40 protein-coding genes, 1 tRNA gene and 1 pseudogene are annotated in these 48,073 nt (G+C 60.8%); 36 read left to right on the top strand and 6 right to left on the bottom strand.

All coding sequences use genetic code 11. The features are described from left to right. The first annotated feature begins 73 nt into the window (after positions 1-73). Genes WCY17_RS11790 through WCY17_RS11780 form a run of 3 tightly spaced genes read left to right on the top strand, consistent with a single transcriptional unit; the run spans position 74 to position 3,686 of the window. Entirely contained in the window at positions 74-1,561 is a 1,488-nt protein-coding gene (locus WCY17_RS11790) for an NADH-quinone oxidoreductase subunit M (protein ID WP_372702383.1), read from the top strand. A 12-nt stretch (positions 1,562-1,573) separates the two neighbouring features. After that, positions 1,574-3,058: an NADH-quinone oxidoreductase subunit NuoN gene (nuoN, locus tag WCY17_RS11785; protein WP_372702382.1), complete on the top strand. Its 1,485-nt coding sequence runs from the start codon at positions 1,574-1,576 to the stop codon at positions 3,056-3,058. Positions 3,059-3,074: 16 nt separating this feature from the next. Beyond that, on the top strand, positions 3,075-3,686 hold the full coding sequence (locus tag WCY17_RS11780; protein ID WP_372702381.1) for a DUF2818 family protein: 612 nt from the start codon (positions 3,075-3,077) through the stop codon (positions 3,684-3,686). A gap of 31 nt (positions 3,687-3,717) precedes the next feature. On the opposite strand, the gene WCY17_RS11775 is transcribed toward WCY17_RS11780, so the two are convergent. Next, entirely contained in the window at positions 3,718-4,839 is a 1,122-nt protein-coding gene (locus tag WCY17_RS11775; protein WP_372702380.1) for an alpha-hydroxy-acid oxidizing protein, read from the bottom strand. 53 nt (positions 4,840-4,892) lie between these two features. Between WCY17_RS11775 and serB the strand changes: the two genes are divergently transcribed. Beyond that, positions 4,893-5,747, top strand: a complete 855-nt coding sequence (serB, locus tag WCY17_RS11770) for a phosphoserine phosphatase SerB (protein ID WP_372702379.1) — start codon at positions 4,893-4,895, stop codon at positions 5,745-5,747. Here serB and WCY17_RS11765 read toward each other — a convergent pair. From WCY17_RS11765 to WCY17_RS11755, 3 genes are read right to left on the bottom strand one after another with little or no spacing between them, the layout of a single operon-like run. Further along, a complete protein-coding gene (locus tag WCY17_RS11765; protein WP_372702378.1) occupies positions 5,744-6,424 on the bottom strand; it encodes a Fe2+-dependent dioxygenase in 681 nt (226 codons plus the stop codon). The two genes, serB and WCY17_RS11765, sit on opposite strands and share 4 nt — an antisense overlap. Further along, complete coding sequence (locus WCY17_RS11760) at positions 6,418-7,269, bottom strand: tetratricopeptide repeat protein (protein WP_372702377.1); 852 nt, start codon at positions 7,267-7,269, stop codon at positions 6,418-6,420. Before WCY17_RS11760 ends, WCY17_RS11765 begins: the two co-directional genes overlap by 7 nt. Further along, the gene (locus tag WCY17_RS11755; protein WP_372702376.1) at positions 7,269-9,509 is read right to left on the bottom strand and encodes a TonB-dependent receptor; all 2,241 of its coding nucleotides are present in this window, start codon (positions 9,507-9,509) and stop codon (positions 7,269-7,271) included. The genes WCY17_RS11760 and WCY17_RS11755 overlap by 1 nt, the downstream gene beginning before the upstream one ends. A 224-nt stretch (positions 9,510-9,733) precedes the next feature. Here WCY17_RS11755 and WCY17_RS11750 point away from each other — a divergent pair, with 224 nt between their 5' ends. Both WCY17_RS11750 and WCY17_RS11745 read left to right on the top strand, forming a co-directional pair. Next, positions 9,734-10,732: a 2-hydroxyacid dehydrogenase gene (locus tag WCY17_RS11750; protein WP_372702375.1), complete on the top strand. Its 999-nt coding sequence runs from the start codon at positions 9,734-9,736 to the stop codon at positions 10,730-10,732. A gap of 151 nt (positions 10,733-10,883) precedes the next feature. Continuing rightward, positions 10,884-12,299 carry an amidase gene (locus WCY17_RS11745; RefSeq protein WP_372702374.1) on the top strand — a complete coding sequence of 472 codons (1,416 nt, stop codon included), beginning with the start codon at positions 10,884-10,886 and terminating at the stop codon, positions 12,297-12,299. 174 nt (positions 12,300-12,473) lie between these two features. Here the strand turns inward: WCY17_RS11745 and WCY17_RS11740 are convergent, their stop codons facing one another. After that, entirely contained in the window at positions 12,474-13,310 is an 837-nt protein-coding gene (locus WCY17_RS11740) for a universal stress protein (protein WP_372702373.1), read from the bottom strand. A gap of 261 nt (positions 13,311-13,571) precedes the next feature. Between WCY17_RS11740 and WCY17_RS11735 the strand changes: the two genes are divergently transcribed. The 9 genes and pseudogenes from WCY17_RS11735 (at position 13,572) to WCY17_RS11695 (ending at position 22,558) form a co-directional block, all read left to right on the top strand. Further along, a complete protein-coding gene (locus WCY17_RS11735) occupies positions 13,572-14,303 on the top strand; it encodes a TerC family protein (RefSeq protein WP_372702372.1) in 732 nt (243 codons plus the stop codon). A 41-nt stretch (positions 14,304-14,344) separates the two neighbouring features. Then, positions 14,345-15,118 carry a peroxide stress protein YaaA gene (gene yaaA / locus WCY17_RS11730; RefSeq protein ID WP_372702371.1) on the top strand — a complete coding sequence of 258 codons (774 nt, stop codon included), beginning with the start codon at positions 14,345-14,347 and terminating at the stop codon, positions 15,116-15,118. A 1-nt stretch (position 15,119) separates the two neighbouring features. Beyond that, complete coding sequence (locus WCY17_RS11725; RefSeq protein WP_372702370.1) at positions 15,120-16,658, top strand: malonyl-CoA synthase; 1,539 nt, start codon at positions 15,120-15,122, stop codon at positions 16,656-16,658. 423 nt (positions 16,659-17,081) lie between these two features. Then, positions 17,082-18,848, top strand: a complete 1,767-nt coding sequence (locus WCY17_RS11720; RefSeq protein ID WP_372702369.1) for an acetolactate synthase 3 catalytic subunit — start codon at positions 17,082-17,084, stop codon at positions 18,846-18,848. 11 nt (positions 18,849-18,859) lie between these two features. Further along, complete coding sequence (gene ilvN, locus WCY17_RS11715) at positions 18,860-19,351, top strand: acetolactate synthase small subunit (RefSeq protein WP_372702368.1); 492 nt, start codon at positions 18,860-18,862, stop codon at positions 19,349-19,351. Positions 19,352-19,382: 31 nt separating this feature from the next. Then, a complete protein-coding gene (ilvC, locus tag WCY17_RS11710; protein WP_372702367.1) occupies positions 19,383-20,399 on the top strand; it encodes a ketol-acid reductoisomerase in 1,017 nt (338 codons plus the stop codon). 119 nt (positions 20,400-20,518) lie between these two features. Further along, a pseudogene (locus tag WCY17_RS11705) lies at positions 20,519-21,163 on the top strand (phosphatidylserine decarboxylase); the annotation flags it as partial. A 139-nt stretch (positions 21,164-21,302) separates the two neighbouring features. Next, positions 21,303-22,103 (top strand): CDP-diacylglycerol--serine O-phosphatidyltransferase, encoded by an 801-nt coding sequence (gene pssA, locus WCY17_RS11700; protein WP_372702366.1) that lies wholly within the window; start codon positions 21,303-21,305, stop codon positions 22,101-22,103. Further along, on the top strand, positions 22,100-22,558 hold the full coding sequence (locus tag WCY17_RS11695; protein ID WP_372702365.1) for an acyl-CoA thioesterase: 459 nt from the start codon (positions 22,100-22,102) through the stop codon (positions 22,556-22,558). Before pssA ends, WCY17_RS11695 begins: the two co-directional genes overlap by 4 nt. On the opposite strand, the gene WCY17_RS11690 is transcribed toward WCY17_RS11695, so the two are convergent. Next, positions 22,550-23,479 carry a LysR substrate-binding domain-containing protein gene (locus tag WCY17_RS11690; protein WP_372702364.1) on the bottom strand — a complete coding sequence of 310 codons (930 nt, stop codon included), beginning with the start codon at positions 23,477-23,479 and terminating at the stop codon, positions 22,550-22,552. The genes WCY17_RS11695 and WCY17_RS11690 overlap by 9 nt on opposite strands. Before the next feature lie 105 nt (positions 23,480-23,584). Between WCY17_RS11690 and WCY17_RS11685 the strand changes: the two genes are divergently transcribed. The 21 genes from WCY17_RS11685 to WCY17_RS11585 all read left to right on the top strand — a co-directional run. Then, positions 23,585-24,823 (top strand): CaiB/BaiF CoA transferase family protein, encoded by a 1,239-nt coding sequence (locus WCY17_RS11685; protein WP_372702363.1) that lies wholly within the window; start codon positions 23,585-23,587, stop codon positions 24,821-24,823. Further along, positions 24,823-25,611, top strand: coding sequence for an enoyl-CoA hydratase/isomerase family protein (locus WCY17_RS11680; protein WP_372702362.1), 789 nt, complete (start codon positions 24,823-24,825; stop codon positions 25,609-25,611). The genes WCY17_RS11685 and WCY17_RS11680 overlap by 1 nt, the downstream gene beginning before the upstream one ends. A gap of 20 nt (positions 25,612-25,631) precedes the next feature. Further along, positions 25,632-27,128, top strand: coding sequence for an aldehyde dehydrogenase family protein (locus WCY17_RS11675; protein WP_372702361.1), 1,497 nt, complete (start codon positions 25,632-25,634; stop codon positions 27,126-27,128). A gap of 286 nt (positions 27,129-27,414) precedes the next feature. Further along, positions 27,415-28,431 (top strand): TRAP transporter substrate-binding protein DctP, encoded by a 1,017-nt coding sequence (gene dctP / locus WCY17_RS11670; RefSeq protein ID WP_372702360.1) that lies wholly within the window; start codon positions 27,415-27,417, stop codon positions 28,429-28,431. Positions 28,432-28,485: 54 nt separating this feature from the next. Further along, positions 28,486-28,944, top strand: coding sequence for a TRAP transporter small permease (locus WCY17_RS11665; protein ID WP_372702359.1), 459 nt, complete (start codon positions 28,486-28,488; stop codon positions 28,942-28,944). A 30-nt stretch (positions 28,945-28,974) separates the two neighbouring features. Further along, positions 28,975-30,258: a TRAP transporter large permease gene (locus WCY17_RS11660; protein WP_372702358.1), complete on the top strand. Its 1,284-nt coding sequence runs from the start codon at positions 28,975-28,977 to the stop codon at positions 30,256-30,258. A gap of 84 nt (positions 30,259-30,342) precedes the next feature. Continuing rightward, on the top strand, positions 30,343-31,695 hold the full coding sequence (locus tag WCY17_RS11655; protein WP_372702357.1) for an aspartate aminotransferase family protein: 1,353 nt from the start codon (positions 30,343-30,345) through the stop codon (positions 31,693-31,695). Positions 31,696-31,983: 288 nt separating this feature from the next. Further along, positions 31,984-32,877 (top strand): aminotransferase class IV, encoded by an 894-nt coding sequence (locus WCY17_RS11650; RefSeq protein WP_372702356.1) that lies wholly within the window; start codon positions 31,984-31,986, stop codon positions 32,875-32,877. A 131-nt stretch (positions 32,878-33,008) separates the two neighbouring features. Then, positions 33,009-33,311, top strand: coding sequence for a DUF1330 domain-containing protein (locus WCY17_RS11645; protein WP_372702355.1), 303 nt, complete (start codon positions 33,009-33,011; stop codon positions 33,309-33,311). A gap of 438 nt (positions 33,312-33,749) precedes the next feature. Next, the gene (gene rpsO / locus WCY17_RS11640; RefSeq protein WP_372702354.1) at positions 33,750-34,019 is read left to right on the top strand and encodes a 30S ribosomal protein S15; all 270 of its coding nucleotides are present in this window, start codon (positions 33,750-33,752) and stop codon (positions 34,017-34,019) included. A gap of 132 nt (positions 34,020-34,151) precedes the next feature. Continuing rightward, entirely contained in the window at positions 34,152-36,311 is a 2,160-nt protein-coding gene (gene pnp, locus WCY17_RS11635) for a polyribonucleotide nucleotidyltransferase (RefSeq protein ID WP_372702353.1), read from the top strand. 238 nt (positions 36,312-36,549) lie between these two features. Beyond that, positions 36,550-37,716: an ABC transporter substrate-binding protein gene (locus tag WCY17_RS11630; RefSeq protein ID WP_372702386.1), complete on the top strand. Its 1,167-nt coding sequence runs from the start codon at positions 36,550-36,552 to the stop codon at positions 37,714-37,716. A 143-nt stretch (positions 37,717-37,859) separates the two neighbouring features. After that, entirely contained in the window at positions 37,860-39,677 is a 1,818-nt protein-coding gene (locus tag WCY17_RS11625) for an ABC transporter permease (protein WP_372702385.1), read from the top strand. An 18-nt stretch (positions 39,678-39,695) separates the two neighbouring features. Beyond that, complete coding sequence (locus WCY17_RS11620; protein WP_372702352.1) at positions 39,696-40,466, top strand: ABC transporter ATP-binding protein; 771 nt, start codon at positions 39,696-39,698, stop codon at positions 40,464-40,466. Positions 40,467-40,476: 10 nt separating this feature from the next. After that, positions 40,477-41,208 carry an ABC transporter ATP-binding protein gene (locus WCY17_RS11615; RefSeq protein ID WP_372702351.1) on the top strand — a complete coding sequence of 244 codons (732 nt, stop codon included), beginning with the start codon at positions 40,477-40,479 and terminating at the stop codon, positions 41,206-41,208. Between the two features lie 68 nt (positions 41,209-41,276). Then, positions 41,277-41,366 (top strand) — tRNA-Ser (locus WCY17_RS11610). Between the two features lie 168 nt (positions 41,367-41,534). Then, the gene (locus WCY17_RS11605; RefSeq protein WP_372702384.1) at positions 41,535-41,723 is read left to right on the top strand and encodes a hypothetical protein; all 189 of its coding nucleotides are present in this window, start codon (positions 41,535-41,537) and stop codon (positions 41,721-41,723) included. Then, positions 41,710-43,998: a type I secretion system permease/ATPase gene (locus tag WCY17_RS11600; RefSeq protein ID WP_372702350.1), complete on the top strand. Its 2,289-nt coding sequence runs from the start codon at positions 41,710-41,712 to the stop codon at positions 43,996-43,998. The genes WCY17_RS11605 and WCY17_RS11600 overlap by 14 nt, the downstream gene beginning before the upstream one ends. Next, complete coding sequence (locus WCY17_RS11595) at positions 43,995-45,413, top strand: HlyD family type I secretion periplasmic adaptor subunit (protein WP_372702349.1); 1,419 nt, start codon at positions 43,995-43,997, stop codon at positions 45,411-45,413. Before WCY17_RS11600 ends, WCY17_RS11595 begins: the two co-directional genes overlap by 4 nt. A gap of 108 nt (positions 45,414-45,521) precedes the next feature. After that, complete coding sequence (locus WCY17_RS11590) at positions 45,522-46,160, top strand: LuxR C-terminal-related transcriptional regulator (protein WP_372702348.1); 639 nt, start codon at positions 45,522-45,524, stop codon at positions 46,158-46,160. 143 nt (positions 46,161-46,303) lie between these two features. Beyond that, positions 46,304-48,073 (top strand): retention module-containing protein (locus WCY17_RS11585; RefSeq protein WP_372702347.1); only part of this gene is annotated, 1,770 nt, incomplete at its 3' end.

The raw sequence follows: 48,073 nt of genomic DNA, 5'->3' as shown, positions 1-48,073 counted from the left end.
CCTTCGCCATGATCCTGGGCATCATGGTGTTTCTCACATTCTTCGTCTTGATGGTTCACTGATGGCTAGCGAAATGGCGTCTTCAACACTCCCCTGGCTGACCCTGTCGATCTTCGTGCCGATCTTCTTCGGCCTGCTGGTGCTGCTCATCGGGCGCGACGACAACCCCGGGCCGGCGCGTGTGCTGTCGCTGGTGGGCGCCATCGTGGCCTTTCTGGTCACCCTGCCGCTGTACACCGGTTTCGATCCCACGACGGCCGACATGCAGTTTGTCGAATTCGCCCCCTGGATCGAGACCTTCCACCTGAACTACCATCTGGGCATCGATGGCATTTCCGTATGGTTCATCCTGCTCACGGCCTTCATCACCATCATCGTGATTCTGGCCGGCTGGGAAGTCATACGCTCGCGCGTGGCGCAGTACATGGCCGCCTTCCTGATCCTTTCGGGGTTGATGATCGGCGTCTTCAGTGCGCTCGATGGCATGCTGTTCTATGTGTTCTTCGAAGCCACCCTGATCCCCATGTACATCATCATCGGGGCCTGGGGTGGGCCAAACCGGGTGTATGCAGCGTTCAAGTTCTTCCTCTACACCCTGATGGGGTCACTGCTCACCCTGATTGCCTTCATCTACCTGTGGCATGTCGCGGGGGGTTCGTTCGATGTCCTCACCTGGCAGAACATGCCGCTGGGTTACACCGAGCAGATCCTGATCTTCATTGCCCTGTTTGCGGCCTTTGCCGTCAAGGTGCCGATGTGGCCCATCCACACCTGGCTGCCTGACGCGCACGTCGAGGCCCCTACCGGGGGCTCCATCGTGCTGGCGGCCATCATGCTCAAGCTGGGCGCCTATGCCTTCCTGCGCTTTTCGCTGCCCATCACGCCCGATGCGGCCCACAGCCTGGCGGGCATCATGATCGCCCTGTCGCTGGTGGCGGTGATCTACATCGGCCTGGTGGCGATCGTGCAGGACGACATGAAGAAGCTGGTGGCGTATTCCTCGGTGGCCCACATGGGCTTCGTGACGCTGGGCTTTTTCCTCTTCAACATCACCGGCCTGGAAGGCGCCATCATCCAGATGATTTCGCACGGCTTCGTGTCGGGCGCCATGTTCATGTGCATCGGGGTCATGTACGACCGGCTGCACACACGGCGCATCGATGCGTATGGCGGGCTGATCAACCGCATGCCGCGCTTTGCCACATACTTTCTGCTGTTTTCCATGGCCAATGCCGGCCTGCCGGGCACCAGCGGCTTCATTGGCGAATTCACGGTCATTCTGGGCGCGGTGCAGTACAACTTCTGGATCGGCTTGCTGGCGGCGACGGCACTCATCTGGGGGGCGGGCTATTCGCTCTGGATGTTCAAGCGGGTTGCACTGGGGCCGGTGGCCAACGAGCAGGTCGACGGCATGCGCGATCTATGCAGCCGTGAGTTCCTGATCCTGGGGTTGCTGGCTTTCTTCGTCCTGTTCCTGGGGATCTACCCGCGGTTCTTCACCGAGCTCATGCACCCGTCGGTGCAAGCCCTGCTCGATCACGTGTCCATCTCGAAACTGTAGGCCTGATACACCATGCATAATCTGTTCGACTTCGCCCTGGCCACGCCCGAGATCGTACTGCTGGTGCTCACCGGCGCCGTGCTGCTCATCGATGCGTTCGGCAATGAGCCCACCCGCCGCATGACGTTCATGCTGACCATGGGCACCATCCTGATCGTCATCTTCGTATCCTGGGGGCAATGGGGCGAGGACACGCAGGGGCGCACGTTCAGTTCGCTGTACGTCACCGATTCGCTGGCCCATTTCATGAAAATCCTGTCCGCGATCGCGGTGGGTGTGACGCTCATCTACGGGCGTGCCTATGCCGAGCACCGCGACATGGTGGCGCGTGGCGGTGAAATGTATTCGCTGGCCCTGCTCACCCTTCTGGGCGAGTTCATCATGATTTCCGCGGGCAACATGCTCACGGTGTATCTGGGGGTCGAACTCATGTCGTTCGCCCTGTACGCCCTGATTGCCGTACGCCGCGATCATCTGGTGGCCACCGAAGCCGCCATGAAATACTACGTGCTGGGCTGCCTGGCCTCGGGCATTCTGCTCTACGGCATGTCCATGATCTACGGCGCCACGGGTGAACTCGGCCTGGCCGAGATTGCCGCGGTCATCCGCCAGGGCGAGGCCCAGAGCCTGCCGCTGGCTTTCGGGGTGGTGTTCATCGTCTCCGGCCTGGCGTTCAAGCTCACGGCAGCGCCCTTTCACATGTGGACGCCCGACGTCTATCAGGGTGCGCCAACCACCGTCACCCTGCTGGTCGCCGCAGCGCCCAAGTTTGCCGCCTTCGTGATCACCCTGCGCCTGCTCATCGAGGCGCTGCATGGCATTGCCTTCGACTGGCAGCCCATGCTGCTCATCATGGCGGTGCTGTCGCTGGCCGTTGGCAACATCGTGGCCATTGCCCAGACCAATTTCAAGCGCATGCTGGCCTATTCGACCATTGGTCAGATGGGCTTCGTGTTCCTCGGGCTGCTCTCCGGGGTCTATGAAGGCCAGTCGGGTGCGGCTGTGGCCGCCTATGGTTCGGCCCTGTTCTATGTGGTCATTTACGTACTGACCACCCTGTCGACCTTCGGCATGATCCTGATCCTGTCGCGGCAGGGCTTCGAGGCCGAGGAAATCTCCGACCTCAAAGGGCTGAACCGGCGCAACCCGTTGCTGGCGGGGGTGCTGTTGCTGTCCATGTTCTCGCTGGCCGGGATTCCGCCGCTGTCCGGCTTTTATGCCAAGCTGGTGGTGCTGCAGGCCCTGATCGGCGCAGGCCATGTGGCTGTGGCCGTGTTTGCCGTGCTGTGCTCGCTGATTGGTTGCTTCTACTATCTGCGCGTCGTGAAAATGGCCTATTTCGATGAGCCCGAGGATCACATCACGGTGGGTTCGGGCACGCCGGTCACGCGCAGCGTGATGTCGGTCAATGGCTTGCTGGTGGTCGGCCTGGGGATTCTGCCGGGCGGCCTGATGGCACTGTGCGTGCATGTGATCCAGAATTCGCTCAGCTTCTGAGGCAGGTCGAGCATTCATGTCCCTGACGGGCGCATCCTGGGTTGTCATCGTCTGTGCACTGGTGATGGCAAATCTGCCTTTCATCTGCAATCGGCCGCTCGCACCCTGGCCATGGCGCGCCTCTGCGCGCAATGTGCAGGTCAACAGCGGGCTGGCCTGGCTGCTGTGCCTGGCCTTTCTGCTGCTGCTGGCGTTGTGGGTCTGGGCAACGCTGTGGCTGGTGGGTGGGGCATTCGCGGGCGGTGGGGGTCTGGCCGTCCTGTTCCTGATCAAGTTGCTGGTCAGCGTCGCGGCCGCTGGCGTCCTGCTGTGGCTGCCCGGGCTGTCGTTGGGTAGGAGGTCGCGTGCGGATGAAGAACGGCCCGCCGAACCAGTGGCTTCGCGCATCGCCCGGCGGCCTGATCCGGCTGCAGGCAAACCTTTCGTGGACCGTTTTCTCGAGGTGCTGGTCGGTTACATACTGGTGGGCACGCTGGGCTTTTCCTTTGAATTGAATCTGGGCAATGCGTTCCCGCAGGGCTGGGAATTCTATGCCGTGACGCTGGCCTTGTTCCTGGTGCTCGGCTATCCCGGTTTCGTATGGCGGTACATGCTGAAGCGCCGCCATCATCCCGGCCGCGGAGCCTGATGAGGGCCGGCAGGCAAGGCCTGTCCGGCAGCTATCCGTACAGCACGCCGGCATCCACGTCGGCCAGGGTGCGGCAGCCGGTCAGGGCCATGGCCACTTCCAGTTCGCCGCGCAGAATCTGGATCAGATGCGCCACGGCCGGCGCGCCGCCTGCCGCCAGGGCATGCAGGATGGGGCGGCCAACCAGCACGGCCTGTGCGCCGGCGGCCAGCGCTTTCAGGATATCCGTACCGCGCCGTATCCCGCCGTCCAGCATCAGGGGCGCCCGTCCCGCCACGGCTCGCGTCACTGCCGGCAGCGCGTCCAGGGTGGCGGGCAGGGTGTCCAGACAGCGTCCGCCGTGGTTGGATATGATCAGGCCATCCACGCCGCAGTCGAGCGCCAGCAAGGCATCGCCCGGGTGCAGGATGCCCTTGAGCCATAGTGGCGCTTCCGGCAGGGCGGCACGCAGCCAGGCCAGGTCCTCCCAGGTGGGGGCGCCATCCAGCAGGCCGCTATCGAACAAGGGGCTGCCGCTGCCCGCAACCGGGCGCGCTACAGGGGGCGACAGCCCTTCCAGATGGACACTGCGTATGCTGCGTGGCCGACGAAAGCCGCCGTGCTGCTCGACATTGCGCACGCCGTTCACGGGCGCGTCCACCGTCAGCACCAGGGCGCGCGCACCGGAATCCAATGCGCGCCGCGCCAGGGCCAGGGTGTGTGCCCGTTCGCGCTGGGCATACAGCTGGAACCACAGGTGCGCAGGCCGCGGCAGGGCCGCCAGCGTTTCGATGGCGGTGCCCGATTGGCAGCTGAGCACCAGCGGTGTTCCGGTGGCTGCCGCCGCCCGGGCCGTAGCGACTTCGGCCTCGGGGTGTACCAGCCCGTGCCAGGCCATGGGGGCAATCAGGACTGGATGCGCCAGGGGCAGGCCGGCCAGAGTCAGACCGGTATGAGCGCCTTGCAGGGGGCGCAGCACGCGGCCCGACAGGCGTTGCGCATCAAAGGCGCGGCGGTTGGCCTGCAGCGTCAACCCGTCGGCGCCGCCCGAGTCGAGCCAGGTCAGCACGGCCGGGTCCAGGCGGGCACGGGCCAGGGCGGCATAGTCGCTGGCGTTCAGGGGCGGGCGGTCTGCACCGGCGGCAGACGATGCGGGTGTGCAGGGTGGGGTCATGCGGGGAACTCTGGGATAATGGCGCTTTCGACAACAATGGATGGGTGCGATTCATGGCGCACGTGATCTTGCAGGCACCGCGCATCCTGCATGCCGATGTAGAGCGCCTGGCCGCCGTGGCCAGTGCGGGCGGGGTACAAGAGCTCGGTCCTACGGTGGTGCGTTTGCTGAATGTGGACGATGCCTGCCGCGCAGAGTTGCTGGCGCTGGCCCGGGCGGCCCGCCTGGATGCCGCATGGCTGGATACGGTGGATTTGCTGAGCAGTTGCAGGCTGCTCGCGATGGATATGGATTCGACTCTCATCAATATCGAGTGTGTGGACGAATTGGCCGATGTTGCGGGCTGCAAGGACCAGGTGGCGGCCATCACCGAAGCGGCGATGCGCGGCGAGGTCGCCGATTATGCCGACAGCCTGCGTCGGCGCGTGGCCTTGTTGCGTGGCCTGCCGGAAACCGCACTCGATGAGGTCTTCACCCGACGCCTGAGGCTCAATCCCGGGGCCGAGCGTCTCATCGAGGTGGCCCGAGCGCACGGCCTGAAGGTCTTGCTGGTGTCCGGAGGGTTCACGTTCTTTACCGAACGCCTGCGCCGTGGCCTCGCGCTGGATGCGGCGCATGCCAACACCCTCGAGGTGGTGGACGGTGTTCTCACCGGCCGCGTGCTGGGCGATATCGTCGACGGGGCGGCCAAGGCCCGCCATGTGCGCGAACTGGCCGCCCGGCTCCAGGCGGCACCCGAGCAGATCATCGTACTGGGTGATGGTTCCAATGACCTGCCCATGATGCAGGAGGCCTATTATTCGGTCGCCTACCGGGCCAAGCCCGTGGTGCGTGCGCAGGCCCGCTTCGCTCTGGACTACAGCCCGCTGGACGGCGTGCTGTCGTGGTTCAGGTTGCGTCATGGCTAGATCTCCGACCACAGGCGCAGCAGGTTGTGGTACACGCCGGTCAGTGCGTCGATGGCAGCCTGGTCACCCTGGCTCTGGATGAGGCGCTGGATTGCCACGTCCTGCTGCAGCAGCAGGTTGCGACGGCTGTCGTCACGCACCAGGCTTTGCGTCCAGAAGAATGAACCGTAGCGTACGCCGCGGGTGACCGGTGTGACTCGATGCAGGCTGGTGCCAGGGTAGACCACCGCATGACCGGCAGGCAGCTTGATGCGCTGGTCGCCATAGGTGTCCTGCACGATCAGTTCACCGCCCTCGTATTCTTCGGGATCGCTGAAAAACACGGTGGTGGATACGTCGCAGCGGATCAGGCCCGGGTCGTCGGGCAGGCGGAAGATGGCGTTGTCGATGTGCAATCCGTAGTGCTCGCCGCCCGCGTAGCGATTGAAGCGCGGTGGCAGGATGCGTACCGGCAGTACGGCTGACTGGAACACGGGATGTGCGCTCAGGGCCTGCCTGATGCGTGTGCCGATCTGCAGGGCCACGGGATCGTCCGTGGCCAGTTGGTGGTTGGCCTTGACGCGGGCGGCCACGTGGCCTGCCGTACGCCGGCCATCCGTCCAGCTGGCTGACTCGAGCGCCTGACGGCAGGCACGGACCTGTTCATGGTCCAGCAGGTCGGGCAGGGTGATCAACATGATGGATTGCGGACCCGGTCCGCGCCCTGATCGGCTCGGGCGGCCGCCTGCACGAAAAATCGGCCCGCCAGGTCGGTACAACCGGGCTGGGCCTGCAGCCAGGTTGCCGCCTGGCGCAGGAAGGCCGGGGTGGCCGTCTCGGGTACCCGTTCCAGCCAGGCCCGGGCCTCCTGAAGCTGACCCTGGCGCAACAGCAGGCGCGCAGCATTGAATTGCCCGCGAAAGTCGCCACCCTGTGCCGCACGCTCGTAGTGATGCAGTGCCACGTTCAGATCCCGGGGGACGACCCAGCCGTCTTCATGGAAGCTGCCGATCATGTTCATGGATTTGGCATGCCCCAGTGCGACTGCCGCCCTGAACCAGCCCAGCGCAGCCCGCCGATCGCGTGTCACCCCCTGGCCCAGGGCCAGGGCAGTGGCATAGTTGTACATGCCCCAGTCCAGCCCGCCCTGTGCGGCCAGGCGGTACCAGTACGCTGCCATGAGCGGGTTGGGCGCGACCCCCCAGCCGTGTGCATGGCACTGGCCCAGCATATTCAGTGCCATCGGGTTACCGTGGCGTGCGGCATGGGTGAACCACTGCACGGCGGCTTCGGGGTTGCGGGTGACGCCGTGGCCATCGAGCAGCCATTGGCCGTAGATCAGCTGGGCCTGGATGACGCCGCCTTCGGCCGCTGCCTTGACGGCGGCGGCCGCCTGTCCGGGAGGGCCGGACAGCAAGCGGGTGTAGTCCCTGGCCAGCGTGCCCGGATCTGCCTGGTTGATGGCCCGGGTATCGAATCGGCTCGAGCGGCCTGAAGCGGCGGCCTGGGCGTACAGGGGGCGGCAAAAGCGCAGGATCAGCATCAGAAGTGCAGGTTGACGGTGCCGATCACCGAACGCCCCGCTGCGACCGTCGCATAATGCGACGCATAGGCCTTGTCATAGTAGGTCTTGTTGAACAGGTTGTTCACGTTCAGCTGGATATCGATCATCTTGTTCACCTGATAGCTGGCCATGGCGTCGAAGCGCCAGTAGGCAGGGATGCTGGTGGTATTGGCCGTATTGCCGTACTGCCTGTCGACGTAATAGGCGCCCAGCCCCGCGGTAAACGTGGGCGTGAACGCGTACGTGTTCCACAGGCTGAAGCTGCTGCGCGGGGTATTCGGGAAGTCATTGCCCTCATCGGAGGCCGCGCCGCTGGCGCCGTCGTCGTCGATACGGCTGCGCAGGTAGGTGTAGCCGCCGTAGGCCTGCCATTGGGGGGTGATGCTGCCCGAGAAACCCAGTTCGAAACCATCCACATGCTTTTTACCGGCCATCGCGTAGTCGCCGCTGGGCAGTGTCACGCGGGCATTGGTGGTTTCGATGCGAAACAGGGCGGCTGTCAGGCCCAGGCGCCGGTCGAGGAAATCCCATTTCGTGCCCAATTCATAGATCCGGTTTTTCTCCGGAGCCATGTCGGCGGCATTTGCACCCCTACAGGTGCCTCCGCGGCAGTTGGGCGTCAGCCCCTGGGTCTCGCTGCCTTCGCCCAGTGTGGCCCCGGCCGGTGTGGAAGACGTACCGAACGTGGCATAGATGCTGCCGTTGTCGGCTGGCTTGTAGACCAGGCCCAGCTGGTAGTTGAACAAGGTATCGTGGCGGTCTACGCCGTGCTGGCCGTAGGGCGTCAGACGCGTGCGGTAGTCGTCCAGCCGCAGGCCCACCGAGGCCAGCCACCGTTCGCTCAGCGCCAGCGTGTCGAAGGCATAGATGGAGCGCGTCAACGTGCGGGTCGTGCTGTTTTCACCCCTGGGATCTCCTGTGCCGATGTCGCGCCAGGGATCGGAAGGGTCGGGATTCCACAGGCTGGTGCAGTTGTAGCCGGACGCCGCTCCTGCGCTGCCGGGCGGGCAGTCGCCCGTGCCGCGGTTCACGTCCAGGCTGTCTTTGCGACCTTTTTCTTCCGACAGTTCGATGCCCAGCAAAAAGCGATGCTGTATGCTGCCCGTGGCCAATGAGCCTTGCAACTCGGTCTGGTTGGCCCAGGTGGCGACCCGGCTGTCGCGCGTGTTGGCCCGACGCCAGACCAGGCCATGGTTGACGTTGCCCTTGCTGTCGTCAGGCTGGGTGACGACATACTTCTGTGTGCTGTGGGTGTAGCGCGCCTGGTTGATCAGCGTGAGACGGTCGCTGAAGTCATGTTCCACGCGCAGCGTGGCCATGTCGTTTCGACCCTTGCGGTAGTCGCTGTCCAGACCGTAGAAATTGTGGCGATCGACATCGAAGGGACGCCGCATGGCATCTGGGTCGGCTGGCCTGGTGTAAGGAATGCCGCTGTCGGGCGTATCGTCATATTGCATGTGGTAGTACGACAATGAGACCCGGGTCGGCGTGCCCAGGCCGAAGCTGATGGCAGGGGCCACGCCCCAGCGCTTGTAGTCCACTGAATCGCGGCCATCCACATTCTGCCTGTGGCCCATCAGGTTGAGTCGCAAGGCCGAGTGCTCGCCCAGCATCCAGTTGCTGTCCACGGTGGCTCGACGGTAGCGGGATGTACCCAGGCCCAGCGATACATCGGTGAAATCGCGCAGCCTGGCGGTCTTGCTGACCAGGTCGATGCTGCCGCCCGCACCGCCGCGGCCCGCATAGACGCTGTCGGGGCCCTTGATGATTTCGACTTGCTCGGTATTGAAGATGTCGCGTGATGTGGCGCCTATGTCGCGCATGCCGTCGATGTAGGTGCTGGACTGTGCGTCGTAGCCGCGGATGAAGGGACGGTCGCCCAGGGGGTTGCCCCCTTCGCCCGCACCGAATGTGATGCCGGGTGAATTGCGCAGTACGTCAGTCAGGGTGCTGGCAGCCTGACTCTGTATGACCTCCATGGGGATGATTTCCACGGAGCGGGCCGTATCCAGCAGGCGCTCGGAAAATTTGCTGGAGGCGGATTCGTCCACGCGGAATGGAGCCGGCTTTTCGCCCTGTACACGGATGGGCGACAATTCAGCGGGCTCCATGCTCTGGGCCTGACCGGTCTGGGGCAGGAGAAGCAGGGCCGGCGTGGCCAGTGCGGTGGCCAGGCTGCCGCCCAGCCTGGCCGATGAGGGTTCGGGTATGTTGTTCAAGGACGTCTCCGAAGATGACAAAGATCAATTTGGAATTCAATCCGAAATAAATTCTAAACGAGAAGCGTTCTCAATACAATTCATATTTACATGGTGCGGGTCCATTCTGTTCGAGCGCCAGCCGATTCTCCCTGCTGGATGAGCCGTCGGTGCCGGTTTTCCTGCAAAACGCGCAACAGGCTGATATGCTTGAAACATTGTGCATCGCCATCAGGAACCACGATATGACGCAACGTTCATCCGCACGCCCGGCCGTACTGGTCTGCCGGGCTGTCTTCCCTGCCGCACTCGAGCGCCTGGAAGAACATTTCGATGTCACGGCCAACCAGGGCGACGAGCTCTGGTCCCAGGAAGAACTGATCGAGCGCCTGCAGGGCAAGCAGGGGGCCTTCACGACGGGGGGCGAGCGCATCGATGCCGCGTTGCTGGCGCGCTGCCCCGATCTGAAAATCTGCGCCAACATGTCGGTGGGTTACGACAATTTCGATGTCCCCGCCATGACGGCGGCCGGGGTGCTGGCCACCAATGCGCCAGGCGTATTGACCGAAACCACGGCCGATCTGGGTTTCGTGCTGCTCATGGCGGCTGCACGGCGGATCACCGAGTCCGAGCATTATTTGCGCGCCGGGCGTTGGGATCGCTGGTCCTGGGACATGCTCACGGGGCAGGACATTCATGGCAGTACGCTGGGTATCGTGGGCATGGGGCGGATCGGCCAGGCCATTGCCCGCCGGGGGGCGCGGGGCTTTGACATGCAAGTCGTCTACCACAACCGCACGCGCCTGCCCGAAAGCACCGAGCAGGCGCTGGGGGCGCGTTATCTCGGGCTGGACGATCTGTTGCGCAGCGCGGATCACGTCGTGCTGGTGGTGCCCTACGCTGCAGAATCCCGCCATCTGATCGGCGCCGACCAGCTGGCGCTCATGAAGCCCACGGCCACACTGGTGAATATCGGGCGCGGCGGCGTGGTCGATGACGCGGCGCTGGCGCGCGCCCTGCAGGAAGGCAGGCTGGCTGCAGCCGGGCTCGATGTATTCGAGGGCGAACCGCGTGTGCATCCTGATCTGCTCGCCTGCACCAACGTGGTGCTGACCCCGCATATCGGCAGTGCCTCGGTGCCTACCCGCAAGGCCATGATCAATCTGGCCTGTGACAACCTGATCGGCTGGCTGACCGAAGGCAAGGTGCATACACCGATCAATCCCGAGGTGGCCCGGCCGTGATTCAAAGCGCCATGCCGTGGCGCATCGCTGATCAGCCGCAGGGCAGATACATTCAATCACGATTGACGCTCGACGACGAACTGCAGCCACCTATGCGGGCGGGTATCGGCGAGTGGGCAGTACTTGAAACCCAAGACGAAATGGAGACACCATGGGTACATCCACCGACCTGACAAGCTGGTCGATCACTCGGCAATCCGAGGCCCTTTCCGCCCGGCAGATTTCTGCCGTTGAACTGGTCGAGGCCTATCTTGACCGTATTGCGGCATTCGATGGCAGGCTGCACGCGTATTCCGAAGTCTATGCCGATGACGCCCGGCTGGCGGCCCAGGCGGCCGATCTGGCCTTGCGCGCGGGGCACGCTCTTGGCCCCTTGCATGGCATTCCGGTGGCCATCAAGGATCTGGTCGAGATCGATGGCCGTATCACCACGGCCGGCTGCGCGGCGTGGGGGCAGCGGCATTCATCCATCACGGCCACGCTCGTCCAGCGCCTGCTGGGGCAGGGCATGATCATTCTCGGCAAGACGCACATGGTCGAATTCGCCTACGGCGGCTGGGGCACCAATCCTGGCATGGGCGCCCCATGGAACCCATGGGATCTGTCGCGAGCGCGCATCCCCGGGGGATCCAGCAGTGGTTCCGGTGTAGCCGTGGCCGCTGGCCTGGCACCCTGGGCCGTTGGTACCGACACAGGGGGCTCGGTGCGCTTGCCGGCGTCCTGGTGCGGCATCAGCAGTTTGAAGACATCGGCTGGGCGCATCAGCAATTACGGCGTTCTGAATCTGAGTCCGACGCTGGACACTCCGGGTCCGATGACGGCCACAGCGCAGGATGCGGCATTGCTGTATCAGATCATGCAGGGCCCGGATCCACTGGACTCTCGTACACTGGGCCTGCCCTCCGAGCCAGGTCGGGCCGGGCCTGGCCGGGGTGTGGCCGGCCTGCGGTTCGCACGCATGCCCGACAGCGAACGCGTCGGCGTTACGCAGCCCGTGCTCGATGCCTATGACCGAACCCTGGATGAATTCGCGCGCATGGGGGCGGAGATCGTCACACTGACCCTGCCCGTCAATTTTGCCGAGGTGGCCACCCTCAATGGCCTTGTCATGTCAGCCGAAAGCTATGCCTTGTTGCACGATATGGTCGATGATGCGCGCCAGCCGCTTGATGAAGCCGTGCGGGCCCGGGTGCTTGCCGGGCGTGAGATCACGGCCAGTGGCTATCTGCAGGCGCTGGCACAGCGCAAGGCATCGATCGAGGCCTTCGACCGGATCTTCGATTCAGTGGATGCCCTGCTGACGCCGACTACGGCCAGCACCGCCATCCCGCTCGATGAGGTCGACGAGAACAGCAGCCCGTCGCGCTTTACCCGTTTTGGCAATTTCCTCAACCTCTGCGGCATGGCGCTGCCCAATGGGCATGATGCACTGGGCCTGCCCACTTCGGTTCAGGTTCTGTGCCGCCAGTATGACGAGGCCATGGCCCTGCGCATCGGTTGTGCCTACCAGAAGGAAACCCGCTGGCACGAACGGCGCCCCGATCTGGGTGCGCTGGCCGGCGCCTGAGCCGCAGGCCGACGCGCAGTCTGGCTGGTGTGCACCGGCAGGCGGGCGCCCATTCTGGTTGGTGTGCAGCGGCAGGCCGGCGCGCAATATTGGCGCCGGCCTGCGCCTGTGGCGGTGCTGGCCTGCAGCCCGTGTGTTGCCACGGGCCCGCGGCGCTGTCAGCTGGCCGACAAGTCAGTTGGCCAGCAATACGGGCACGGTCATGCTGGACAGCAGGGTGCTGGTGGCCCCGCCCATGATCCATTGCCGCATGCGGCTATGGCCATAGGCCCCCATGACGATCAGATCGCGGTCGGTGTCGGCGGCCGTGTTCAGGATGACGTTGCCCACGCCGTAGCCCGTGCTTTCCTTGAGCATGTGCCTGGGTTCCGGGTAGCCGAGGCTGCGGCAGTAATGGGCGAAGTCGTCATCGCGCAGGTCGCGTTCGGTGGCCAGTTTTTCGTTGCGGTCGATTTCGAGCACGACCAGTGACTTGCATTCGCGCAGCAAGGGTGCGGCGTCGGTGAAGGCGCGGGCGGATTCGCGGCGCTGATCCCAGCAATAGAGGATACGCTGGCCTATGGTTTCGAAATGGCCATGGTTGGGCACCATGAGAACCGGCCGGCCAGCGGCCATGACGACGGCTTCGGGCAGGTTCGGGCGCAGCGATGAAAAACTGTCGGCCGGGTCGACCTTGCTCATGACCAGCAGGTCGCAATAGCGTGCGTGCAGTGCCAGGGCGTCGTCTACATCGCCCCCTGGCGTGCGCCATTGGCAGGCCACGCCAGCAGCCTGGGCCTTTTCGAGAAAGCGCGCGCGGGTGGCCTCGCGGTGCTCGTCCTGGCGGCTGCGCAGGGCCGAGCGCACTTCCTGTGGCAGGATGTTGTCGTCCTGCTGCAGCCCCGCGACGCCCGATGCCGGGTAGATGCCCACCACTTCGGCGCCATGGGCCGCCGCCAGCCGCAAGCCGATGTCGATGCGCCTTTCGCAGGTGTGATCCTGATTCAGATGAATACCGATACGCCCCAGCATGTGTATACCCCCGTGAGATTCAGTCTTGCAATTCGTTTTGCAGATGCCATCATGCCATCGGCCTTCGGATTCGTCTATAATTTTCCTCAACAAGGGGAGTCGCCCTCCCGCCGTTGTGTCGTCAATACGTTGCTCCATCGCGGGCTTCCGGTGCACGGGCAGTCTGTTTCAGGCTGCGGGCAAGACCTTGCCGTTCAGGGGCAAGGTGCAACTTCTGGAAACGCCGGCCACTGAAGTGTCCGGCTTTTTTCTGGAGTCCTCGTGCACCATCTCATTGCCTCTTTATCTGATTTCTTCCTGACCCTGCACTGGCCGGCGGTCTTCCAGATCATCCTCATCGACATCCTGCTGGGGGGCGACAACGCAGTGGTCATTGCGCTGGCCTGTCGTCGGCTGCCGCAGCGCCAGCGCGTATTGGGCATCCTCTGGGGCACGGGCGGGGCGATCGTTTTGCGCATCATCCTGATCAGCTTTGCCATGACCCTGCTCGAGTTCCCCGGCCTGAAGGTTGCAGGCGCACTGCTGCTGTTCTGGATCGGTGTGAAGCTGCTCCTGCCGGAAGCCCACCCCCATGGCGAGATCCAGGCGGGTCCGTCGCTGCTGTCGGCCATACGTACCATTGTGCTTGCCGACGTGGTCATGAGCCTGGATAACGTGATCGCCATTGCGGGCGCGGCACAGGCGGCCGCCGAAGGGCATCAGCTTGGCCTGGTGATCTTTGGCCTGCTGTTCAGCGTGCCGGTGATCATCTGGGGCAGCACGCTGGTGCTCAAGTGCATCGACCGCTTCCCTGTCATTGTCACCCTGGGGGCAGGGCTGCTGGGCTGGATTGCGGGCGGCATGCTGGTGGGTGATGCCGCAGTGGAGCGCTGGTATGGCCCCCTGCCCACATGGGGGGTATGGGGCGCAGAAGCCCTGGGGGCGATTCTGGTGATGGCTGCAGGCCGGCTGGTGGCAAGGCGGCGCCATGCCCGTAACCGTCGTCTGGCCTGAGGCGGCGCGGTACACTGGCCTGTCTCGAAGGAGGTCACATCATGTTGGTGGTTCTGTCGCCCGCGAAAAAGCTGGATTTTGACTCCCCGTTGCGCGTGACCGCGCACACACGGCCGGTGTTCCTCGATCAGGCCAACGAACTTGCGGCCCGTCTGCAGACGCTGGGCCCTGACGCCCTCGGGCGCCTCATGAAGCTTTCAGCCGCCCTGGCCGAGCTCAACGCCCACCGCTATGCCGGCTGGGTGGCCGATCCCGACCTGCAGCATGCGCGTCAGGCGGTGCTGGCCTTTGACGGCGATGTGTACGCGGGGCTGCAGGCGGGCTCGCTCGACAGCCAGCAGATGGCCTGGGCACAGGATCATCTTGCATTGCTCAGCGGCCTGTATGGGGTGCTGCGGCCGCTCGACCTGATCCAGCCGCACCGGCTCGAAATGGGTACTCGCCTCGAAACGGCGCGTGGTGCGAACCTGTACGCATGGTGGGGCGGGCAGATCGCTGATGAACTGAATCGCCGCCTCGATGCGCTGGCCGGGGAGCGGGTTCTGGTCAACCTGGCTTCGGCCGAGTATTTCAGATCGGTCCAGATACCACGCTTGCAGGGCCGGGTCATCGAGTGCGTGTTCCAGGACCTGAAAGACGGGGCATGGAAAGTGATCGGCCTGCATGCAAAGCGGGCCCGTGGGCTGATGGCCCGTCATATCATCGAACAGCAGATCGAATCGTCCGAACAGCTGCGAGGCTTTGCTGCCGAGGGCTATGCCTGGCATGCGCCGCAGTCGGATGAGGCCCGTCTGGTGTTCCGGCGGGGTGGCTGACATGAGCGCGCTCAATGCCAATCTGTACGGGGTGCTGCAATCGGGTTTCCCCAAGAATCGCCAGGCAGTGGCCATCGAAACGCCCACACGTGTTCATACGTGGCAGGATGTCGAGTCCCTCAGCGGGCGGATGGCGGCCTGGCTGGCATCCACGGGCATTGCACCCGGTTCGAGGGTGGCCGTCCAGGTCGAAAAATCCCCCGAAGCGCTCATGCTGTACCTGGCGACCTTGCGTGCCGGCTTCGTCTATCTGCCGCTGAACACGGCCTACCAAGAGGCCGAGGTCGCTTATTTCCTGTCCGATGCCCAGCCTGCCGTCGTGATCTGCACCGAGGCCTCTCGCCATTGGTGCGAACCACTGGCCCTGCAGCATGGCGCGCAACACGTGCATACGCTGGAGGCCGATGGCAGCGGCAGCCTGATGCGCGCACTCGAAGGCCTGCCCACGGCCTTCGAAACCGTGCACTGCAATCCGGGTGATCTGGCCACGATCCTCTATACGTCCGGCACGACGGGGCGCAGCAAGGGGGCCATGCTCACACATGGCAACCTGGGCGCCAATGCGCTCACCCTGAAGGATTTCTGGGGCTGGCGCCAGGATGACGTGCTTTTGCACATGCTGCCCATCTTCCATGTGCACGGCCTGTTCGTGGCCGCCAACGGGGCCTTGCTGGCGGGCGCCCGCATGATCTGGCTGCCGCGCCTGGACATCGATCAGGCGCTGCGCGAACTGCCGCGCTGCACGATGATGATGGGGGTGCCCACGTATTACGTGCGCCTGCTGGCCGATCCGCGCTTCGACCGGGCATTGTGCCGCAACATGCGCCTGTTCATCTCGGGGTCGGCACCCCTGCTCGAGGATACCTTCAAAGAATTCCGCGCGCGCACCGGGATGACGATCCTCGAGCGCTATGGCATGAGCGAAACCAACATGAACACGTCCAATCCCTGTGATCCGGCCCTCGGCGAGCGCCTGGCCGGCACGGTGGGGCCGGCCTTGCCTGGGGTGGCCGTGCGGGTGGTCGGTGATGATGGCCAGCCTTTGCCGGCCGGGCAGCCCGGCCATGTGCAGGTTCGTGGCCCCAATGTGTTTTCCGGCTACTGGCGCATGCCGGAAAAAACACGCGAAGAGTTCACCGATGATGGCTGGTTTCGCACTGGCGACATTGGCGTATTCGGGGGTGCCGGGATCCCGGATCACTATCTCAGCATCGTGGGCCGAAGCAAGGATCTGATCATTTCCGGGGGCTATAACGTGTACCCGAAGGAAATCGAACTCGTCCTGGATGCCATGCCCGGTGTACAGGAGTCCGCCGTCTTCGGGGTGCCGCATCCCGATTACGGCGAATCGGTCATGGCGGTCGTGGTGCCTCGCGAGGGCGCCGGGCTGGATCTGGCGAGCATGCAGGCCGAACTCAAGGTGCGTCTGGCCCGTTTCAAGGTGCCCCGAGCGATTGTCGAAATACAGGCGCTGCCGCGCAATACCATGGGCAAGGTCCAGAAGAACATGCTGCGGCAACAGTATGCGGATCCTTCCTGATCCTGCGCGCGGCAACGCCCGCCCCTCAGCGCGCTCGCGCTGCGTCGTGGTGCTGTGACGGCGGCCGGGATACTGGCCTGAGTTCAGGCCCGGCCATCCCCGCCGGCCTTCTGCAACATCCACTTGCAGTCGATGTTGCAACGCGGTAAATTACCTCATTGCCCTGCATCATCCTGCAGGGGTCAACTGCCTGGCACCGGGTCGGGTGATCCACCAGACCTGCAATGCCACGTTCTACATGCTCCGAGCCGGGCCACAAGCCTTGCCTCGGGCGTTCGTTTCAACCACTGTGCGCTGCAGGCAGCGCAACGTGCACTGTGCCAAGGGGGTACAGGCGGGCTCCGTGGGGTGTCCGGGCGCAGCGGTTCCGTGAATCGCCCAGCCATCGGATCATGCCGCGGGATGCCGGCACTGGCCCAGGCCATGAAGGCCGCCTGGTGCAACGCACAGGTCGAAAAGGAAATCATCATGGAAACCAATGGCGCCGACATCGTCGTGCGTTGTCTGATCGAAGAAGGGGTCGAGCACGTGTTCGGCTACCCTGGGGGCGCGGTCCTCTACATCTACGACGCAATCTACAAGCAGGACAAATTCAAGCATATTCTGGTGCGTCACGAGCAGGCTGCCGTGCATGCCGCCGATGCGTACTCACGCTCATCCGACAAGGTGGGGGTCTGCCTGGTCACCAGCGGGCCCGGGGTGACCAATGCGGTCACCGGCATTGCAACAGCCTATATGGACTCCATCCCCATGGTGATCATCACAGGCCAGGTGCCCACCCATGCGATCGGCCAGGATGCCTTCCAGGAATGCGACACCGTGGGCATTACGCGGCCCGCCGTCAAGCACAATTTCCTGGTGCGTGACGTCAAGGACCTGGCTGAAACCATGCGTCGGGCCTTCTATATCGCCCGGTCGGGGCGGCCCGGGCCCGTGCTGGTCGATATTCCCAAGGATGTCTCGGTGGCGCCATGCAAGTATCAGCCCCGCCGTGGGCCTACGGTGATGCGGTCCTACGCGCCGGTCACCAAGGGCCATCATGGCCAGATCAAGAAGGCGGTCCAGCTCATGCTGGCCGCCGAGCGGCCGATGATCTATGCGGGTGGCGGCGTCGTGCTGGCCAATGCGGCCGACGAACTGCGCAAGCTGGTGCGCCTGACCGGCGCGCCCTGCACCACGACGCTGATGGGCCTGGGGGCCTTGCCGGGCACCGACGCTCAGTTTGTGGGCATGCCCGGCATGCACGGCACCTACGAAGCCAATATGGCGATGCAGAACTGTGACGTGCTGATCGGCATAGGCGCACGCTTCGACGATCGGGTGATCGGCAATCCCAGACACTTTGCGCAGGTGCCCCACAAGATCATCCATGTGGATATCGATCCTTCCTCCATTTCGAAGCGGGTGCGCGTCGATGTGCCCATCGTGGGCGACGTGAAGGAGGTGCTGCAGGATTTCATGGGTCTGTACGCGCAGGCCATGGCCGAGAAAGATGCACAGGGCAGCCGTCTCGAAGGCTGGTGGAAGCAGATCGATGGCTGGCGGGCGCGCAAGTGCCTCGACTATGAAAATTCGGACGAACTCATCAAGCCGCAGTTCGTGGTGCAGAAACTCTGGGAGATCACGCGCGGCCAGGCATTCGTCACCTCCGATGTGGGTCAGCACCAGATGTGGGCTGCCCAGTATTATCCATTTCCGGAACCGCGCCGCTGGATCAATTCGGGCGGTCTGGGCACCATGGGCGTGGGTCTGCCCTTTGCCATGGGCGTGCAGATGGCCAACCCGGATCGGGATGTCGCCGTGATCACGGGCGAGGGCTCCATCCAGATGAACATCCAGGAACTGTCCACCTGCAGCCAGTACAGGCTGACACCCAAGATCGTGTGCCTGAACAACAGGTACCTGGGCATGGTGCGCCAGTGGCAGCAGATCGAATATGGCTCACGCTATTCCGAGTCCTACGTCGACGCCCTGCCGGATTTCGTGAAACTGGTCGAAAGCTACGGTCACATCGGCATGCGCATCACCCGCCCGTCCGATGTGGAACCCGCGCTGCGCGAAGCGTTCGGCAAGTACAAGGACCGGCTGGTGTTCATGGACTTCGTCACGGATCAGACGGAAAACGTCTGGCCCATGGTCAAGGCAGGCCGTGGCCTGACCGAGATGTTGCTGGGTTCCGAGGATCTGTGAGGGGGCTGATCATGAAACACGTCATTTCCATTCTGCTCGAAAATGAACCGGGCGCACTGTCGCGCGTGGTCGGGCTGTTTTCGGCACGCGGCTACAATATCGAGACCCTTACGGTGGCGCCCACCGAAGATGTGACGCTGTCACGTATGACCATCGTCACGATCGGCTCCGACGAAATCATCGAACAGATCACCAAGCACCTGAACCGGCTGGTCGATGTGCTCAAGGTGGTCGACCTTTCCGAAGGGGCCCACGTCGAGCGCGAACTCATGCTGATCAAGGTGCGGGCGGTGGGCAAGGAACGCGAAGAAATGAAGCGCATGGCGGAAATCTTCCGGGGTCGCATCATCGATGTGACCGACAAGACCTACACCATCGAACTGACGGGGGTGCAGGATAAAATCGAGGCCTTCATCGGCGCGCTCGATCGCAGTGCCATCCTGGAAACCGTGCGCACCGGGGTCTCCGGTGTGGCGCGCGGCGAACGGGTTCTGAAACTTTGAGCTTTTACCATCACGGATACTGGAGTCTTACATGAAAGTTTTTTACGACAAGGATTGTGACCTGTCGCTCATCAAGGGCAAGCACGTGGCCATCATCGGCTATGGCTCACAAGGCCACGCCCATGCCCTGAACCTGCATGATTCTGGGGTGCATGTCACGGTCGGCCTGCGCAAGGGGGGTGCATCCTGGGGCAAGGCCGTGAACGCAGGGCTCGAGGTGAAGGAGGTGGCCGAGGCGGTCAAGGGGGCTGATGTGGTGATGATGCTCCTGCCCGACGAAACCATTGCCGGGGTCTACCGGAACCACGTCGAGGGCAACATGAAGGCCGGTGCCGCGCTGGCCTTCGCCCATGGGTTCAACGTGCATTATGGCCAGGTGGTGCCGCGCGACGATATCGACGTCATCATGGTGGCCCCCAAGGCGCCCGGGCACACCGTGCGCGACACGTATGCCCATGGTGGCGGGGTACCGCAGCTGGTGGCCGTGCACCAGGACGTCTCGGGGCGTGCGCTCGATACCGCGCTGTCCTATGCCATGGCCAATGGCGGCGGGCGGGCCGGCATCATCGAGACCACGTTCCAGGAAGAGACCGAGACCGATCTCTTCGGCGAGCAGGCCGTGCTCTGTGGCGGCACGGTCGAACTCATCAAGGCCGGTTTCGATACGCTGGTCGAAGCGGGCTATGCCCCCGAAATGGCTTATTTCGAGTGCCTGCACGAGCTCAAGCTCATCGTCGATCTGATCTACGAAGGCGGTATTGCCAACATGAACTACTCGATCTCCAACAATGCCGAATTCGGCGAGTACGTCAGCGGGCCACGCATCATCAATGAAGACACGCGGGCGATCATGCGTCAGGTGCTGACCGACATCCAGTCGGGCGTGTATGCGAAGCGTTTCATCCTGGAAAATGCCGCGGGCGCACCTGAGCTCATCTCGCGGCGCCGCATCAATGCCGAGTCGCAGATCGAGCAGGTCGGGGGCCGCCTGCGGGCCATGATGCCCTGGATTGCCGCCAACAAGCTGGTTGATCAGAGCAAGAACTGATACGGGCCGGTTCGTGGCCCATCGTTTGCAGTCCGATACAGACGCAGGGCGCTGGGCCCAGCCCGGCCGGGTGCCTTCTGGTATCCGGCCGGATTCATTTCGGGTTATGCTTGCGCAGCATGAAGACACCATCCTATCCACACCCCATCGTGGCCCGCGAGGGCTGGCCCATTCTGGCCGGCAGCGTGGTGTTGTCCTTGCTGGTCATGTTCTGGTGGGGCTGGGTGTCCCTGCCGTTCTGGCTGTTCACCCTGTTTGCCCTGCAGTTTTTTCGCGACCCCGTGCGTCATGCGCCGGCGGGCGATGATCTGGTCCTGTGCCCCGCTGACGGTCGCATCGTCAGTGTCGAAGAGGCGCTCGATCCCTATGCGGGTGGCCGTTCCTGCCTGAAGATCAGTGTCTTCATGAATGTTTTCAACGTGCACTCGAATCGTGTGCCAGTGGCCGGCCGTATCCAGTCCATCACCTATTTCCCGGGCAAGTTCCTGAATGCCGATCTCGACAAGGCGTCACTCGAGAATGAGCGCAATGCCATGGTTCTGCAAAGGCCCGATGGCCAGTTGATCACGGCCGTGCAGGTGGCGGGGCTGGTCGCGCGACGCATTCTGTGCCATGTGCATCAGGGCGACAGCGTGTATGCGGGCCAGCGCTATGGCTTCATCCGCTTTGGCTCGAGGGTGGACGTATACTTGCCCCTGGGGGCACGGCCGCAAGTGGCCATTGGCGACAAGGTGCGGGCCACCTGCACCGTGCTGGCGCAACTGCCTGCCGCCGATGCGGGTGGCCCTGCACCTTCTCGCGATGCAGACTCTGCAGGTGCTGATTCTGCCGATGCGGGCTCTACAGATGGCCAGGCGTTGGGCTATGGTCCCGATGATCCGGAGCGCGTACCCGCCTGAATCCATGCCAGACGAACGTCAACGCCGCCGCAGCATCTACCTGCTGCCCAACGCCTTTACCACTGCCAACCTGTTTGCCGGGTTCTATGCGGTGGTGCAGGCCATGAACCATCATTTCGAGACGGCCGCCATCGCCATTTTCCTGGCCATGGTGTTCGACAGCATGGACGGCCGTGTGGCCCGTCTCACGAATACGCAATCCGCGTTCGGCGAACAGTATGACTCGCTGGCCGATATGATGTCCTTCGGGCTTGCACCGGCGCTGGTGACATACGTCTGGGCCATGCAGGGCCTGGGGCGCTGGGGCTGGCTGGCCGCCTTTGTGTACGTGGTCGGTGCGGCACTGCGGCTGGCACGCTTCAACGCCAATATCGGCAAGGTCGACAAACAGTATTTCCAGGGCCTGCCCAGCCCTGCGGCCGCTGCACTGGTGGCCGGGTTTGTGTGGTTGTCGGTGGACAACAAGCTGTCATTGTCGGACGGTGTCGTTCCGTGGGCGGCATTCACGCTCACCGTGTATGCGGGGGTGGCCATGGTGTCCAATGCGCCGTTCTACAGCGGCAAGACATTTGCGCTGGGCCGCAGTGTACCCTTCTGGGTAATGCTCGTGGTCGTCGGGGTGTTTGTCTTCGTGTCCAGCGATCCGCCCGTGGTGCTGTTTGGCCTGTTCATCCTCTACAGCCTGTCCGGCTGGGTGCTCTGGCTGTGGCGGGTACGGCGGGCGCGGCGCCTCGGCCAGCGCATGCGTGAAATGGGCGGCGCGGCCAGCCATGATGGCCCGTCGGGGCCGTCACAAGAGCCATGAGCCGCCCGCAGCCACGCAGCCGCAGCGCCTACAGGGCATTTCTGCCCATCCAGACGCGCTGGATGGACAACGACGTCTACGGCCACGTCAATAACGTGACCTACTACTCGTATTTCGATACGGCGGTCAACCATTATCTGCTCGAGCAGGGGGTGCTGGACTTCAATACGGGTGCGACCATCGGTCTGGTGGTCGAAACCGGATGCCAGTATTTTTCTTCCGTATCGTTCCCCGATGCCCTGGAAGCGGGCATCGCGGTATCTCGCATAGGCACCAGCAGCGTGCGCTACGAAGTGGGCATTTTCTTGCAGGGGGCGGAACTGACTTGTGCCGCAGGGCACTTTGTTCATGTGTATGTCGATCGTGCAAGCCGACGGCCGGCGCCTTTGGCAGATACTTTTCGCGCGGTGCTGGCGCCGCTGGTCTGCGATCCAAATGCCTTCCCGTCAGGTTGAATCGTGCAGCACACAGTGACGCCATGTGCCGTTTTCCACCAGTGTGCGTGTCAATGACCGGATCAGGTTCATGACTGCTCTGACCGCCGCACGCTCGAGCGCCATCGAACTGTTGCACAGGCTGATCTCTCGGCTCAGGCGCGGGTTCAGATCGTACGCCACGATGGTGCCGGCCTTGATCTCCTGATAGGCTGCTGAATAGGGCAGGATGGTGACGGCCAGGCCATCGCGTACTGCCGGCACCAGGATGGCGGCCGTGCTGGCCTGGGCCAGCAGCCGATAACGCAGATGGGCGTTCATGAACGCGTAGTCGATGCGCATGCGCAGCTTGTTCGGGGGGCGCGGAAGGATCAACGGTGCATCAGCCAAGTGGGTGATGTGCAGGTCTTCTGCAGGCAAATCCAGGGAAGGATGAGTCATGACCAGCAGCTCCTCGACCACCAGTGGGCTCACTGAAAGTCCCGGCGCATTTTCCTGATCGGGTGACAGGGACAGATCGACCCGCCCCTGTTCCACCATACGTGTCAGGTCGGCGCTCGGGATGTCCACGATCTCCAGTTCGATGGCAGGGTAGTGCTGCCGCACTGCCCGGATCAGTGGTAGCGCGAGCATGCGTCCAGTGCTGGATGCCATGGCGACAGATACGGTACCCGATATGGTTTCGACCTTCCGGTTCAGGATGCCGTGTATCGATTCGACCTGGCGCAGTATGGTCTGGGCCTGGCGGTACAGCAGCAGGCCTTCATCTGTGGGTTCCACCCCGCGCGGGCCGCGAATCAGCAGCCGCACGCCAATGTCTTCTTCCAATGCAGCAATCTGCTGGCTGAGTGCAGGCTGAGCCACATGCAGGGTTTCTGCGGCCCGCGTCATGTTGCGCAATTCGACGACGCGCACAAAATATGAAAACTGTCTGAGGTTCATGATGAGTACACTGTGAAATAAGATTTTCTTATTTCAGGATCATAATTCGATATTGGTTCATCCGGTTGTGCTTGGCTAACATGGTCAAAACATCAGGAGACAGGAATGACGCTGCAGCTGTCGGGCCTCAGGGTACTGGATCTGACCCGGGCTTTGTCCGGGCCGTTCAGCACCATGATACTGGGGGATCTGGGGGCCGAAGTCATCAAGGTCGAGCCCACTCCGGGGGGCGACATGGTGCGCCAATGGGGGCCGTTCGATCACGATATCAGCGTGTATTACCTCAGCGCCAATCGCAACAAGCGCGGGATCGAGATCAACTTCCGGGCGCCTGAAGGGCTGGCGCTGATCCGGCGCCTGGCGCTACAGGTTGATGTCGTGGTGGAAAACTTCAAGGTTGGCACCATGGAATCCATGGGCCTGTCGTATGACACCCTGGCGGCAGAGCATCCGGGCCTGATCATGGCTTCGATCTCCGGGTTCGGGCGCACGGGGCCGGCGTGCGAATGGGCCGGCTTCGATCAGATCGCCCAGGGTTATTCCGGTTTCATGAGCCTGAGTGGCACGCCAGAGTCGGGCCCAATGCGGGTGGGTACGGCCATCGGAGACCTGACCTCCGGCATGTGGTTGGTCATCGGAATCCTGTCGGCGGTGATCGAACGCCAGCGTACGGGTCGAGGCCAGCATGTGGACACGTCCCTGCTCGCCAGCCTCATGGGCCTGCTCAGCGTGCAGGGGCAGCGTTACCTGAGCGTGCGTGAAATTCCGCAACCTTCGGGAAACCTGCATCCGGTGATCGCGCCATACGGTACGTTCGAAGCGGCCGATGGCCCCATCAATCTGGCGCCGGCCACACAGGCCATGTGGCTCAAGCTGTGCGATCTCCTCGAGCTGCAGCACCTGACAGCAGATCCCCGTTTTCTGACGAATGCAGAGCGCATGCAGAATCGCCATGAGCTCAAGCGCCTGCTCGAAGAGCGCCTGCGTACCCGCAGTCGCATGGACTGGACGCGCCTGTTCATCGACCATCAGATTCCGGCTGGCCCCATCAACAATCTCGAAGACGTGTTCAACGACGAGCAGGTCAAGGCCGCCGGGCTGGTTGAAAGCATCGTTCACCCGCTGCTCGGCGAACTCGAGCAGGTCGGGCTGCCAATCCGCAGTTCCAATGATCCGCAGCGCCGCTCGATACGCAGGCCGCCGCCGATTCTGGGTGAGCACACGCGTGAGGTACTGCTGCAATTCGGCTTGGTGGCCAATGAGATCGACGCCCTGCTGCGCACCGATGTGGTGAAGCAGTTCGGGTACGCCGAGGCGGCAAATGATTCATCGGAGCACACCTGATGCCGAGCGTATCTACCGCCACCCCAGACGAGCCCACCCAGCCGCTGTTGGTGATCGAGGGGCGTATTGCCACGATCTCGTTGCGCAAGCCTGCGTTCAGCAACCGGCTCAGCCCAGCGGATCTGGCCGTACTGCGTACGCATATCGAAGCCGTGAATCAGGCAGAAGACGTCCTGGTGCTGCGTTTGGTATCGGATGGCAAGTATTTCTGCAGCGGCTACGACATCTCGTCCCTGGCGAGCGACTCGGCGCCCAGTTCCCTGCATTTTGGCGAAACCGTGGATCTCCTGGAAAACGCTCGCGCAGTGACAATCGCAGCCGTGCAGGGCGGGGCGTATGGCGGCGGCACCGATCTTTGCCTGGCCTGTGATTTTCGCATCGGTACGCCCCAGGCCAACATGTTCATGCCGGCCGCGCGCCTGGGCTTGCACTTCTATCCAGGCGGCATGCGTCGTTATCTGTCCCGCCTGGGGGTCAATGCGGCCAAGCGCCTGTTCCTGACGGCCGAGCGGATCGAGGCCGACGAGATGCTGCGCATTGGCTTTCTCACCGAACTGGTTGCACCGGACGAGCTGCACGCGCGAGTCGATGCCCTGAGCCAGTTGTTGGCGGGCATGGCGCCCCTGGCCTTGCTGGGCATCAAGCAGGATCTCAATCGCCTCATCGCTGGCACGTTTGACGAGGCCGATAATGCACGCGCCGTGCTGCATTCCGAGGCCTCGGAAGACATGCGTGAAGGCGCGCAGGCGTGGAAGGAGAAGCGGGCGCCGCAGTTTTGCGGGAAGTAAGGATCGAAGGAGGTAGGATCATGAGTCAGTCAGGGTTGGTACTGGATGCGGTCTTGGAGCATGCGCGCCGGCTGTCGGGCCAGCACCTGTATGCGGGTCAACTGCAGGTTCCTTTGGGCGGTCGGACATTTCCCGTGGCCAGCCCGGCGACCCGCCGGCCCATTGGCTGCGCGGCCGACGGTGATGCGCAGGATGTTGCGGCCGCCGTGGGCGCAGCGGTGGCAGCCCAGAAAGAATGGGTCGCACTGAGCCCGCGCGCCCGGGGCAAGATCCTGCAGAAAGCGGCGGCCAGCCTGACCAGTCACAGCGAGGCCATCGCTACCCTTTTGGCACTGGAAACCGGTAAGGCAATCCGTACCGAGAGCCGGGTTGAAGCCAATGTGCTGGCTGACTGCTTCGAATTCTATGGCGGCCTGGGCAGCGAGCTCAAGGGAGAAACCATTCCCTTTGCTCCGAACATGCTGGTGTTCACGCAGCGTGAGCCCATCGGCGTCGTCGCCGCGATCCTGCCGTGGAATGCACCTTTGATGCTGATGGCCTTCAAGATTGCGCCGGCTCTGGTGGCGGGCAATACCGTAGTCGTCAAGTCTGCCGAAGAAGCGCCGCTCTCCACTCTGTTCGTGGTCGAGTTGCTCAACCGCTCGCTGCCTCCCGGTGTGGTGAATATCCTGTCCGGTTTTGGGCCCGGCTGCGGCGGGCCGCTGGTGGCCGATCCCCGGGTTGCCAAGGTCACCTTTACCGGCTCGGTCGAGACGGGGAAGATCATCGCGCATGCGGCCGCCGAGCGTCTGATACCCACCACGCTCGAACTGGGCGGCAAGAGCCCGATGATCGTGATGGAAGATGCCGATCTCGAGCGCGCGGTGGCGGGCGCGGTGGCGGGCATGCGCTTTACCCGGCAGGGCCAGAGTTGTACTGCGGCTTCGCGCATGCTGGTGCATCGTTCATTGCGCGAGGCGTTTGTCGAGCGCATGAGTGACAAAGTCAATGCCATGATCATGGGCGATCCGCTGGACGAGAACACCGACATCGGCACAATTATTTCGACAGCACAGCTTGAACGAGTACGTTCGTACATCGCACTGGGCCGAAACATTCCCAATGTGCAGACCCTGCAATTATCGAACATGCCGCAAAATCCCGAGTTGCGGGATGGCCTGTATGTGCAGCCCACAGTCTTTGTAGGCGTCAGCAACGATCATCGTCTGGCGCGCGAAGAGATCTTTGGCCCGGTCACATGCGTTATCCCGTTCGATGACTACGAAGAGGCGATTGCCATGGCCAATGATTCGGATTATGGCCTGGCCGCCACCATCTGGACAAAGGATCTGACCAGGGCGCTGGATGCCACGCAGAGGCTGCAGGCTGGGTTCGTGCAGGTCAACCAGAACATTGTGACCCAGCCAGGGCTGTCATATGGAGGGATCAAACAGTCTGGCCTGGGCAAGGAAGCTTCAATGGAAGCGATGCTTGATCATTTTACGCAAAAGAAAACAGTGCTGATCAGCCGTGATTGATGAATCTTAAGATTTTGTTTTTCGGTAACCTGGTCCTGTGATTTGATGCGATTTGTTTCATGGGGCAATTCATTACATTTAGATTTTCCGGATCCCAGTGTTGAATTGAAATATTTTTCAGATGTTGAGGGTATCTGTATTCAATTTGACATATAAATATCCAGAGGTATGATATAGGCTGGCCGGCAGAAGCAACCCAGTTGAAGAACAGTAGATCGTTTCGTTTGACTGGAGATGATCCTGTAGCAGTAGCAGTAATTATTATTAATTCAATGGAGACATCACCATGACCATCAGTTCAAATCGTCATTTTTCCAAATGGAAGATGGTTGCGCTGTGCGCTGGAATAGGAGCGTTTCAATATGCGGTGCCAGCGTATGCCGAAACATTTCCTGTTGGTACGATATTTGGCAAAGACCACGTATTGACTCACATGACGCAAAAATTTGCCGAGTCTGCAAAGGAAAAGACGAATGGAGATATTGTCGTTCAGGTTCGTGTGGGTAGCCCGTTCGGTGACGTTTATCAGATCAGCAAACAAGTTGCAAACGGACAGCGAAAGCTCGATGTGGTGGTCATGTCGTCAGAGATCGACAAGCGCCTCGCCATTGGCTTTATGGGAGGGGTAGCGAGTGACTACGACCAAGCATACAAGCTGTATGGCCCAGACGGAACATTTCTAGAGGTCATGAATGATATAGGGGACGAGGCTGGCTACAAGATGCTTGCGTGGGCTCCTACCGGGTTTGGGGGAATTTGTTTCAGGAAAGAGGCTCCAGAAACTCTTCCATCAGATACCAAATACAAGGTCAGGGTGGCCCCCTACAAGGGCATGATTGCCAGGTTTGAAAGTCTGGGGTTCAGTGCAGTACCCATGCCTTATTCTGAAACCTTTACGGCGTTGCAGACAGGGGCCATAGATGCGAAGGGTGCGTGCCCTGCGCAAGAAGCAGCTCAAGAGTTTGCGGATATCATCGGTTCCTATTTGTATAGCCGGGATTATTTTGAAGGAATAATAGGAGTTGCGGTCAACAAAAAATGGTTTGATGGTTTGTCGGTTGAAAACAAAGAGGCTCTCATAGAAGCTGGGCATGAAGCAACCACGCTGGCATGGGAGGGTGCCGAGGCTCGCGAAGAGAAATTCCTCAAGGAACTCGAAGACAAGAATGTAAAGGTTATTCGGCTGAGCGCGGAGCAGTATGAAGAAGTGAAAAAGATAACGCAGGAGAGCGAATGGCCTGTTCTACGTGAGACGATAGGGGATGAGATCATGGACAAGATTGAAAGAATCGTTGCTGATTGATCAATGAAAACGGGCCGCTTTTAGTGGCCCGTTTTCCAAAAGACAAGAGCTGCCATGAGATACATCGAAAAAATCATTCAGGTGCTTCTATTCTTTTACATTCTGATCGTCGTGGGTCTGACTTTCCTTCAGGTTGTTTTCAGGAATATTGGCGTGAGTATTTCTGGATACGATGAAATCATCGGCATTGCTGCGATCTGGTCCTATTTCCTGGGGATGGCGCATACCACGCTGACCAATTCACATATAAAAGGCGGTCTGGATGAGCTGATCGCCAATGCTGCAATAAGACAATTTTTAGGAATATTGTCCTCCATTGGGCTACTGCTGTTTTCCATGATTGCCTTGACTGCAAGCGTTGGGATATTCATGACAGCACTTTCATTGAATTACAGGACATTGTATTTCGATATTCCTGTTGCACTGTCGCTGTTTGCATTGGTGATTGGATTTGGTCTTAATATCGTGTTCATTCTGATGCGTGCCGAGCGCAAGAACAACCATTTCAGGTAAGCGAGACGTCATATGATATCGGTTCCCGTCGTGCTCTGGCTCACCATTTCGGTTGTGGTGGTGCTTGGAGGCGTTTCAATCGCAGCGGCATTTGGTTTGGGATCATTTGGGATTGCTTATGCTTTGGGTATAGATATCGAGACTATTTTCTCGACCATGGTATCTAGAATAAACAGCCCAGCCCTGTTTGCCTTGCCGTTATTCATTTACATGGGCATTCTTGCAGAGAAAAGCGGTCAGGGGGAACGGCTTGTAAATTTCATAGAGCTCTTTATCGGGCGATTCAAGGGAGGCCTTGGCGCGGTCATTGTGCTTGCTTGTGCCTTGTTTGGCGCCATCTCTGGCGCAGGCAGTGCGGCAATAGCAAGTATAGGTACCGTATTGATGCCGAGAGCCGAGGCATCTGGCTATCCACGGGAATATTTGGTATCGCTGGTTGCCTGCTCCTCAATTTTGACCTTGCTCATCCCTCCGAGTATTCCTCTCCTGATTCTGGCGCTGACGATGCAGATTTCGGTAGGGGCTGCATTTTTGACAACACTTGTCCCTGGTCTGGTGATGGCTGTTGGTTACATTGCACTTAATCAATATTTCGTGCGCAATTTTTCCGTGAAAACCGTTGAGCACACCAGCAAGACGGTATTTATTGCGGATTTCAGGAAAAAGGCGAGGAGTGCATCCTTAGTTCTACTTCTCCCTGTTGTCGTGCTTGGAGGAATCTATGGTGGCGTTGCCAGCCCGACAGAAGCGGCCGGGATGGGAACGATATACGTAATAATATTGGCATTGTTCGTATATAGAAACATGACGTTCAAGGAGTTCTTTGATGCCACCATAGCATCGGGTAATCTATTGGGCTCACTGGTCATCATGGTGAGTGCCTTGATACTCCTGAGTACTGTTTTAGTCTATGAAGGCACACCCTTTATACTGGCAGAGATGGTGTCCAGCAATTTTGAACAGTGGCAGGCGCTGCTGCTGATCAATCTTATTCTCTTGGTCATCGGGATGATCATGGATGATATTTCCGGCTCGATCGTGGCGGCTTCAGTATTATATCCGATTGCTCAGGATATTGGAGTTGATCCGCTCCAGTTCGCTGCCATTGTTGGTGTGAATCTCGGTTTGGGGAATATAACACCACCAGTGGCGCCGCTGCTGTATATGTCGAGTGCGGTGGCGGGCAACGTACCTATGCAAAAATATATAGGATATATTCTGAAGTTTATTTTTTTCGTCAATATCCCGGTTCTCTTGCTGGTTACTTTTTGGACTGATTTTTCATTGTTCTTGCCCAGGATGCTGGGATTTTGATAATTCTTGCTGTGGAACCTTTGGCTATTGTAGCCAGAGGGATTATATTGAACTGCTTTGATATACTAACTGGAGGACTCAGAAATGACAGCTTATGCAGGTGATATGACAAGTCCGGGGCGCCGGACTGCAAATGCACGTACTCAGTCCGAGCTCGATCTGGCAGCGCTGGCCGATCGATGTCTACCGGCCGGCACCTTTGGAAACATCCCTGAACCAGTAATAATTTCCCGCGGGGCTGGAGCAAGAGTCTGGGATGAAAGTGGCAATGAATATATCGACTATTTGCTCGGTTCGGGGCCAATGCTTGTCGGACACTGTCATCCAGAAGTGACTGCCGCAATTTCCGATCAACTGACAAGAGGAACAACTTTTTTCGCTAATAATCCGCAGGGAATTCGGTTGGCCGCAGCAATCGTTGACGCAGTACCCTGCGCAGAAAAGGTGAGGTTTGTATGTTCCGGCACAGAGGCTGATTTTTATGCTATGCGACTGGCGCGTGCCTATAGAAAAAAGGACAAAATTCTTAAATTTGAGGGTGGATATCATGGCATGAGTGACTACAGCCTCATGAGCCTCATGCCCACACATGACGTGCCGTTTCCTGAACCCATTCCGGATTCTCCAGGCATTCCGGACAGCATCCAGGCCGACATTGCTGTCTTGCCATTCAATGATGTCGAACTCATGCGTAGTTTCATTCGCGCGAACCATGAGGAGCTTGCCGCGGTAATCGTTGAGCCATTCCAGCGCCTGATAGCACCTCAGGCAGGATTTCTGGAGACGTTGCGTGAAATCACAGCGGAGACAGGCGTGGTGTTGATTTTTGATGAGGTGGTGACTGGATTCAGGTTTTCATACGGTGGTGCTCAGGAGTATTTTGATGTCACCCCTGACCTGTGTACTTTAGGGAAGGCGTGTGGTGGGGGGTTTCCACTGGCAGCGATAGCAGGGCGTGCAGACATCATGGACCTGTTTGATCGCTCAAAAGTAGGTGATGACCAGTTCCTGGTACAGCTAGGGACCCTCAGTGGCAATCCGGTTGCCGCTGCTGCCGGCCTGGCCACACTGAATGTTCTCAATCAACCTGATGTCTATAAGAATTTTTTTGCTACAGGCAGAAGGCTAATGGATACGCTGGGTGAAATGCTGCGTCGCGCGGATCTTCCGGCGCAGGTACTTGGCGCCGAACCGTTGTTCGATGTGATTTTTCATCGTGGTGAAATACAGAATTACCGCGATACAATTAGTGGTGACGCCTGGTTGACCAAAACGTTCAATAGGTTGCTACGGGAGCGTGGGTTGTTCAAGGGTGACACTAAATATTATGTCAGCACTGCGCTTGGGGAAAGTGAAGTCAGTCAGACTGCTGATGCTTGGGCATCCGCTATTGATGCTTTGAAGCATGCCATGAAGTCCAGACCAGCAGACAGCTGAAGGGCAAGGCACGAGGCTGTAAGCGTACCTTGACATTTCAAATTTGGTGAGCCTTGTTTGGATGTACTAAATATGGTCGAGCAGGATGGCAAATCCTTGATTGCAAGCCTGCATACCTGAAGGCTCACCTCATGAACTGTTCTGGTCGACCGGTATCGGAGCCTGTTTTCGACTATTTGTGCAAGTAGGAGATAGCACAGGCGGATACCAGGGTTTGTGGTAGATACAGGATTTTCAATGTAATCAGTTTGGTGGGATTGTTAAAATATCGCATGAGGGGTGTGTGGGATGCAGGCATTATCCAATGGTATGGCGCATATTGACGGGGAGTTCGTCCCGGCGTCACAGGCGAAAATTTCTATATTTGACTGGGGCTTCCTCCATTCTGATGCTACGTATGACGCTGCACATGTGTGGCGTGGCAAGATATTTCGGCTTGACGATCATATCAACAGGTTCCTGAGAAACATCGATAAGCTCAGAATGGAGATTCCATATGATTTTGATGGGTTGCGAAGCCTTTTGATCGAGTGTGTTTCGCGAAGTGGTATAAAAGACGCAATTATTGAAATGATATGTACGCGAGGTATACCTGAATCCGGTTCTCGTGACCCCAGAACTTGTAAAAATAATTTCTTCGCTTTCGTTGTGCCAATGATCTGGATTGCCAGTCCTGAGAAACAAAGGGAGGGCTTGCATGTCATTATTAGTGAAAAATATCGTATACCGTCGTCATCCGTAGACCCCACGATAAAGAATTTTCATTGGCTTGATATGACCATGGGGTTGTTCGAAGCCTATGATAGGGGTGGTGAAAGTGCAATCTTGAAAGATATCGATGGCCATGTTGCCGAAGGCCCTGGCTTCAACATATTCGCGGTCAGCGGAGACAGGATTGTTACGCCGGGTCGTGGAACTTTGGATGGTATTACACGGCGTACAGCAATCGAACTGGGCAAGAACAGCGGCTATGATGTGATTGAGGGTGAGTTACCCGTCGATGATATTTTCGAGGCTGATGAAATATTTATTACAAGTACGGCCGGAGGGATAATTCCCGTTACGACCATTGATCATAGGAAGATAGGATCGGGGAAACCAGGCCCTGTCACGATTGCCCTTACGGAAAAATACTGGGCCTTGCACGAAGATCCTCGATACGTTTTTCCTGTGAAATATTGATCAGTGCTTAGTGAAATTTACCAAATACCATCGATAATCTCCAGAGGGTATAAACTGTAATCGATCGCTCGAAGAAATTTTCCTGCATGGTCTTTTGTTAATGGTATGTAGTTGTTTCGAAGGAAGGTGCTATGGTCGCATATGTCGTCGCTAAAATACATGTCACAGATCCAGTTACATATAAAAAATACGCAGACAGGGCTCCTGAATTTGTCGAACGTCATGGAGGTAGATATCTCACCCGAGGGGGTGCGGTCATTACAGCCGAAGGCGAGCAGTTCTCCGGGCGTATGGTAATACTCGAGTTTCCTGATAGAAGCCGGGCAGAGGCGTGGCTGAAGGATCCGGGCTATGTGGAAGTCAGTGCGTTTCGCCAGGCTGCATCAGTTGGGCAGTTCTTGATCCAAGAAGGAGAGGCACCGCATAAGCCATAGCATATGTTGTCCATTGTCGTTCTGGAGCAGTTCATGCAATTGGAATTCGTCATCCCACGAGGCGGCGAGGATGAGGGACGAACTGTAGTCATGTGGTGGCGAGCGCAGCGAGGTAGTGATATTCACTAAGCCAATCGATGCTGACTGGTGGGTTGGCAAACGCAAACTGTCCTACGTGGTTCAGATCATCATCATGAACGATGGCCAGTCGGGCTGTTCATTTGCGTCGTGCGCCGTCGGCAACACGGTTTGTAGCCCAAGCAATCCGATCTTTTTGTTTGGGCGATCGGCCTGCTGACACACAAAGAGCTGTCAGAAGGCCATCGCTCACGCCAGAAAACCGCTATAATCGAACATTCGCCCACGTTTTACGTGGGTGTTCACCTTCACGGCAGCGCTGCCTCGGTGCTGCCGCCTGTTTCTTCGAGGAACCAGAAAATGTCCGTATCAGATATCGTCAAGTCAGAGATCGTCACCGAATTTCAGCGCGCCCAGGGTGACACCGGCTCTCCGGAAGTGCAGGTGGCACTTCTTACGGCCCGCATCAATGAGCTCACCGGGCACTTCAAGACACACAAGAAAGATCATCACTCGCGCCGCGGTCTGTTGCGCATGGTCAGCCGCCGGCGCAAGCTGCTCGACTACCTGAAGGGTCGCAACCCCGACGCCTACCGCGCCCTGATCGAAAAACTCGGTCTGCGCAAGTAATGCCCAGGGGCGTAGCTCCCCATGCTCCGGCCGCAGCTGTCGCAAAGCATCTTTGTGGCTGCTGCGGTCGTTGTCGTTATGGGCACAAGCCAGTGCGCATGGTTGGCACGCTCCATCACATAGGATAAAGCAATGTTCAATAAAGTCAGCAAATCGTTCCAGTACGGCCAGCACACCGTCGTGCTGGAAACGGGCGAGATCGCGCGGCAGGCATCAGGTGCCGTGCTCGTTACCGTGGATGACACCGTCGTGTTGGCCACCGTCGTGGCCGCCCGCAGCGCAAGGCCCGGGCAGGATTTCTTTCCTCTCACGGTGGACTACGTCGAAAAGACCTACGCGGCCGGCAAGATTCCGGGCGGTTTCTTCAAGCGCGAAGGCAAGCCATCCGAAAAGGAAACCCTGACATCCCGGCTGATCGACCGGCCGCTGCGCCCCCTGTTCCCCGAGGGCTTCTACAACGACGTGCAGGTCATCATCCACACGCTGTCGGTCAACCCGGAGATCGATCCGGATATTCCGGCCTTGCTCGGCGCTTCTGCCGCTCTGGCCATATCGGGCATTCCGTTCAATGGGCCGGTCGGTGCCGCGCGGGTGGGCTATGTCGATGGCCAGTACGTGCTCAACCCCGACGTATCGCAATTGCGTGGAGAGTCCAGCCTGGATCTGGTCGTTGCCGGCACCGAGGCTGCCGTACTGATGGTCGAGTCCGAAGCTCGACAGCTGCCCGAAGACGTGATGCTCGGGGCCGTGGTATTTGGGCACGAGCAGATGCAGGTGGCGATCAACGCCATCCACGAGATGGTTGCTGAAGCAGGCAAGCCCGAGTGGGGCTGGACGCCACCGGCCCGCAACGAGGTGCTGGCCACTGCTGTGCGTGCGGCGGCTTTCGATGCGCTCCAGGTGGTCTACCAGATCCGCGACAAGCAGGAACGTACGGCGCGCCTGCGCCTGGTGGCCACCGAGGTCAAGGCCAAACTGGCCGAGCACGCTGCGGCGCGCGGGGCGGACGCCCCCGATGGGGTCGAGGTCGACAATCTGCTCTTTGCGCTCGAATCGGAAATCGTCCGTGGCCAGATCCTCAATGGCGAGCCTCGCATCGACGGGCGCGACACGCGCACGGTACGGCCCATCAGCATCCGTTTGGGCGTGTTGCCGCGCGCCCACGGCTCGGCCCTGTTCACCCGGGGCGAGACGCAGGCACTGGTGGTCACCACGCTGGGCACGAAGCAGGACGAGCAGATCATCGATTCCATCATGGGCGAGTATCGCGACCGTTTCATGCTGCACTACAACATGCCGCCGTTCGCAACGGGCGAAACCGGCCGGTTCGGCGCGCCCAAGCGTCGCGAAATCGGTCACGGCCGCCTCGCCAAGCGCGCCCTGAGCCCCTTGTTGCCCAGCGCCGAAGAATTCCAGTACACCTTGCGTGTGGTGTCCGAAATCACCGAGTCGAATGGGTCGTCATCCATGGCATCAGTCTGTGGCGGATCGTTGTCGATGATGGATGCCGGCGTGCCCATCAAGGATCACGTGGCAGGTGTGGCCATGGGCCTGATCAAGGAAGGCGGCAAGTTCGCCGTACTGACCGACATCCTGGGCGATGAGGACCACCTGGGCGATATGGATTTCAAGGTGACCGGTACCGTCACGGGGGTCACGGCGCTGCAGATGGATATCAAGATCCAGGGCATCACGAAGGAAATCATGCAGGTGGCCCTGGCCCAGGCGCGTGATGGCCGGCTGCACATTCTCGAGAAGATGCGCGCGGCGATCGACGGCTCGCGCCAGGAACTGTCGACTTTCGCGCCGCGCATGCTGAGCATCCGCATCAATCCGGAGAAGATCCGCGACGTCATCGGCAAGGGCGGGGCCACCATCCGGGCCCTGACCGAAGAAACGGGCTGCCAGATCGACATCAGTGATGATGGCAGCATCACCATCGCCAGCGCGGATCTCGACAAGGCGCACGAAGCCGAACGGCGCATCAAGGAATTGACGGCCGATGTCGAGGTCGGCCAGGAGTACGATGGCAGCGTCCAGCGTCTGCTCGATTTCGGTGCCATCGTTCAGGTCCTGCCGGGTCGGGATGGCTTGCTGCACATTTCCGAGATCGCCAATTATCGTATTGCCGACATCAATGACGTGCTCAAGGTCGGGCAGGCAGTGCGTGTCAAGGTGATCGAAGCGGATGATCGGGGGCGCCTGCGTCTCTCGGTCAAGGCGATTGGCGGCATAGAGGCCCAGGGTGGTCCCGCCGGGCCCTCGGCAAAGCCCCAGAACGGCACTGACTGAGGCATTGACAGACCGTGTGCACAGGGTAAGGGCAGATGGCTGTATGATCTGAATTCACCCGCCCGGGCACTCAGGGCCTCCACGTACGGCAAGATCGGTGTGCTGTGTGTGGGGGCCCGTTGCATTCAGGCACGGCGGGTATACTTCATTCAATCCATTGCAAACTGCTGCCGCAATGATCCAAGGAGCAAACATGATGAAAACCCCAGGCCTGTCCGCCATCAAAGGAGTCCTGGCCATGGCACTGCTGGCCCTGTCCATGCAGGCGGGTGCGGCCGATACATTGAAAATCGGCGAATTCAACAGCTACAAGACCCAGGCCGCCTTTCTCGAACCTTACCGGCAGGCCATGGAACTGGCGGTCGAAGAAATCAACAAAGAGGGCGGTATCAACGGCAAGCAGGTCGAACTGGTAATCCGCGATGACAATTCCAATACGGGGGATGCGGTACGCGCCGTTGGTGAACTTCTGGCGCGCGACAAGGTCGATGTGCTGATGGGGGGGTTTCTGTCCAACGTGGGCCTGGCCGTGGCGGATTATGCCGGGCACAAGAAAGTCTTTTATCTGGCGGGTGAGCCGCTCACGGATGCCATCACCTGGAGCCAGGGCAACCCATATACATTTCGGCTGCGTGCCTCGACCTACATGCAGGTGGCCATGCTGGTCGAAGAAGCCCTGAAGATGAATCGGAAGCGCTGGGCGCTCGTATATCCAAATTATGAGTACGGGCAATCTGCGGTACGCACATTCAAGGCACTCATGCAGCAGCGCCAGCCAGACATCGAATTCGTGGCCGAGATCGCAACCCCGCTGGGCAAGGTGGATGCCTCGAATGTGGTGCAGGCGCTGGCGGATGCCAAGCCCGATGCGATGTTCAATGCGCTCTTTGCGGCCGATCTGGCCAAGTTCGTGCGCGCCGGTTCGCAACGCCATTTCTTTGATGGCCTGGATGTGGTCAGCCTGCTCAGCGGTGAGCCCGAATACCTCGATCCGCTGGGTGATGAAACACCGGTGGGCTGGGTGGTCACCGGCTATCCGTGGTATGCGATCGACACCCCTGAGCACGACCGCTTCCTGAAGGCCTATCAGGACAGGTTCAACGACTATCCCCGGCTGGGTTCCATCGTGGGCTATACGGCTGTCAAATCGCTGGCCGAAGGCATCAGGAAGGCAGGCTCCACGGATTCCGAAGCGCTGGTAAAGGCATTCGAAGGCCTCGAACTGATGTCGCCCTTTGGTCCCATCACGTATCGCGCAAGCGACCACCAGGCCACCATCGGCGCCTATGTCGGCAAACTGGGCATCAAGGATGGCAAGGGCATCATGGTCGACTTCCGCTATGTCGATGGCGCCGATGTGCTGCCCAGTGATGAAGAAGTGGCCAGGCTGCGTCCGGCACGCTGATGGCCAGTGCCTGAAAACTTGATGCACTGCCCGGTTACAGTCCTGGGCCTGTAACCGGGCGAGCAGTTGCTGCGGAGCGTGACACCGTGACCGGCGTTCTTGTCCAGATCCTCAACGGGCTTGCCGAAGCCTCCTCACTGTTCATGGTGGCTGCGGGGCTTTCGCTGATTTTCGGGGTCACCCGGATCGTGAATTTCGCCCATGGCTCACTGTACATGCTGGGGCTGTATGTCGCCTATACGCTGGTGGGTGCGATGGGCCATTCGGGGCTGGGGTTCTGGGCCTCGCTGCTGCTGGCTGGCGCTGTGATCGGTGTGCTGGGCGCCCTGATCGAGGTCCTGTTGCTGCGCCGCATTTATCGGTCGCCAGAATTGTTCCAGTTGCTGGCGACCTTCGCCCTGGTGCTGATCTTCAACGACATGGCCCTGTGGCTGTGGGGGGCCGAAGATCTTCTCGGGCCCCGGGCGCCCGGTCTCGAGGGCGCCATCAAGGTCTTCGAGTACTACGTCCCCACCTATGACATTTTCCTCGTCTTCCTGGGGCCGCTCGTGCTGGTGCTGCTCTGGCTGTTGCTCACGCGCACGCGCTGGGGTACCTTCGTTCGGGCCGCCACTCAGGATCGCGAAATGCTGGGTGCCCTGGGCGTCAATCAGGCCCTGCTGTTCACCTCGGTGTTTGCGCTGGGTGCCTTCCTGGCCGGCTTGGGGGGGGCCTTCCAGATCCCGCGCACGCCGGCCAACCTCGGGGTGGATATCCCGGTTGTGGTGGATGCCTTCGTGATCGTCGTTGTGGGTGGCATGGGCTCCATACCGGGTGCCTATGTGGCTGCCCTGATCATCGCGGAACTCAAGGCCATCTGCGTGGCGCTCGGTACAGTCAATGTTTTCGGGGTCGACTTCGCTTTTCCCAGGCTGACGCTGGTGGTCGAGTTCATCTTCATGGCGCTGGTGCTGATTGTCCGGCCCTGGGGCTTGCTTGGGCGCAGTCAGACCGGGGCCGTGCGCAGCGAACCGATCGGCAGCCCGCTGCGCCCGGCGTCCTTTGGGCTGCGCCTGTGGCTGGGGCTGCTGGTTGTTTTCATCTGGCTGGTTCCGCTGGCGCTGCCGCATCATCCGGTCCTGGCGCTGATGCTGCTGGATATCGCGATCGCCGCGCTCTTTGCCCTGAGCCTGCATTTCATGATGGGCCCCGGTGGCATGCCTTCATTTGGCCATGCCGCGTTCTATGGCCTGGGGGCTTATGCTGCGGCGCTCTTGCTGAAACTGGCCGGTGTGCCAATGGTCTGGTCCATTCTGCTGGCCCCGCTGGTCGCTGGCCTGGGGGCCCTGGTCGTGGGCTGGTTCTGCGTGCGGCTCTCGGGCGTCTACCTGGCCATGTTGACGCTGGCGGCCGCGCAGATCATCTGGTCCATCGTCTATCAATGGGATGACCTGACGGGGGGCTCCAACGGGATTCTCGGGTTGTGGCCACCGCAATGGCTGGATGGGGTGGCCTATTATTATCTGGCCACGGGTCTGGTGATTGTCGCCGCAGTCTTCATGCGGCGCATTCTGTTCTCGCCATTTGGCTGGGCCATGCGTGCCTGTCGGGATTCCGCGGTGCGGGCCGAGGCGCTGGGCATCGATGTCAAGCGGATCCAGTGGGCAGCCTTTGTGCTTTCCGGCATGTTTGCGGGCCTGGCCGGCGCGCTGTTTGCGTTTTCCAAGGGCAGTATCGATCCCGATGCCGCCAGCATCGGCAAGTCGGTCGATGCGCTGGTGATCGTTCTGCTTGGGGGGATCCAGACGCTCAGCGGGCCGCTGGTGGGCGCCGGGGTGTTCCATGTCCTCGAGGATTACTTCATGGGGGCCACCCGCTACTGGCACGCCTGGTTCGGTGGCGTCATTTTGTTGCTGGTGCTTGTGGCACCCAGCGGGGTGGTGGGTCTGATGCAGAATCTGCGCCATCGATGGCGGTCCTGAGCAAGGCCGGAGGACAGGATGAATTTGCTTGAAATCAGGAACCTCTCCAAGCGTTATGCTGATTTTCGGGCGGTGAACGATGTCAGCTTCGATGTGCGCGAAGGAGAACTGCTGGCCTTGATCGGGCCCAACGGTGCCGGCAAGACCACGACCTTCAACATGATCAATGGCCAGCTGGAACCCAGTTCCGGATCCATAGCCTTCATGGGGACCCGGATCGAGCGTTGGGCCCCGCGTCGCATCGCCCGGCTGGGTGTCTCGCGGACCTTCCAGATTGCAGAAACGTTTGCCTCCATGCGGGTTGTCGAAAACGTACAGATGGCTTTGCTGGCCTGTCACCGCAAGACGTTCTCGTTTCTGCGCGGGGCCGCTGCGCAGTATCGTCAACAGGCCATGGATCTGCTGGCGCAGGTCGGCATGGCCGATCAGGCCAGCCGCCCGTGCAGTGAACTGGCCTATGGCGATGTCAAGCGTGTGGAACTGGCCATGGCGCTGGCCAATGAACCGCGCCTGCTGTTGATGGATGAGCCGACCGCCGGGATGGCGCCACGCGAGCGCAACGAGCTCATGGCGTTGACCCGGCAACTGGTGATGCGGCGCAAATTGGGCGTCCTGTTTACCGAGCACAGCATGGATGTGGTGTTTTCGTATTCAGACCGGGTGATAGTGCTCGCGCGCGGAGAATTGGTCGCTGAAGGGGATGTGGCTACTATCCGTCAGCACGCCGGGGTGCGCGAAGTGTATTTCGGTGGCACGCCCGAGCCGGGCCCGCTTGCCACCAGGGGCTGAGGAGGGCACGATGGACGTAGAGATCGTGTTGCAAGTGGTCGGCCTGAATGCCTGGTATGGCAAGGCCCAGATCCTGTACGACGTCGGCCTCGACGTACGCCGGGGCGAAGTCGTGGCGCTGATGGGCCGCAATGGCGCTGGCAAGTCGACTACCCTGAAGTCCATCATGGGCCTGCAGGAAAAAAAGCGCGGCCTGGTGCAGTTTATGGGTCAGGACATCAGCCATCTGCGTCCCTTTGAAATTGCCCGCCGCGGCCTGGGCTTCGTCCCGGAAGACCGGCGCATTTTCACCGACCTGACCGTAGCGCAGAATCTGGACATTGGCCGTCGGCCGCCGCGCGCCTGGCCCGACGGCGAGATGGCCCCGAACTGGACCCCGGAGATGGTGTATGCCCTGTTCCCCAACCTGGATCGGATGCGCCAACGGTTGGGCGGGCAGATGAGCGGCGGCGAACAGCAGATGCTGACCATTGGCCGTACCTTGATGGGCAATCCTCTGCTCCTGCTGCTCGATGAGCCGACCGAAGGTGTGGCGCCCATTATCGTCGAGCAAATGGCCGCCGCGATCCTGAAACTCAAGAAACAGGGGGTCAGCATCCTGCTGTCCGAACAGAACCTGCATTTTGCCCGTGCCGTGGCCGAGCGCAGCTATGTGTTGGAAAAAGGGCAGATCATCTTTCAGGGGTCGATGCAGGAACTGGTCGACAATGACCAGGTACGGCGCGAATACCTGTCGATCTGAGCACCTCGCCAAAAGAGCAGGCCGTTTGAAACGGCAGGCGCATTATGCGCTAAACTGGCGATCCTTGAGGAAGCGTGCCAGAGTGGTTGAATGGACCGGTCTTGAAAACCGGCGATGGGGCAACCCATCCGTGAGTTCGAATCTCACCGCTTCCGCCAGATCCCGATGCCGGTTTCGTATCGGACGATCTGGCCGGCGCAATCAATATGCCAAGGGCGGGATTCACCAAATCATGGGGTGACACGATGGTTGATGACCCGGGCGCAAAAGACAGGTCAGGCCCTGAGTCACTTCAGGGGCCGGGGTCGGCGGATGTCGGGCAGCAGATGAATACGCTGGACATCGACTTCGTTCGCGTTCTCGAAGATCTGATCGATGTACTGATTGAAAATGGCACCATCCGCCTGACAGACCTGCCCGCACAGGCCCAGCAGAAGCTGACGCAGCGCAAACAGGCTCGCCGCCGTCTGCGTGAGACTTTGGATTTGATTGGCGAGGACGATGAAATCATCTGATGCGGCAGCCAGAAAATCGGCGTTGCCCGGGCAGGACGGGGTGTCGGGGCATGACAACGGCCAGCATGACGGCGGCCACGAGGGCACAGGGCCGTCGCCGCGGACGGCGTCGAAATCGCCAGGCGAAAGACGCCAATGGCGCGTACATTCCGGCGATACGCATGACGATCCCCTGCTGGACAGCCTGGTCCTGATACTCAGGCACTACGGCGTCGAAAGCTCTGCGCAGGCACTGGTTCAGGGCCTGCCGCTGGTCGATCACCGGCTCGTACCTTCGCTGCTGGCCCGTGCCGCCGCGCGGGCCCACTGCTCGGCACGGTTTGCACGGCGCACGCTCGATCAGCTGCCCTCGGGGCTTTTGCCGGCCATTCTCATGCTCGCCGATGAGCGCGCCTGCCTGTTGTTCGAGGTGGGCAAGGATGCCTGCATGGTTCAGTTCCCCGAAGGCGGGGGGCCGGTGCGCATGCCGCGGGCCGAACTCGAGCGCGACTACACCGGCCTGGTGGCATTCGTGCGGCCGGAATTCCGTTTCGAAAAACGCGATGAAGCGGGGGTCAAGCCACGCAGTGGCCACTGGTTCTGGGGGGTGGTCATGGAAAACCGTCGCCTGTATCGCGATGTGGTGGTGGCGGCACTGTTGATCAACCTCTTTGCGATTGCCATGCCGCTGTTCACCATGAACGTCTACGACCGGGTGGTGCCCAGCAATGCGGTCGAGACGCTCTGGGTTCTTGCCACCGGTATCGGCCTGGTGCTGGTCTTCAATTATCTTTTGACCACCATCCGTGCATATGTCGTCGACCGGGCGGCCAAACGCATCGATGTGCAGCTTTCGGCGCTGATCATGGAACGGGTGCTCGACCTGCGCATGGAAAACCGGCCGGCTTCGGTGGGCTCGTTTGCCTCGAACTTGCGTGCCTTCGAGTCGGTGCGTGACTTCATCGCCTCGGCCAGCCTGACGACATTGGTCGATTTGCCCTTCATTTTCCTGTTTCTGGGGGTCATGGCCTGGATTTCACCATACATGCTGATCCCGCCCGTGATCGCCATGGTCCTGGTCTTTCTGGTGTCCCTGGCCGCCCAGGTGCGCATGGAAGACCTGACTGTCAAGACCTTCCAGGCGTCGGCCCAGCGCAATGCGGTGCTGGTCGAGGCGCTCGCGGGTATGGAGCCCGTCAAGACGCTCAATGCGCGCAGCCACATGCAGCGCAAGTACGAAGGGGCCACGCAGTTTCTGGCCCATATCGGCGGGCAGCTGAAGCTGATTTCCGCCACCACGGTGGGTTTCGTGCAGATGGCGCAGCAGCTCGTATCCGTGGCGGTGATCATGATCGGCGTGTATCTGGCGGCGGAGTCGCAGATTTCCCTGGGCGGCATCATCGCCGCCTCGATGATCTCCAGCCGCTGCCTGGCCCCCCTGGGGCAGGTGGCTGGACTGCTGATTCAATACCACCAGGCCAAGACTTCGCTGGCTTCGGTCGATCAGGCGATGGAGATGCCGGTCGAACACCCGGAGGGCCGGCAGTTCGTGCCGCGTGCCCGTTTGCGTGGTGAAATCGAATTTCGCAATGTGAGCTTCACCTATCCCGGGTCCGAGCAGCCGGCGGTCTCCAGAATCAGTTTCAGGATCATGCCCGGTGAAAAGGTCGGCGTGATCGGCCGGGTGGGTTCAGGGAAATCCACGATAGAGAAACTGGTGCTGGGGCTGTATCAGCCTACAGCGGGCATGGTGCTGGTGGACGGGGTCGATGCGGCCCAGATCGACCCCATCGACCTGCGCCGCAATATCGGCTATGTGGCTCAGGATGCAATGCTCTTCTATGGCAGCCTGAAAGACAATCTGTTGCTCAGTGCACCATTTGCGACATACGACGACATGCTCGATGTGGCGCGAGTCGCGGGGGTGGACGAGTTCGCCTACCTGCACCCCGAGGGCTATGACATGCCCATCGGCGAACGGGGCGATTCGCTCTCGGGTGGCCAGCGCCAGGCGGTGGGCATTGCGCGTGCGCTGATCAATGACCCGCCCATATTGTTGCTCGATGAGCCCAGCAGCAATATGGATCACCAGAGCGAAGCCCAACTGAGGGCCAGGCTGCTCGAAGCCGGCCAGGACAAGACTGTCGTGTTGGTCACCCACCGTACGGCATTGCTCGAAATGGTCGATCGGTTGATGGTGGTCGATCGCGGGCGCATCGTGGCCGACGGGCCCAAGGCCCAGGTGATGGAGGCACTCAGGGCGGGGCGGGTCAGCCGTGCAGAGGCGCGTTCATGAAGCTCATCCGCGTTCTGTTCTGGCTGCTTTCCAGACCTTTTTACTGGCTGGCCTATCCTTTTCTGAAGCTGTTCGATCTGCTGATCGATGGCCGCAATCCGTATGCGCAGCGCTATGCGACCGAAGATCTGGTGGCTGACGCACAATGGACCATCCGCCATCAGGAAGCCCGAGGTGCGCGCAAGCTGGTCTGGGTGTCGCTCATCGTCGTGGCGGCATTGCTCGTGTGGTCAGCCTACGGGTTGATCGATGAAGTTGTGCGTGGCACAGGCAAGGTGGTGCCCTCGCGTCAACTTCAGGTCATCCAGAGCCTGGATGGCGGCATTGTCGAAAGTATTCTGGTGCGCCCGGGCGAACGGGTGGACGAGGGGCAAGTCCTGCTGCGTATCGATCCTACCCGTTACTCATCGTCGCTGGGTGAGAATCAGGCCGAACGCCTTTCCTTGCTGGCCAAGGCTGCGCGGCTCAGGGCCCTGGCCTCGGGCGAGGATTTCATACCGCCTGAAGAAGTGCTCGAGCAGGCGCCAGAAATCGCTGACAGCGAACGGCAGGTCTGGCAGTCGCGCACGCGCGAACTCGAGGCCACCTTGCGCATCGCCCACGAGCAGCTGCGCCAGCGCCAGCAGGAACTGGCCGAAACCCAGGCCAATCTCGATCAGGCCAATACCAGTTGCAACCTTACCTCGCAAGAGTTGCGCGTCACCGAGCCGCTGGTCAAGAGCGGCGCGGTCTCCCAGGTCGAGGTCCTGCGCCTGCGCCGGGACGTGGCCCGTTTCTGTGGCGAGGCCAAGGCGGCCGCGGCGCAGATCACGCGGATCGAGGCGGCCATCGACGAGGCGAGCACCAAGATCGAAGAATCCGAACTCAACATGCGCAACGAGGCGCATCGTGACCTGCAGGACACCACGGCAAAGCTCGCGACCCTGCAGGAGACCCGTGTCGCCCTGCAGGACCGCGTGAAACTGGCCGAAGTGCGCTCGCCGGTGCGTGGGGTGATCAACAACATGATGATCAACACGATAGGCGGCGTGGTCCAGCCGGGCAAGGACATCCTGGATATCGTCCCCTCCGATGACACGCTGCTGCTCGAGGTGAAGATCAATCCGCGCGACATTGGTTTCCTGCACCCGGGTCAGGGCGCAGACGTGAAGTTCACGGCGTATGACTTTGCCATCTATGGCGGCCTCAAGGGGTATGTCGAGCACATCGGCGCCGACGCCATCACGGACGAAAAAGACAATTCGTACTATCTGGTGAACGTGCGTACCGATTCGGCCTATGTCGGTGAGGAAGAGCGTGCCATACTGCCCGGCATGCAGGCCGAGGTCCATATCCTGACCGGCAAGCGTTCCCTGATGCATTACCTGCTCAAACCCATCCTGCGCGCCAGCGAGAACGCCTTGCGAGAGCGCTAGAAACGCACCAGAAAACAGTGCGGATCTGTCGCTGGCGACAATGGTGTTGAAGATCGCTCAACCGATACCATATGAAGGTTATGGATCGTGGTGATCCCGGAGAGAAGAATGCAGGCCAAGTCGGTACTCTTGCTGACCCACGATGACATCCTCTGGCAACACTGGCGCCAGATTGAAGCGCATGGTTGGTTGCCGGCACGGGGGCACAGCCTGCGTGACATCGGGCGCTGGGCCATGGGTCAGCGGCAGATCGTGGTGCTGGATGCCGCCCTGCCGGGTTTGCCCGACTGGTCCGATGCGGTCTGGCAGGCATTGGCGAGCAATGTTCGCATCATCGTTGGCTGCACCCGCCTGGATGACGCACAGGCGGTACGCATCCTCGAGATGGGTGGCCGGGGTTGTTTCCACGCCTACGTACCGGCCACCTCATTGGCCCATATCGTGCAGACCGTTGCCCTGGGTGAGGTCTGGGTGGGGCGTTCGCTGCTCCAAAGGCTGCTGCGGCAACTGGACGACAGCCGGGTCGAGGCCATGAACTGGGCGCACGGCCTGACCGATCGGGAAACCGAAGTGGCGCGCATGGCCGCCGGGGGCCTGGCCAATCAGGCCATTGCAGATGCCCTGGGCATTACTGAACGCACGGTCAGGGCACACCTGTCATCGTCCTTCGAAAAACTCGGGGTATGCGACCGCCTGTCGCTGACGCTGAGAGTCCACGGTATCGAGCCGTCGGTCAGCCCCGCCTGAGGCTGCGCCTGCAGACCCGCAACCGGCCGCGCGGCCGGATGATCCCGCAAGATTTTCATGGTGACCTGTCGCCGCAGACAATGGTCTGCCGAAAGGTCGCTGTTTAGCATACTGGCATCGAATGATGAACACGGAATAGTGTGATGGCAACTGTATTGGTCAGCAAATTGGTGGGTGAGGCTTCGGTTCGTGGGCAGGATGGGCTATTGCACCCGCTGCGCGAGGGGATGCGCATCCCGGTCGATGCCGAAGTGGTAACGGGCCAGGGGGCCTTGCTCGAACTCAGCGCTGAAGGGGTGCCTGCTGTCACCATCGGTGAGCAGCGCAGCGTGCAGCTCGATGCCTCCATGCTTCAGCTGGACATCGATGCCAGCGAAGCCGCGGTCGTGCCGCCCGCCGATGCCGAGGCCGAGCGCCTGATTGCATTGCTCGGGGACAACCAGGATCCCTTCGATGTGCTGGATCCCACGGCGGCCACGACAACCACGTCCGGTGTCGACGGTACCGGCAGCGGCTTCGTGCGCCTGATGCGCATCATCGAAGAGACCACGCCTCTGGGTGTCGCGTTTTCTCACGGGGCGCCGGGCGATGATGATGACCGGCTTTTCGCGGGCACGGCGGGTGCGGGTGGTCCAGGTGAGGAAGATGGCGATATCGTGGATCCTGATCTCGTCCCGGGCGAGACGGTGCTGACCCTGTCTTCGCCAACCACCGTCGTCGAAGGCAATCAATATCTGATCACGGCCACGGTGAGCAATCCGGTCACCGGCAGTCCGTTGGTCATCACACTCACCAACGGCGCCGTCATTACCATCCCGGTTGGGGAAACAACAGGCTCGGTCACGGTCGACAGCCGGGAAGACGATGTCTATATCCAGGGCGACGAGCCGCGCACCGTGGGTGTGGGCTCGATCGAGGGCGGCCATTATGAGAATCTCGTGGTGGGCGGCAGCACGACCACGATCATCACGGATGATGATGATCCCACCGAGATCACGCTCGAAGGGCCGGCCTCGGTGGTCGAGGGTGAAGACATCACGATTGTCGCGCATGTAACGAATCCACCGCAGAATACGGATCTTGTCATCCAGTTGGACAACGGGCAGACGATCACGATCCCCGTGGGCCGCACGAGCGGCTCGGTGACCTATCCCGCGCGCGGCGACGACGATCTGGTGCAGGGGGATATCGATGAGTCGGTCGGCATTCAGTCGGCCACGGGCGGGAATTTTGAGAACCTGATTGCCGAAGGCTCGGTCAGCACGACCGTGCTGGACAATGATGTGCCCACGATCACGGTCTCCGATGTAATCATCAGCGAAGGGGACGTGGGGACATTCGAAGTTGATTTCGGCAAGCCGGTGGACCATCCGACGACCGTCACCGTGGGTCTGGCGTATGGATCGGGAGACGGCCAGGCCGATGTCGACGATGTGAACTTTAACGTACCGCCTGTCGTGGTTGTGGGCGGGGTGTCCGTGCCGGTGACCGACAATGGCGATGGCACGTTCAGCTTCGAGCTTCCGGCCAACACGGTGGATGGGGTGAGCGTCACGGTTCAGACCGTGGACGATGAGATATTCGAAGGCGCGGAGAATTTCCAGCTGGTGGTTCGCCAGGAGGGCGAGACGGCCAGCGGCACACCACTGCCCGATGGCATCGAAGGCACGGGCACGGGCACGATCGTGGACGATGGCCGGCAGCTGCCGCCCGTGGATCCGGACGATCCCAACGAGCCGCCGGTGTACGCCGACGATGACCGGCCGACGCTGGGCATCGAGGGCGAGCAGGTCAACGAGGGTGATCCGGTGCACTTCGAGGTGCGCCTGAGCAACCCGGTCGATGCCGAGAGCACGCTCACGCTGCAATTGGGTGCGAGTGGCGATACGGCTGGCTTCGAGGACCTGTGGGGT

The sequence above is a fragment of the Castellaniella sp. genome (genome assembly GCF_041677825.1).
Classification (GTDB): domain Bacteria; phylum Pseudomonadota; class Gammaproteobacteria; order Burkholderiales; family Burkholderiaceae_B; genus Castellaniella.
This window is presented reverse-complemented; position numbering and strand designations above follow the sequence as displayed.

Bases quoted from the DNA above. Each gene is read 5' to 3' on its own strand.
- WCY17_RS11675 (WP_372702361.1), top strand. From the start codon at position 25,632: ATGAGTCAGTCAGGGTTGGTACTGGATGCGGTCTTGGAGCATGCGCGC.
- yaaA (WP_372702371.1), top strand. From the start codon at position 14,345: ATGTTGGTGGTTCTGTCGCCCGCGAAAAAGCTGGATTTTGACTCCCCG.
- WCY17_RS11650 (WP_372702356.1), top strand. From the start codon at position 31,984: ATGCAGGCATTATCCAATGGTATGGCGCATATTGACGGGGAGTTCGTC.
- WCY17_RS11750 (WP_372702375.1), top strand. From the start codon at position 9,734: ATGACGCAACGTTCATCCGCACGCCCGGCCGTACTGGTCTGCCGGGCT.
- serB (WP_372702379.1), top strand. From the start codon at position 4,893: ATGGCGCACGTGATCTTGCAGGCACCGCGCATCCTGCATGCCGATGTA.
- ilvC (WP_372702367.1), top strand. From the start codon at position 19,383: ATGAAAGTTTTTTACGACAAGGATTGTGACCTGTCGCTCATCAAGGGC.
- WCY17_RS11630 (WP_372702386.1), top strand. From the start codon at position 36,550: ATGGCACTGCTGGCCCTGTCCATGCAGGCGGGTGCGGCCGATACATTG.
- WCY17_RS11685 (WP_372702363.1), top strand. From the start codon at position 23,585: ATGACGCTGCAGCTGTCGGGCCTCAGGGTACTGGATCTGACCCGGGCT.
- pnp (WP_372702353.1), top strand. From the start codon at position 34,152: ATGTTCAATAAAGTCAGCAAATCGTTCCAGTACGGCCAGCACACCGTC.
- pssA (WP_372702366.1), top strand. From the start codon at position 21,303: ATGCCAGACGAACGTCAACGCCGCCGCAGCATCTACCTGCTGCCCAAC.
- WCY17_RS11620 (WP_372702352.1), top strand. From the start codon at position 39,696: ATGAATTTGCTTGAAATCAGGAACCTCTCCAAGCGTTATGCTGATTTT.
- WCY17_RS11775 (WP_372702380.1), bottom strand. From the start codon at position 4,839: ATGACCCCACCCTGCACACCCGCATCGTCTGCCGCCGGTGCAGACCGC.
- WCY17_RS11695 (WP_372702365.1), top strand. From the start codon at position 22,100: ATGAGCCGCCCGCAGCCACGCAGCCGCAGCGCCTACAGGGCATTTCTG.
- WCY17_RS11605 (WP_372702384.1), top strand. From the start codon at position 41,535: ATGAATACGCTGGACATCGACTTCGTTCGCGTTCTCGAAGATCTGATC.
- nuoN (WP_372702382.1), top strand. From the start codon at position 1,574: ATGCATAATCTGTTCGACTTCGCCCTGGCCACGCCCGAGATCGTACTG.
- WCY17_RS11615 (WP_372702351.1), top strand. From the start codon at position 40,477: ATGGACGTAGAGATCGTGTTGCAAGTGGTCGGCCTGAATGCCTGGTAT.
- WCY17_RS11655 (WP_372702357.1), top strand. From the start codon at position 30,343: ATGACAGCTTATGCAGGTGATATGACAAGTCCGGGGCGCCGGACTGCA.
- WCY17_RS11740 (WP_372702373.1), bottom strand. From the start codon at position 13,310: ATGCTGGGGCGTATCGGTATTCATCTGAATCAGGATCACACCTGCGAA.
- WCY17_RS11790 (WP_372702383.1), top strand. From the start codon at position 74: ATGGCGTCTTCAACACTCCCCTGGCTGACCCTGTCGATCTTCGTGCCG.
- WCY17_RS11690 (WP_372702364.1), bottom strand. From the start codon at position 23,479: ATGAACCTCAGACAGTTTTCATATTTTGTGCGCGTCGTCGAATTGCGC.
- WCY17_RS11720 (WP_372702369.1), top strand. From the start codon at position 17,082: ATGAAGGCCGCCTGGTGCAACGCACAGGTCGAAAAGGAAATCATCATG.
- WCY17_RS11745 (WP_372702374.1), top strand. From the start codon at position 10,884: ATGGGTACATCCACCGACCTGACAAGCTGGTCGATCACTCGGCAATCC.
- WCY17_RS11765 (WP_372702378.1), bottom strand. From the start codon at position 6,424: ATGTTGATCACCCTGCCCGACCTGCTGGACCATGAACAGGTCCGTGCC.
- WCY17_RS11625 (WP_372702385.1), top strand. From the start codon at position 37,860: ATGGTGGCTGCGGGGCTTTCGCTGATTTTCGGGGTCACCCGGATCGTG.
- WCY17_RS11760 (WP_372702377.1), bottom strand. From the start codon at position 7,269: ATGCTGATCCTGCGCTTTTGCCGCCCCCTGTACGCCCAGGCCGCCGCT.
- WCY17_RS11590 (WP_372702348.1), top strand. From the start codon at position 45,522: ATGCAGGCCAAGTCGGTACTCTTGCTGACCCACGATGACATCCTCTGG.
- dctP (WP_372702360.1), top strand. From the start codon at position 27,415: ATGACCATCAGTTCAAATCGTCATTTTTCCAAATGGAAGATGGTTGCG.
- WCY17_RS11780 (WP_372702381.1), top strand. From the start codon at position 3,075: ATGTCCCTGACGGGCGCATCCTGGGTTGTCATCGTCTGTGCACTGGTG.
- rpsO (WP_372702354.1), top strand. From the start codon at position 33,750: ATGTCCGTATCAGATATCGTCAAGTCAGAGATCGTCACCGAATTTCAG.
- WCY17_RS11725 (WP_372702370.1), top strand. From the start codon at position 15,120: ATGAGCGCGCTCAATGCCAATCTGTACGGGGTGCTGCAATCGGGTTTC.
- WCY17_RS11680 (WP_372702362.1), top strand. From the start codon at position 24,823: ATGCCGAGCGTATCTACCGCCACCCCAGACGAGCCCACCCAGCCGCTG.
- WCY17_RS11645 (WP_372702355.1), top strand. From the start codon at position 33,009: ATGGTCGCATATGTCGTCGCTAAAATACATGTCACAGATCCAGTTACA.
- WCY17_RS11665 (WP_372702359.1), top strand. From the start codon at position 28,486: ATGAGATACATCGAAAAAATCATTCAGGTGCTTCTATTCTTTTACATT.
- WCY17_RS11595 (WP_372702349.1), top strand. From the start codon at position 43,995: ATGAAGCTCATCCGCGTTCTGTTCTGGCTGCTTTCCAGACCTTTTTAC.
- ilvN (WP_372702368.1), top strand. From the start codon at position 18,860: ATGAAACACGTCATTTCCATTCTGCTCGAAAATGAACCGGGCGCACTG.
- WCY17_RS11600 (WP_372702350.1), top strand. From the start codon at position 41,710: ATGAAATCATCTGATGCGGCAGCCAGAAAATCGGCGTTGCCCGGGCAG.